Origin of the sequence: Pseudomonas paraglycinae, assembly GCF_021601625.1 — a bacterium.
In the GTDB taxonomy this organism is placed as follows: domain Bacteria; phylum Pseudomonadota; class Gammaproteobacteria; order Pseudomonadales; family Pseudomonadaceae; genus Aquipseudomonas; species Aquipseudomonas paraglycinae.
The window spans coordinates 115,344-173,014 of the sequence record NZ_BQHR01000004.1 but is presented as its reverse complement, the minus strand read 5'-3'; the positions used below and the strand labels follow the sequence as shown (position 1 = coordinate 173,014).

Annotated in this window: 41 protein-coding genes and 1 tRNA gene (2 of these 42 cut by a window edge); 30 read left to right on the top strand and 12 right to left on the bottom strand. The window is 61.6% G+C overall.

What is annotated here, in order from left to right; translation table 11 throughout:
- A protein-coding gene (locus L6D82_RS07550; RefSeq protein ID WP_085683700.1) for a pirin family protein crosses the window boundary here: on the bottom strand, nucleotides 1-468 show its 5' portion. 228 nt of this gene lie to the left of the window's left edge; only the first 468 of its 696 coding nucleotides appear in the window; the start codon lies at nucleotides 466-468; its stop codon lies beyond the left edge, outside the window.
- A gap of 278 nt (nucleotides 469-746) precedes the next feature.
- Here L6D82_RS07550 and L6D82_RS07545 point away from each other — a divergent pair, with 278 nt between their 5' ends.
- The gene (locus tag L6D82_RS07545) at nucleotides 747-3,221 is read left to right on the top strand and encodes a UvrD-helicase domain-containing protein (protein WP_102716853.1); all 2,475 of its coding nucleotides are present in this window, start codon (nucleotides 747-749) and stop codon (nucleotides 3,219-3,221) included.
- A gap of 56 nt (nucleotides 3,222-3,277) precedes the next feature.
- Here L6D82_RS07545 and L6D82_RS07540 read toward each other — a convergent pair whose 3' ends face one another.
- Nucleotides 3,278-3,550 (bottom strand): DUF1652 domain-containing protein, encoded by a 273-nt coding sequence (locus tag L6D82_RS07540; RefSeq protein WP_011334086.1) that lies wholly within the window; start codon nucleotides 3,548-3,550, stop codon nucleotides 3,278-3,280.
- A gap of 263 nt (nucleotides 3,551-3,813) precedes the next feature.
- Here L6D82_RS07540 and L6D82_RS07535 point away from each other — a divergent pair, with 263 nt between their 5' ends.
- The 14 genes from L6D82_RS07535 (at nucleotide 3,814) to L6D82_RS07470 (ending at nucleotide 25,402) form a co-directional block, all read left to right on the top strand.
- Nucleotides 3,814-4,629, top strand: a complete 816-nt coding sequence (locus L6D82_RS07535) for a helix-turn-helix domain-containing protein (protein WP_102686195.1) — start codon at nucleotides 3,814-3,816, stop codon at nucleotides 4,627-4,629.
- 51 nt (nucleotides 4,630-4,680) lie between these two features.
- A complete protein-coding gene (locus tag L6D82_RS07530) occupies nucleotides 4,681-6,087 on the top strand; it encodes an NAD(P)/FAD-dependent oxidoreductase (RefSeq protein WP_236188579.1) in 1,407 nt (468 codons plus the stop codon).
- A 29-nt stretch (nucleotides 6,088-6,116) separates the two neighbouring features.
- Nucleotides 6,117-6,461: a cupin domain-containing protein gene (locus tag L6D82_RS07525; protein ID WP_102686193.1), complete on the top strand. Its 345-nt coding sequence runs from the start codon at nucleotides 6,117-6,119 to the stop codon at nucleotides 6,459-6,461.
- Nucleotides 6,462-6,517: 56 nt separating this feature from the next.
- Nucleotides 6,518-7,603 (top strand): polyamine ABC transporter substrate-binding protein, encoded by a 1,086-nt coding sequence (locus L6D82_RS07520; protein ID WP_007954580.1) that lies wholly within the window; start codon nucleotides 6,518-6,520, stop codon nucleotides 7,601-7,603.
- 387 nt (nucleotides 7,604-7,990) lie between these two features.
- Nucleotides 7,991-9,457, top strand: a complete 1,467-nt coding sequence (locus L6D82_RS07515) for a serralysin family metalloprotease (protein ID WP_102716848.1) — start codon at nucleotides 7,991-7,993, stop codon at nucleotides 9,455-9,457.
- A gap of 92 nt (nucleotides 9,458-9,549) precedes the next feature.
- On the top strand, nucleotides 9,550-9,972 hold the full coding sequence (locus tag L6D82_RS07510; protein WP_236188750.1) for an AprI/Inh family metalloprotease inhibitor: 423 nt from the start codon (nucleotides 9,550-9,552) through the stop codon (nucleotides 9,970-9,972).
- 158 nt (nucleotides 9,973-10,130) lie between these two features.
- Complete coding sequence (locus L6D82_RS07505; protein ID WP_085745721.1) at nucleotides 10,131-11,930, top strand: type I secretion system permease/ATPase; 1,800 nt, start codon at nucleotides 10,131-10,133, stop codon at nucleotides 11,928-11,930.
- Nucleotides 11,927-13,276, top strand: coding sequence for an HlyD family type I secretion periplasmic adaptor subunit (locus tag L6D82_RS07500; RefSeq protein WP_085603749.1), 1,350 nt, complete (start codon nucleotides 11,927-11,929; stop codon nucleotides 13,274-13,276). Before L6D82_RS07505 ends, L6D82_RS07500 begins: the two co-directional genes overlap by 4 nt.
- 2 nt (nucleotides 13,277-13,278) lie before the next feature.
- Nucleotides 13,279-14,640 carry a TolC family outer membrane protein gene (locus L6D82_RS07495; protein ID WP_085745720.1) on the top strand — a complete coding sequence of 454 codons (1,362 nt, stop codon included), beginning with the start codon at nucleotides 13,279-13,281 and terminating at the stop codon, nucleotides 14,638-14,640.
- Nucleotides 14,641-14,885: 245 nt separating this feature from the next.
- A complete protein-coding gene (gene eprS / locus L6D82_RS07490; RefSeq protein ID WP_236188577.1) occupies nucleotides 14,886-17,837 on the top strand; it encodes an autotransporter serine peptidase EprS in 2,952 nt (983 codons plus the stop codon).
- A 164-nt stretch (nucleotides 17,838-18,001) separates the two neighbouring features.
- Entirely contained in the window at nucleotides 18,002-21,088 is a 3,087-nt protein-coding gene (locus L6D82_RS07485; protein WP_236188571.1) for an autotransporter serine protease, read from the top strand.
- 57 nt (nucleotides 21,089-21,145) lie between these two features.
- Nucleotides 21,146-22,834, top strand: a complete 1,689-nt coding sequence (locus tag L6D82_RS07480) for a polyurethane esterase (RefSeq protein ID WP_129973758.1) — start codon at nucleotides 21,146-21,148, stop codon at nucleotides 22,832-22,834.
- A 100-nt stretch (nucleotides 22,835-22,934) separates the two neighbouring features.
- Entirely contained in the window at nucleotides 22,935-24,788 is a 1,854-nt protein-coding gene (locus L6D82_RS07475; protein WP_236188564.1) for a polyurethane esterase, read from the top strand.
- A gap of 239 nt (nucleotides 24,789-25,027) precedes the next feature.
- Nucleotides 25,028-25,402 (top strand): hypothetical protein, encoded by a 375-nt coding sequence (locus tag L6D82_RS07470; RefSeq protein WP_085745715.1) that lies wholly within the window; start codon nucleotides 25,028-25,030, stop codon nucleotides 25,400-25,402.
- A 59-nt stretch (nucleotides 25,403-25,461) separates the two neighbouring features.
- Here L6D82_RS07470 and L6D82_RS07465 read toward each other — a convergent pair whose 3' ends face one another.
- Entirely contained in the window at nucleotides 25,462-25,686 is a 225-nt protein-coding gene (locus L6D82_RS07465) for a YgdI/YgdR family lipoprotein (protein ID WP_007951417.1), read from the bottom strand.
- Nucleotides 25,687-25,882: 196 nt separating this feature from the next.
- Between L6D82_RS07465 and L6D82_RS07460 the strand changes: the two genes are divergently transcribed.
- From L6D82_RS07460 to L6D82_RS07440, 5 genes are all read left to right on the top strand, one after another.
- Nucleotides 25,883-27,535: a VRR-NUC domain-containing protein gene (locus L6D82_RS07460; protein ID WP_236188562.1), complete on the top strand. Its 1,653-nt coding sequence runs from the start codon at nucleotides 25,883-25,885 to the stop codon at nucleotides 27,533-27,535.
- On the top strand, nucleotides 27,532-29,817 hold the full coding sequence (locus L6D82_RS07455; RefSeq protein ID WP_236188560.1) for an ATP-dependent DNA helicase: 2,286 nt from the start codon (nucleotides 27,532-27,534) through the stop codon (nucleotides 29,815-29,817). The genes L6D82_RS07460 and L6D82_RS07455 overlap by 4 nt, the downstream gene beginning before the upstream one ends.
- Before the next feature lie 176 nt (nucleotides 29,818-29,993).
- Nucleotides 29,994-30,746, top strand: a complete 753-nt coding sequence (locus tag L6D82_RS07450) for a zeta toxin family protein (RefSeq protein WP_309295555.1) — start codon at nucleotides 29,994-29,996, stop codon at nucleotides 30,744-30,746.
- A 260-nt stretch (nucleotides 30,747-31,006) separates the two neighbouring features.
- Nucleotides 31,007-32,926 (top strand): hybrid sensor histidine kinase/response regulator, encoded by a 1,920-nt coding sequence (locus L6D82_RS07445; protein ID WP_236188558.1) that lies wholly within the window; start codon nucleotides 31,007-31,009, stop codon nucleotides 32,924-32,926.
- 73 nt (nucleotides 32,927-32,999) lie between these two features.
- Nucleotides 33,000-33,536: a hypothetical protein gene (locus tag L6D82_RS07440; RefSeq protein WP_102686181.1), complete on the top strand. Its 537-nt coding sequence runs from the start codon at nucleotides 33,000-33,002 to the stop codon at nucleotides 33,534-33,536.
- Between the two features lie 13 nt (nucleotides 33,537-33,549).
- Here L6D82_RS07440 and L6D82_RS07435 read toward each other — a convergent pair whose 3' ends face one another.
- The 4 genes from L6D82_RS07435 to L6D82_RS07420 all read right to left on the bottom strand — a co-directional run bounded on the left by L6D82_RS07435 (nucleotide 33,550) and on the right by L6D82_RS07420 (nucleotide 37,760).
- The gene (locus L6D82_RS07435; protein WP_102686180.1) at nucleotides 33,550-34,911 is read right to left on the bottom strand and encodes a cation:proton antiporter; all 1,362 of its coding nucleotides are present in this window, start codon (nucleotides 34,909-34,911) and stop codon (nucleotides 33,550-33,552) included.
- Between the two features lie 45 nt (nucleotides 34,912-34,956).
- Complete coding sequence (locus L6D82_RS07430; RefSeq protein WP_085610274.1) at nucleotides 34,957-35,568, bottom strand: Yip1 family protein; 612 nt, start codon at nucleotides 35,566-35,568, stop codon at nucleotides 34,957-34,959.
- A 90-nt stretch (nucleotides 35,569-35,658) separates the two neighbouring features.
- On the bottom strand, nucleotides 35,659-36,516 hold the full coding sequence (locus L6D82_RS07425) for a glucose 1-dehydrogenase (protein WP_102686179.1): 858 nt from the start codon (nucleotides 36,514-36,516) through the stop codon (nucleotides 35,659-35,661).
- A 95-nt stretch (nucleotides 36,517-36,611) separates the two neighbouring features.
- On the bottom strand, nucleotides 36,612-37,760 hold the full coding sequence (locus tag L6D82_RS07420; protein WP_236188556.1) for a MalY/PatB family protein: 1,149 nt from the start codon (nucleotides 37,758-37,760) through the stop codon (nucleotides 36,612-36,614).
- A gap of 218 nt (nucleotides 37,761-37,978) precedes the next feature.
- On the opposite strand from L6D82_RS07420, the gene fdnG reads away from it, so the two are divergent.
- Genes fdnG through fdhE form a run of 4 tightly spaced genes read left to right on the top strand, consistent with a single transcriptional unit; the run spans nucleotide 37,979 to nucleotide 43,574 of the window.
- Entirely contained in the window at nucleotides 37,979-41,044 is a 3,066-nt protein-coding gene (gene fdnG / locus L6D82_RS07415; RefSeq protein WP_236188552.1) for a formate dehydrogenase-N subunit alpha, read from the top strand.
- 14 nt (nucleotides 41,045-41,058) lie between these two features.
- Nucleotides 41,059-41,994 carry a formate dehydrogenase subunit beta gene (gene fdxH, locus L6D82_RS07410; RefSeq protein ID WP_236188551.1) on the top strand — a complete coding sequence of 312 codons (936 nt, stop codon included), beginning with the start codon at nucleotides 41,059-41,061 and terminating at the stop codon, nucleotides 41,992-41,994.
- Nucleotides 41,991-42,644, top strand: coding sequence for a formate dehydrogenase subunit gamma (locus L6D82_RS07405; RefSeq protein ID WP_236188550.1), 654 nt, complete (start codon nucleotides 41,991-41,993; stop codon nucleotides 42,642-42,644). Before fdxH ends, L6D82_RS07405 begins: the two co-directional genes overlap by 4 nt.
- Before the next feature lie 3 nt (nucleotides 42,645-42,647).
- Entirely contained in the window at nucleotides 42,648-43,574 is a 927-nt protein-coding gene (gene fdhE, locus L6D82_RS07400; protein ID WP_236188549.1) for a formate dehydrogenase accessory protein FdhE, read from the top strand.
- 3 nt (nucleotides 43,575-43,577) lie between these two features.
- On the opposite strand, the gene L6D82_RS07395 is transcribed toward fdhE, so the two are convergent.
- Both L6D82_RS07395 and L6D82_RS07390 read right to left on the bottom strand, forming a co-directional pair.
- The gene (locus L6D82_RS07395) at nucleotides 43,578-44,909 is read right to left on the bottom strand and encodes an ATP-binding protein (protein ID WP_085745702.1); all 1,332 of its coding nucleotides are present in this window, start codon (nucleotides 44,907-44,909) and stop codon (nucleotides 43,578-43,580) included.
- Complete coding sequence (locus L6D82_RS07390; RefSeq protein WP_085745701.1) at nucleotides 44,906-45,631, bottom strand: response regulator; 726 nt, start codon at nucleotides 45,629-45,631, stop codon at nucleotides 44,906-44,908. The genes L6D82_RS07395 and L6D82_RS07390 overlap by 4 nt, the downstream gene beginning before the upstream one ends.
- A gap of 149 nt (nucleotides 45,632-45,780) precedes the next feature.
- Here L6D82_RS07390 and L6D82_RS07385 point away from each other — a divergent pair, with 149 nt between their 5' ends.
- From L6D82_RS07385 to L6D82_RS07365, 5 genes are all read left to right on the top strand, one after another.
- Entirely contained in the window at nucleotides 45,781-46,092 is a 312-nt protein-coding gene (locus tag L6D82_RS07385) for a hypothetical protein (protein ID WP_129973772.1), read from the top strand.
- Between the two features lie 17 nt (nucleotides 46,093-46,109).
- Nucleotides 46,110-46,790, top strand: a complete 681-nt coding sequence (locus tag L6D82_RS07380; protein WP_236188543.1) for a DUF3313 domain-containing protein — start codon at nucleotides 46,110-46,112, stop codon at nucleotides 46,788-46,790.
- Between the two features lie 51 nt (nucleotides 46,791-46,841).
- Nucleotides 46,842-48,248, top strand: coding sequence for an L-seryl-tRNA(Sec) selenium transferase (gene selA / locus L6D82_RS07375; RefSeq protein ID WP_236188542.1), 1,407 nt, complete (start codon nucleotides 46,842-46,844; stop codon nucleotides 48,246-48,248).
- Nucleotides 48,245-50,155 carry a selenocysteine-specific translation elongation factor gene (gene selB / locus L6D82_RS07370; RefSeq protein WP_236188748.1) on the top strand — a complete coding sequence of 637 codons (1,911 nt, stop codon included), beginning with the start codon at nucleotides 48,245-48,247 and terminating at the stop codon, nucleotides 50,153-50,155. The genes selA and selB overlap by 4 nt, the downstream gene beginning before the upstream one ends.
- A 6-nt stretch (nucleotides 50,156-50,161) precedes the next feature.
- Nucleotides 50,162-50,257 (top strand) — tRNA-Sec (locus tag L6D82_RS07365).
- A 7-nt stretch (nucleotides 50,258-50,264) separates the two neighbouring features.
- Here L6D82_RS07365 and L6D82_RS07360 read toward each other — a convergent pair.
- On the bottom strand, nucleotides 50,265-51,548 hold the full coding sequence (locus L6D82_RS07360) for an OprD family porin (protein ID WP_236188541.1): 1,284 nt from the start codon (nucleotides 51,546-51,548) through the stop codon (nucleotides 50,265-50,267).
- Nucleotides 51,549-51,647: 99 nt separating this feature from the next.
- Nucleotides 51,648-54,269: a bifunctional diguanylate cyclase/phosphodiesterase gene (locus L6D82_RS07355; RefSeq protein WP_236188540.1), complete on the bottom strand. Its 2,622-nt coding sequence runs from the start codon at nucleotides 54,267-54,269 to the stop codon at nucleotides 51,648-51,650.
- Nucleotides 54,270-54,446: 177 nt separating this feature from the next.
- Between L6D82_RS07355 and L6D82_RS07350 the strand changes: the two genes are divergently transcribed.
- Nucleotides 54,447-56,642: an OsmC domain/YcaO domain-containing protein gene (locus L6D82_RS07350; protein WP_236188539.1), complete on the top strand. Its 2,196-nt coding sequence runs from the start codon at nucleotides 54,447-54,449 to the stop codon at nucleotides 56,640-56,642.
- Nucleotides 56,643-56,709: 67 nt separating this feature from the next.
- Here the strand turns inward: L6D82_RS07350 and L6D82_RS07345 are convergent, their stop codons facing one another.
- On the bottom strand, nucleotides 56,710-57,671 hold the 3' portion of the coding sequence (locus L6D82_RS07345) for a carbohydrate porin (protein ID WP_236188538.1). It continues 337 nt past the right edge of the window; 962 of the gene's 1,299 nt are visible here — the last part of the coding sequence; the start codon falls outside the window, past its right edge; it ends in the stop codon at nucleotides 56,710-56,712.

Sequence of the window (57,671 nt, the reverse complement as noted above, 5' to 3'; positions counted from 1 at the left end):
CAGGCTCTGATCGTCACCGTCCTTGCCGCTGGCGAGGGTCACGAAACCTTCGCGGTCGCCTTTCGGGAACGGTTTGGCGCCCCAGGACGGTGGCGCGCCGGTTTCGGTCGGCAGAATCCAGATCTGGAAAATCTTGGTGTCCGTTGCTTCCAGGTTGTATTCACTGTGGGCGATCCCGGTGCCGGCGCTCATCACTTGCACATCGCCCGCTTCGGTGCGGCCCTTGTTGCCCAGGTTGTCCTGGTGGCTGATCGCACCTTCACGCACGTACGTGATGATTTCCATGTCGCGGTGCGGGTGAGTAGGGAAGCCCGTGCCGGCGGCAATGATGTCGTCGTTCCACACGCGCAGGTTGCCCCAGCTCATGCGTTGCGGATCGTAGTACTCGGCGAACGAAAAATGGTGATGGGCATCCAACCAGCCGTGATGGGCGCCGCCCAGCGAGCTGAAGGGTCTGAGTTCAAGCATGATCGTCTCCTCAAAAGGTTCGTCATGGGGCGCGATGCCTGAGCCACGAAGCGAGACCGGTGATTGATGGCAGCCATCATCTATCAGTCAACCATCGAGAAAAAGCGTAAAAACTGCGGCATTCCAATCGAATCGGTTGATATGAAAAAGGCTCGAAACCGTCTCATCCCACCTTCAATTCATCGCCTAAACCAATGACCTGTAAGCATTTCGCTAGAACAAAAAAGCAAATGCAGACACCATAGCCCTCAACAGCCTCACATCCGGAGTCCGTCAGCGTGGCGCAACACACCCCCGATCTTCCTCCCGAACTTCGTCCCTTGGCCGAGATGCCCTGGTTCAAACGCCTGGCGGCGCGTTTTCTTGGCCACGGTCTGACGCAACTGCGCGCCCAGCACCGGGCTTCGTGGTTGCACGGCCAGGCCGACGGCTTTCGCAGCGGGCATACCGCCGGCGTGGATTACGGGTACAAGGAAGGCAAGGCTGATGGGCTGGAAGAGGGCCGCCAGGTCTTGTTGATCCGCGACAGTCGCAATACCGAGCATCGCCCGCCGGGGATCGACAATCACTTGTTCGACGACTGGCGTCTGCCGCTCAGCGCAGAACTGAAGAAGCGCATGAAAGCCGATGTCGCGCGCCTGCTGCCAGCCCACGCCCAGCCAAGCGTGGCGCAATGGAAGATGATTTTCAGCGATACGCCGTCAACATCAGTGATTGCCGGGGCCGGAGCCGGAAAGTCGACCACACTGGTATTGCGGATCCTGCTGCTGAGTCATTACTTGGGCTTCGAGCTCGATTCGATGACCGTGGTGACCTTCACCCGCGAGTCGCGCAAGGACTTCATCAACAAACTGATCGAACTGTTCGCATTGTGGGGCCGGGCACTCAGTCAGAAAGACGCGCGGGATCTGGTGCGTACGTTTCACTCGCGCATTTTGCCGATGGTTCGCAGTCTGCCGGGGTTCGAGCGCTTGCAGGCATTCGAAAACCTCAGCCAGCGCGCGCCGGGTGCGGATGAAGACGTCGACAGCAATCCGTTCGATCTGCGCATCAACGACGCACAGCGCCAGCAGCTCAACGCCTGCTACCACCGGCTCTACAAGGAAGACCCGCGCTTTGCGCAACTGATCCAGCCATTGTCCCGGCACGCCTTGCAGCTCAAGGAGCTGGAACGCGATCACCCGGACGTGCAAAAGCGCGTGGCAGTGACAGAGCTGGCGGCCCGGCGCGATGAAGAGCTGTGCGACATGATCGAGGACATGTGGCTCCGCGCCGGCGCCTGGCCGATCAAGGGTATCGAACCAAGCCGCGAGACTTTCGAAATCAACGGTGCTTCGTTCCATTGCCACGGCTACATTCCAAGCCTGGACGCCTGGGTCGTTCTGGGTTTCGACCCTCGGGAAAACCCGCAGGTCTGTCGTCCGAACGCCAAGCTGACGGTACGCGCGGAGTGGGCAGTCAAACGCACCCTGTTTCAAGCTTTCTGTCGTAAACCATTGATCTGGCTTGATAGTTACGAGTCATCAAAGCGTTTATTGGCCACGCTGGCAGGCGATGTCAGCGCCGGTCCCGGCTTCGATTACAAGGTCAAGGGCGAGCTCGCTTCCGCGCCGTTGCTCGACTGTTTTGTCGCCGCCGCAGGCTTCATCGAGAACCTGGGCCTGGATGTGCCGGACGCCGTTGGCCGTATGAGTTTCGCCAAGGACGATCCGGACCGGTTTTTCTTCGAAGCCTTGAGCCTGTTCTGGCGAGCGCTGGAAGATCACCTTCTGGATCAGAAACCGCCGGTCATGACCTACAACCGCATGTTCGCGCTGTTCAGCGAGCATTCGCCGGAGAACTTCAAACTGCTCAGCGATGAGTTACTGCGGCCGATGTCGCACCTGATGATCGATGAGTTTCAGGACGTTTCACCGCAAATCGTCTCGTGGATTCGCGCCAGCCTCTCGGAAATCCGCAGTCGCGGGCCGGCCATGCACGTCGGGCGAGGTGCACAGCGATCCTCGCTGCTTTGCGTAGGCGATGACTGGCAATCGATCTACGGCTGGCGCGGCAGTTCGCCGAGTTACTTCATGGAATTCAACAAGGAATTCCCGTCGCCGAGTACGACGAGGGTGATGCTTAGCGAAAACTATCGCAGCCATCAGCACATTATCGACGCGGCGGAGCACATCGTTCGTGCGGCACCGGCGATTCCCGGCAAGAAGGCCAAGGCCAGCGGCGAAGAGAAGCTGTTGCATCCGGTCAACGTGCTGGAGCGCGACGATCAGGCACTCGGCCAGCGCCTTGCAGAACACTATCGAAAGGGCGATTCAATCCTGATGCTCTATCGAAAAAGCAGCGATAAGTTGTTGATAGAGCAGCATATTCAGTCTGTAGTTAATGTGGATTCGAGCTTGCCATACGAGTCCCGACGCCTGAAACAACTGACCTATCACAGCGCCAAAGGTCTCCAGGCCGACGCGGTCTTCCTGCTGGGCGATTGCCAGCACCTGACCAGTTCGCCGTACAAGAATCAGGTGTATCGCATGGCCGGACTGGGCAAGGCTGGTGACAGCGAGCCTTATGACAGTGCGCAAAAGGACGAAATCCTGCGCCTTGCTTATGTCGGCATCACCCGCGCAGTCAGCCATTGCTACTGGTACGTAGAGCCGCAAGACACGCAGGCAGTCAACATGCCTCGGGCTTCGGACCGGGTCGCCAAAGGCAAACCGTTCTTCGTCGATCATCGTCCGGAAAAGAAAACGGCCTGAATCAACGCCCATAAAAAAGCCCGCACAAAGCGGGCTTTTTATTTTAAATCAGCTAGTTACGCGTAACTCTTGAGAGATTCCGGAGGAATGAAAGCCTCCAGTTCGTCCTCGACGGCTTCGATTATTCGCTCCACATCCGCCGCGTTCATGACCGTGGCACAGGGAATGCCGGCGATCGCGATCAGGGTCTCGCCGCTGGCCCGATCGAACAGGCGCGCGACCAGACTGCCCGGCGCATCCATGGTCGCCTCGAAACCCATGGGATGAAAATGCCAGCGCATGAGCTGGCAGGCATTGGGAAACGTGACTTTGCTTGACCCTTTATTCATGTGTTGCCCGCCTTCTTCATCGAGCGCTTCCGTTTGCTCATGTTAGGTGGGAAGAGCCTTCATTGGCTCAACCGGTGACTGCCTTTAAAAGTAGCATCTGAATGTGAAATTCCTGTGAGAATTTTCAGTTCATTTAGCGATTGCGAGGATTCTTTTGATGTAAGTCACGATCCAACCAATCGTCGCCAAAGTGCCATTACGGTCGGGTTGTTGATGCAACGCCAGAAGTTGGGCAAGCTCGGTTCTTTTTCCAAGAGTCCCTTATGTACGCCGATGATGACGGCCCGGAACAGACGCGGGCCACGGCCGAAACGGTCATGCGCTATCACCTGTGCTGGAAACACCGGGACCTGGATGGCGTGATGGCGCTGTACCACCCGGACATCCAGTACAACGATTTTTTCCAGAATCGCGTGCTCGGCCTCGAAGAACTGCGCGAGTACGTGCGGGTCAGCATGCCGCGCGAATCCGACGAAGCGCTGGAGCATTGCGACCGCATCCGCATCGACGGCAACACCGCCTTCATTCAATACGAAGTGACGCTGCGCGGCGGCAACGGGCTGGTGTCGTTTCGCTCCAGCGAAGCGATCACGGTCAAGGACGGGCAGATCTGGCGGGTCAACGAATATGCTTCGCTGGTGCGCGAACAGGCCGATAGCCCGACGACAAGCAGCCAGCGTCCGGCGGTGAGTCGACTGGGCCTGTCGCCGCGTCAGTTGAGCTTCATGGCCGATGACCTGCAGCAGTATTTCCAGCGTCAGCAACCGTATCTCGACCCCGAGCTCGACCTGCAGCGGGTGGCGAAGGAGTGCGGGTACAGCCGCAATCAGATTTCCTATTTGCTCAATCAGGTGCTGGGGCAAAGCTTCTACCGGTACGTCAATCAGGCGCGTCTGCAACATCTATTGCAGTCGCTGGACAACGCCACGCCGCCGCTGCGCATCGATGAACTGGCCTTCGCCGCCGGTTTCAATTCGCTGTCGGCTTTCTATAGCTGCTTTCGCCAGCACACCGGCCAGTCGCCCAAGGCCTACGCGAAGCAAATTTCTTTGCGGACACGCGCGCAAGACAATCCCTGAGTTCTGCCTCTAGGATCGACGCCATCGAAACCTGGATTGGCGGAGTCTTGCATGCCGGCGTGGCGCACTATCAGTTTGTGGATGGACCAACTCGACGAGCCGCTGATCGCGCGCCCGTCGCTTGCGCAGGATCTGGACGTCGACGTGGCGATCATCGGTGCCGGTTACACCGGGCTGTGGACGGCGTACTACCTGAAACAACAGGCGCCAAACCTGAACATCGTCATCATCGAAGCGCAAACCGCCGGGTTTGGCGCGTCCGGTCGCAATGGCGGCTGGTTGATGGGCAATCTGCTGGGTGAGGATCGCCTGCTGGCGGGCCTCTCGCCACAACAACGCCGCGCTTCGTTCGATCTGTTGCACAGCATCCCTGATGAAGTCGAAGTCGTCCTCGAACGCGAAGGCATCGACTGCGATTACCGCAAAGGCGGGGTGTTGTACTGCGCCGCGCGCTATCCCGAGCAGGAAGCCAGTCTTCGCGACTACCTGAAAAAGCTCCACGCCCAGGGCCTGACCGACGACGATTACCGCTGGCTAAGCCCGGAGCAACTGGCGCAGCAGCTGCGCATCGCCAAACCCTACGGCGCGATCTTCGCGCCGCACGTGGCGACCATTCACCCAGCGAAACTGGTGCGCGGCCTGGCGCGAGCCGTCGAAGGCATGGGGGTAAAGATCTACGAAAACAGCCCGGTGACCCATTGGCAGGCCGGCAGCCTGCGCACCGACAAGGCCAGCGTGCGCAGCCGCTGGATCGTCCCGGCCATCGAAGGCTACTCCGTCACGCTGCCACCGTTGGGCCGTTATCAATTACCGGTGCAAAGCCTGATCGTCGCCACCGAGCCGTTGCCCGCTGCGACCTGGGATGAAATCGGCCTCAGTCGTGGCCAGGCTTTCAGCGAGTTCAGCCGTCAGGTCACTTACGGCCAGCGCAGCGCCGACAACCGACTGATCTTCGGCGCCCGTGGCGGTTATCAGTTCGCCGGCCAACTGCGGCATAACTTCGACCTGACCCGCGATGAAGTCGAACTGCGCCGCTACCTGTTCGGCGAGCTGTTCCCGCAACTGAAAAACGTCCAGATCACCCACGCCTGGGGCGGCAACCTCGGCATGTCCCGGCATTTCAAGCCGCACATGCTCTGTGATCGGGCCAACGGCATCGCGCTGTCCGGCGGCTATGGCGGGGAGGGTGTCGGCGCTTCCAATCTGGGTGGGCGCACGCTTGCGGATCTGATTCTCGAGCGCGACACCGAGCTGACGCATCAGCCGTGGGTGCTGCCCGACGGCGGGATCCACGCGCTGCGGGCATGGGAGCCGGAACCGTGCCGCTGGCTCGGCTACAACGCGATCATCAAAAGCTTCGTCCACGAAGACCAGACCCTGGCCAACCCGGCGACTGCGCCCTGGCGGCGCAAGCTTGCCAGCCAGGTGGCCGGGTTAATGGAAGGTTTCATGCACTAATCGTTGTTTACTAGCAGACAGGTAACGCCATGAGCATCACCCAATTCAAGAACACCGCCACGTTGCAGCTGGAAGAATCCAACCCGGTGGCCGTGCCGCTCGGCACGCCGGTGGCGATTGCCTCGACCACCAGCGTCGAGCGCGACGACGGCGTCGAGACCGGCGTCTGGGAATGCACCCCCGGTCGCTGGCGCCGTCAGATCACCGCTCAGGAGTTCTGCCATTTCATTTCCGGTCGCTGCACGTTCACCCCGGACGACGGCGGCGAAACCCTGCACATACAAGGTGGCGACGCACTGATGTTGCCGGCCAACACGCTCGGGATCTGGGACATCGAAGAAACCGTGCGCAAGACCTATGTCCTGATTTTCTGACGTTTTGATCCTTTTGATTGCCTGCCAACAACAATAGCCAATACAGGAATCGATCCATGATCCGAAAGACCCTCGCACTCGCACCCTTGATGCTCGCCGTCTCCCTCGCTCAGGCGGCGGATACGGTCAAGGTTTACAACTGGTCCGACTACATAGCACCGGACACCGCCAAGAACTTCGAAAAGGCCAGCGGCATTGGCGTCACCTATGACGTCTACGACAGCAACGAAACTCTCGACGGCAAGTTGATGACCGGTAAATCCGGTTACGACGTGGTGTTTCCGTCCAACCACTTCATGGCGCGGCAAATCGAAGGCGGGGCGCTGAAGAAGCTCGACAAGAGCCAGTTGCCGAACTGGAAGAACCTCAACCCGGTATTGCTCAAGGCCTTGCAGACCAACGATCCGGGTAACGAACACGGCTTTCCGTACCTGTGGGGCAGCACCGGCATCGGCTATAACATCGCCAAGGTCAAAGCCGTGCTGGGTGACAACGCGCCGGTCGACTCCTGGGATCTGATCTTCAAACCCGAATACATGGAAAAACTGCAGAAATGCGGCGTGGCGATCCTCGACAACGGCCCGGAACTGCTGCCGGCGGCGCTCAACTACCTGGGTTTGCCGCATCACAGCAAGAATCCCGAGGACTACAAGAAAGCTGAAGCGCTGCTGATGAAAGTGCGGCCTTATGTCAGCTATTTCCATTCCTCGAAGTACACCAGCGATCTGGCCAATGGCGATATTTGCGTGGCGGTCGGTTTCTCCGGCGACATCCTGCAGGCGGAAAACCGCGCCAAGGAAGCGAAGAACGGCATCGAAATCGGCTACGAGATTCCCAAGGAAGGCGCCGCCATCTGGTTCGACATGGTCGCCATGCCCGCCGACGCACCGGACGAGAAGGCCGGCTACGCGTTCATGAACTACCTGCTGCAGCCCGACGTAATGGCCGGCATCAGCAACTACGTGCACTACGCCAATGGCAACGAACAGGCCGACAGCCTGATCGACCCGGCGATCAAGAACGACACCAAGGTTTATCCGAGCCCGGAAATGATGGGCAAGCTGTTCGCACTGGAAGCGATGCCGCTGAATATCGACCGGATTCGCACGCGGGTGTGGAACAAGATTCGTACTGGCAGCTGAAGAAAACAGGCGAGGGCGGTACAGCCCTCGCCTGAATATGTTCTGTTGGATCAACTTGATATCAAACCACTGGCATTGCACCGATAAAGTGCAGCAAAGTGAGACGTTGCTAACAAAAAACAACTTACCGATATTTAATATTTAAATAAGAAATCGTCAGACAATTAGGCAAATTCTCCACACTTACAAACTTCTTTCGGCAGCACGCGCTTTGTTTACGGGAGTTTTCCGGAACAGTTCAATTTGATCTCAAAAAAACGCTAGACGTTAGATTTCAAATTGTGTCAGGTTTCTTACGCCTTCATTGGGCGAGTGATAGGACAATCTCGCCAGAGGTTGTCGCTATCGGACAAAAACTGTTCCATTGCTAAACAAGGAAGTGTGTTTATGTCGAAAGTAAAAGCTAACGCTATTGATACCGCCGAGCAGGCTTTCCAGCTGGGCGCGGCGCCGGAACCACTGGCGGCAACCAGCACGGCGTATAACCAGATCAATAGCTTCAGCCATCAGTACGATCGTGGCGGCAACCTCACGGTCAATGGCAAACCCTCTTTTTCCGTCGACCAGGCCGCAACCCAGTTGCTGCGCGACGGCGCTGCCTACCAGGACAAGGATGGCAGCGGCAAGATCGAACTCACCTACACGTTCCTGACTTCGGCATCGTCCAGCACGATGAACAAGCACGGGATCACCGGGTTCAGTCAGTTCAGTGCTCAACAGAAAGCCCAGGCCGTGCTCGCCATGCAATCCTGGGCCGATGTGGCCAACGTCACCTTCACCGAGAAAGCCTCGGGCGGTGATGGCCACATGACCTTCGGTAACTACAGCGGTGGCCAGGATGGCGCTGCAGCGTTCGCTTATCTGCCAGGCACTGGCGCCGGTTACGACGGCACGTCGTGGTACCTGATCAACAGTGGCTACACGCAAAACAAAAATCCGGATCTGAACAACTACGGTCGTCAGACCCTGACCCACGAAATCGGCCACACCCTTGGCCTGGCGCACCCGGGCGACTACAACGCCGGCAACGGCAACCCGACCTACAATGACGCGACCTACGGGCAAGACACCCGCGGCTACAGCGTCATGAGCTACTGGAGCGAAAGCAACACCAGCCAGAACTTCAGCAAGGGCGGCGTGGAAGCTTATTCCTCCGGCCCGCTGATGGATGACATCGCAGCGATCCAGAAGCTCTACGGCGCCAACCTGACCACCCGTACCGGTGACACCACCTACGGCTTCAACTCCAACGCCGGTCGCGATTTCCTCAGCGCCTCGTCGTCGGCCGACAAGCTGGTGTTCTCGGTGTGGGATGCGGGCGGCAAGGACACCTTCGACTTCTCGGGTTTCACCCAGAACCAGAAGATCAACCTCAATGAAGCCTCGTTCTCCGACGTTGGCGGCCTGGTGGGCAACGTGTCCATCGCCAAGGGCGTCACCATCGAGAACGCGATCGGCGGTTCGGGCAACGACCTGCTGATCGGCAACAGCGCGGCCAACGAGCTCAAGGGTGGTGCCGGCAACGACATCATCTGGGGCGCCGGCGGTGCGGACAAACTGTGGGGCGGCGCGGGTTCGGACACCTTTGTGTTCGCGGCCAGCTCTGACTCCAAGCCGGGTGCGATCGATCAGATCCTCGATTTCGTCAGCGGTCTCGACAAAATCGACCTGACCGGTATCACCAAGGGCGCAGGCCTGCACTTCGTCAGCGCTTTCACCGGCGCGGCGGGTGATGCGGTTCTGACGTCCTCGGGCGGCAACAGCCTGTTGTCGGTGGACTTCTCCGGGCACGGCGTGGCTGATTTCCAGGTCAGCACCGTTGGCCAGGCAGCCACCAGCGACATCGTGGCGTGATGTAAACGGGAAAGCGGCGCTTGATGCGCCGCTTTCTTCGCTTGCTTCGTCTCGCGACGTGCGCAAGGCTACACGCCGGAGTGAAATTTCCTATGATTCGAAACCCTTTTTCCCGCATGGCAGTCACCTGTTTCATGCCGATGCTGATGATGATTTCTGGAGAAACAACCATGGCAAGCAGCCTCAGACTCGAAGATCCATCGGTATTCGCCGGGCACTGGCAGGCGACGCTGACCGCCGCCCATGACGCCCCCGAAGCGCAGGCACTGCAAGACAAACCTTCCAACACCTGCGTAATCGACCTTGAGCCGAACCAGACACTGGGCCACGGCGCCGACTGTCTGAGCGCTTGGCTGCAAGAGAACGCCATCGGCTGGTTCCCCGATCCGGATGGCCTTTCCATCACCGGCAAGGAAGGCTCCAGAATTCTGTTTTTCGGCCGACAACATGACGGACTTTATTCCAGTACTTTGAAGTCGGGTCTGATCGTGACACTCAAGCGTGTCGTGCAATAACGCAGCGAATATAAAGAAGTACCCGACAGTTATAAGACTTCGAAAAAGTTGTTGTGAAAATGTAAGCGGGTACTTGCAAGTCATCTCTCGCAGGTAAGCGAAATAACAATTGAGCGCTCGTCACTATTGGGCGGGATCAATCATTTCAGGAAGAATCAATGAAGATGGCGAAGGCCCCAGCCACTGCTCCCTTATTCAAGGCCTTGGGTGACTATAAAAGCATTCTGATCAGCGTCGGATGTTTTACCGCATTGATAAACGTGCTGATGCTGGTGCCCTCCATATATATGCTCCAGGTCTATGACCGGGTGCTGTCTTCGCAGAACGAAACCACCCTGGCGATGCTGTCGCTGATGGTCGTCGGTTTCTTCGCCTTCATCGGTCTGCTGGAAGTGGTGCGCAGCTTTATCGTGATCCGCATCGGCAGCCAGCTCGAGCGCCGTTTCAATCTGCGGGTCTATCAGGCGGCGTTCGAACGCAATCTGTTCAAGGGCGAGGGCAATGCCGGGCAGTCTCTCGGCGACCTGACCCACATTCGCCAGTTCGTCACCGGGCCTGCGCTGTTCGCGTTCTTTGATGCGCCGTGGTTCCCGGTCTACCTGTTCGTGATTTACCTGTTCAACGTCTGGCTCGGCGTGCTGGCCACGGCGGGTGCACTGCTACTGATCGCGCTGGCGTGCCTGAACGAATACATGACCAAAAAGCCGCTGGGCGAAGCTGCCGGCTACTCGCAGAAATCCAGCCAGTTGGCCACCAGCCACCTGCACAACGCCGAAACCATTCAAGCCATGGGCATGCTCGGTGCCTTGCGCAAGCGTTGGTTCCAGGTGCATTCGCGCTTTCTTGGCCTGCAGAATCAGGCCAGCGACACTGGCGCAGTCATCAGCTCGCTGAGCAAAACCTTGCGTCTGTGCCTGCAATCGCTGGTGCTGGGCCTTGGCGCACTGTTGGTGATCAAGGGTGATATGACCGCCGGGATGATGATCGCCGGCTCGATCCTGATGGGTCGGGTACTGAGCCCGATCGACCAGTTGATCGCCGTGTGGAAGCAGTGGAGCGGGGCGAAGCTGGCTTACCGTCGCCTCGATGCGTTGCTGCAGGCCTTCCCGCCGAGCGATGACGCCATGGCGCTGCCGGCGCCGAAAGGCCAGATCACCTTCGAACAAGTCAGCGCCGGTCCTCCCGGCCAGCGCGCCGCAACTCTGCATATGGTCAATTTCAACCTGGGGGCCGGTGAAGTGTTGGGCGTGCTCGGTGCCTCCGGCTCCGGCAAGTCGACCCTGGCGCGTGTGCTGGTCGGCGTATGGCCGGCGCTTGGCGGCACGGTGCGTCTGGACGGCGCCGACATCCACCGCTGGAACCGCGATCAGCTCGGCCCGTACATCGGCTACCTGCCACAGGACATCGAGCTGTTCAGCGGCAGCATCGCCGAGAACATCGCCCGCTTCAGTGAAGCCGATCCGCAAAAGGTTGTGGCCGCCGCGCAACAGGCCGGCGTGCACGAACTGATCCTGCGCATGCCGCAAGGCTACGACACCCAACTGGGCGAGGATGGCAGCGGTCTGTCCGGCGGCCAGAAACAGCGCGTGGCCCTGGCCCGTGCACTGTACGGCAACCCGAGCCTGGTGGTGCTGGACGAGCCGAATTCCAACCTCGATACCGTCGGCGAAGCCGCGTTGTCCAGCGCGATCGTGCAGCTCAAGGCCCAGGGCACCACCGTAGTGCTGGTGACGCACCGTTCTTCGGTGCTGGCCCAGGCCGACAAGCTGCTGGTGCTCAACGACGGTCGCCTGCAAGCCTTCGGCCCGAGCCACGATGTGCTCAAGGCGCTGTCCGCAAACCAGCCCGGCAATCAGCCCGGCAACCCATCACAACACAATGAAAAACCTGCGCAAGCACCGGCCGGGCTCAGCATGAGCCGACAGTATCAGCCGACGACAAGGAATTCGGGTGTATGAGCAGCGCGAGCATGAACACGCAAAACGAAGCGACGATGGAACACGCGTACATCACCGAACGCCCGGAGCGCGATGCAAAATTCTTCGCCCGCATGGGCTGGATTCTGGCGCTGGTCGGTGCCGGCAGTTTCTTCACCTGGGCGGCATTGGCGCCGCTGGATCAAGGCATTCCGGTGCAAGGCACCGTGGTGGTGTCGGGCAAGCGCAAGGCCGTACAGTCGATGAGCAGCGGTGTGGTCAGCCGGATTCTGGTGCGCGAGGGCGAAATTGTTAAGCAGGGCCAGCCGCTGTTCCGCCTCGACCAGACCCAGGTCGCCGCCGACGTGCAATCGCTGCAGGCGCAGTACCGCATGGCCTGGGCCAGCCTGGCGCGCTGGCAGGCCGAGCGTGACAACCTCAAGCAAGTGACGTTTCCGGCCGAGCTGAGCGACAACGCCGATCCGCGCCTGGCACTGGTGCTGGAAGGCCAGCGGCAATTGTTCAGCAGCCGCCGCGAAGCGTTCTCCCGCGAGCAAGCCGCCCTGCGCGCCAGCATCGAAGGCGCCACCGCGCAACTGGCCGGCATGCGCCGCGCCCGTACTGACCTCAACGCGCAGGCTGACTCGCTGCAACAACAGTTGAGCAACCTGCAACCGCTGGCTGACAACGGCTACATCCCGCGCAACCGCTTGATGGAATACCAGCGCCAGTTGTCGCAGGTCCAGCAACAACTGGCCGAAAACACCGGCGAAAGTGGCCGGGTCGAGCAGGGCATTCTTGAGTCCCGCCTGAAGCTGCAACAGCACGGTGAGGAATACCAGAAGGAAGTCCGCACCCAACTGGCCGACGCGCAACTGAAAAGCGTCACGCTGTCGGAGCAACTGACTTCCGCCGGTTTCGACCTGCAACACAGCGAAATCCTTGCTACCGCCGACGGCGTGGCGGTCAACCTCGGCGTGCACACCGAAGGCGCCGTGGTGCGTCAGGGCGAAACCCTGCTGGAAATCGTCCCGCAAGGCACGCGCCTGGAAGTCGAAGGACACCTGCCGATCAACCTGATCGACAAGGTCGGCACGCACCTGCCGGTCGACATCCTGTTCACCGCGTTCAACCAGAGCAAGACGCCACGAGTGCCCGGCGAAGTCAGCCTGATTTCCGCCGACCAGATGGTCGACGAGAAAACCGGCGTGCCGTACTACGTGTTGCGCAGCAGCGTCAGCGATCAGGCCATGGAGAAACTCAACGGTCTGGTGATCAAGCCCGGCATGCCGGCGGAAATGTTCGTGCGCACTGGCGAACGTTCACTCCTCAACTACCTGTTCAAGCCGCTGCTCGACCGCGCCGGTTCCGCGTTGACCGAAGAATAAGGATGTTCGGCTGTATGAATAAGCTTTCCATGCTGGCGGCAGCGTTCGCGCTGCTCGCGGGCAACAGTGCAATGGCGGCCATGGGGCCGTTCGAGATCTACGAACAGGCGTTGCGCAATGACCCGGTGTTCCTCGGCGCGATCAAGGAACGCGACGCCGGCCTTGAAAACCGCGCCATCGGCCGCGCCGGCCTGTTGCCGAAACTGGGTTACAACTACAACAAGGGCCGCAACTCGTCGAAAGCCACGTCCCTCGACGAACGCGCACGCAATCGCACCGATGACCGCAACTACAGCAGCTACGGCTCGAGCCTGACCCTGCAACAACCGCTGCTCGACTACGAAGCCTACGCGGCGTATCGCAAAGGCGTGGCCCAGTCGCTGTTTGCCGACGAAAACTTTCGCGGCAAGAGCCAGGAACTGCTGGTTCGCGTACTGGACAACTACACCAAGGCTTTGTTTGCCCAGGATCAGATCGACATCGCGCAGGCCAAGAAGAAGGCGTACGAGCAACAGTTCCAGCAGAACGAGCACATGTTCAAGCAGGGCGAGGGCACTCGCACCGACATCCTCGAAGCCGAGTCGCGTTACGAACTGGCGACCGCCGAGGAAATCGAGGCCCGCGACGAGCAGGACGCCGCGCTACGGGAGTTGGGCGCATTGGTAGGCGTGCCGGCGATGGACATCAGTGATCTGGCACCGCTGGATCAGAATTTCCAGACATTCGCCTTGATGCCGGCCAACTACGACACCTGGCACGAACTGGCAGTCAGCAACAACCCGAACCTCGCGTCCCAGCGTCAGGCGGTGGAAGTGGCGCGGTACGAAGTCGAGCGCAACCGCGCCGGGCACCTGCCGAAAGTCAGCGCTTACGCCACGATGCGCCAAAACGAATCGGAAAGCGGCAACACCTACAACCAGCGTTACGAAACCAACACCATCGGTTTCGAAGTCAGCGTGCCGTTGTATGCCGGCGGCGGCGTGTCGGCCTCGACCCGCCAGGCCAGCCGCACCATGGAACAGGCCGAATACGAACTGGACGGCAAGACCCGTGAGACGCTGATCGAATTGCGTCGCCAGTTCAGTGCGTGCCTGTCCGGGGTCAACAAGCTGCGCGCCTATCAAAAGGCCCTGGCCTCGGCCGAAGCGCTGGTCGTGTCGACCAAGCAAAGCATTCTCGGTGGCGAGCGAACCAACCTCGACGCACTGAACGCCGAACAACAACTATTTACCACCCGCCGTGATTTGGCCCAGGCACGCTATGACTACCTCATGGCCTGGACGAAGTTGCATTACTACGCGGGCACCTTGAGCGAACAGGATCTGGCGCGGGTGGATGAGGCGTTTGGGGTGGCTCGACGTTGATGTGCATGGCTTCAGACCGGCCCTCACCCTCTCCCGGAGGGAGAGGGGACTGATCGGGGGATATTTTGGAGGTACACCGACCTGATCGGGCGTCACCGAATCCAGCATCGACCCGGTTTTTCAGGTCGATGTATGACGCAAGACACCTCGATCAGCTCCCTCTCCTTGGGGAGAGGGCTGGGGTGAGGGGAATGGGCAACACCGCAGAATCAACCTGCATAAAACAATAAAAGTGAGTGGTGAACATGGACGTACGCATCAAGCCGGTTTCGGTCGGCACCCTGCTGCTTGTGATTTCTTCGACCCAGGCTCAGGCGCAGTACCTGGAATCCGGACAACCCGGCGATCCGGCCAGTTGGCGCAGCGCCGAGTTCCTGCGTGACTGGGGCCTGGACCGGATGCAGGCCGATCAGGCCTACGCCACCGGCATCACTGGCAAGGGCGTGAAAATCGGCGCGCTGGACTCCGGTTTCGACGCCGCCCATCCCGAGTTCGCCCGTGACCGCTATCACCCGGTACTGGCCAGCGGCAGCTATATCGACGGCTCGCTGTTCAACGTCAACGGCACCCTCAACCCGAACAACGACTCCCACGGCACCCACGTGGTCGGCACCATGGGCGCATCCCGTGACGGCAGCGGCATGCATGGCGTGGCGTACAACGCGCAAATCTACGTCGGCAACACCAACAAGAACGACAGTTTCCTGTTCGGCCCCAACCCGGACCCGCGCTACTTCAAAGCGGTGTACGACGCCCTGGCCGATGCCGGTGTGCGTGCGATCAACAACAGCTGGGGCAGCCAGCCGCCGGATGTCAGCTATCGAACCCTCGCGGATCTGCACGCCGCTTACGCCCAGCACTGGAACAAAGGCACTTGGCTAGACGCAGCGGCGGACGTTTCCCGTCGTGGCGTGATCAACGTGTTCAGCGCCGGCAACAGCGGTTACCCGAATGCCAGCGTGCGCTCGGCGCTGCCGTACTTTCAGCCCGATCTGGAAGGCCACTGGCTGGCAGTCTCCGGACTCGATCAAAGCAATCAGCAAAAGTACAACCAGTGCGGAATCGCCAAGTACTGGTGCATCACCACGCCGGGGGCGAAGATCGACAGCACCATTCCCGACGGCGGTTATGCGATCAAGTCCGGCACCTCGATGGCCGCGCCACACGCCACCGGCGCACTGGCGCTGGTGATGGAGCGGTATCCGTACATGAACAACCAGCAGGCTCTCGAAGTGCTGCTGACCACGGCTACGCAACTCGATGGCTCGGTGACCGACGCGCCCACCGAGCGAGTCGGCTGGGGCGTAGCCAACCTGTACCGGGCGATGCGCGGTCCGGGGCAATTGCTCGGAGCGTTCGACGCCCATCTGGCAGCCGGGCAGAGCGATGTCTGGAGCAATGACATCAGCGACAAGGCGCTGATCCAGCGCCAGAGCGAAGACCTCGCCGAACACAGCGCCTGGCAGCAAACCCTGCAAAACAAAGGCTGGCAGAACGGCGTGCCGGCCGGCGCCAGTCAACAGGATCAGACCGATTACGCCGTGGGCATGGCTCGCGATGCAGCGGCGGCCAGTCGGGTGTATCAGGGCAGTCTGATCAAGTCCGGCGACGGGCGACTGGTTCTGACCGGTAACAACAGCTATCGCGGGCCGACCACGGTCAATGGCGGCCTGCTGACGGTGAACGGTTCGCTGACTTCGGCCGTGACCGTCAACGACGGCGGCACCCTCGGCGGATCCGGGCGGATCGGCGCGTTGACCGCCAACAGCGGCGGCCGGGTAGCACCGGGCAATTCGATCGGTACGTTGAACGTCGCCGGTGACGTGACCTTCGCGCCTGGTTCGACCTACGCCGTGGAGTTATCTCCCACCAGCAGCGACCGCATCGTTGCCGGCGGCACTGCGTCCATCAACGGCGCCACCGTGAGCCTGTCGCTGGAAAACAGTACGACGCTGCTCAGCACCACCGAGGCCAGAAGCCTGCTCGGCCGGCAGTACGACATTCTGCAAGCGGCGGGTGGCATTCAGGGTCGGTTCGGTGCGGTGCTGCCGGATTACCTGTTCATCGGTGGCAGCCTGGCCTACAGCGACAACGGCATCGGCTTGAATGTCGAGCGCAACGCAACATCGTTCGCCAGCGTCGGCCAGACACCGAATCAACGCTCCGTGGCCACTGCCGTCGAAGGACTGGGCGCGGGCAATTCCGTTTACGAAAGTCTGCTGTTGTCGGCCACCACCAGTGATGCGCAACAAGCGTTCCAGCAGTTGAGCGGTGAAATCTATCCGGCCCTCGGCTCCGTGCTGATCAACGACAGCCGCCAACTGCGCGACGCCATCGGTTTACGCCTGCACGACGCCCAAGCCACGCAAAGCAATGGCTGGATCAAGGCCCTCGGCGCCTGGAGCAGCACCGATTCGCGCCACGACACCGCCGGTTACAGCACCTCAATCGGTGGATTGCTGGCCGGTGTCGACGGAGCGCTGGACGAGCAGACCCGCATCGGTCTGGTCACCGGTTACAGCGACAGCTCGCTGAGCATGGGCTCGGGCACGCATTCCTCAGCCAAAGTCGACAGCTATCACCTCGGCGCCTACGCCGGTCACGACATCGGCGCCTGGCGCCTGAGCACCGGCGCGGCCTACAGCTGGCATCGCGCCGATGTGAAACGCGACTTGCAGTACGGCAACGTCAGCGCCAGGCAAAAAGCCAAGGTCGATGCCGCCACCACTCAGGTATTCGGCGAAGCGGCTTATCGACTGAACCTGCAACCGCTGGCCCTGGAGCCGTTCGCCAATCTGGCCTACGTGCACCTCGACACCGACGGCTTCACCGAGAAGGGCGACGCCGCCGCGCTGAAAAGCGGCGGCGACCAGCGCGACGCGGTGTTGAGCACCCTCGGCGTGCGGGCGATCAAGACCTTCGACCTGCCGTCCGCGCAGAAGCTGCAAGTGAGCGGACACCTGGGCTGGCAGCACAGCCTGACCGACATCGACTCCGAACAGCATTTGCGTTTTGCCAGCGGCAGCGCGCCGTACACGGTCGAAAGCTCGCCACTGGTGCGCGACGCCGCACTGGTCGGCGTGCAGGCCAGCCTGGCACTGACCCGCGACGTGCGGGTGAACCTCGATTACACCGGACAACTGGCCAGCCGCGAGAAGCAGCATGGCGTGGGCCTGAGCCTGAACTGGCATTTCTAGACACACGGATGATCGTTCCCACGCTCTGCGTGGGAATGCCTCTAGGGACGCTCCGCGTCCGGTGACGCGGAGCGTCACGGGCTGCGTTCCCACGCGGGAGCGTGGGAACGATCACGGGGCTGAACACACGGATTTTTCGCAACATCACTAAGGAAGGTCGCTGGATGAAAAACAACAACACCCCCGCGCAATCGGGTGGATGCTTTCGCCTGAAAACTCTCAACGTCGCCTTGCTCTGCGCGCTGGCAACCTGGGGTAGCGCACACGCGGCGCCCTACGTGGAAAGCGGCCGGGCAGGGGATCCGGGCAGTTGGCGCAGTGCCGAGTTCAAGGCCGACTGGGGCCTGGGCGCCATCGGCGCGGATTACGCCTACGCCGCCGGTTACACCGGTAAAGGCGTGAAACTGGGAATTTTCGACCAACCGGTCTACGCCGCGCACCCGGAGTTTTCCGGCAGCAACAAGGTCATCACCCTGGTGACCTCGGGGATCCGCGAATACACCGACCCGTACATCCCGGTCAAAGCGGGGGACGCGTTCCGCTATGACGGTTCGCCCTCGGTCGGTTCCGACGGCAAACTCGGCGCCCACGGCACCCACGTTGGCGGTATCGCTGCCGGCAGCCGTGACGGCGGGCCGATGCACGGCGTGGCGTTCGGCGCGCAGATCATCAGCGCCGACAACGGCGACCCGGGCCCGGAAGACGGCATCGTGCGCGGCAACGACGGCGCGGTGTACAAGGCCGGCTGGGATGCGCTGATCGCCAGCGGCGCGCGGATCATCAACAACAGCTGGGGCATCGGCATCACCGACCGTTTCGACCTCGGCGGCCGTGACCCGGCGTACCCGCACTTCACCGTCAACGACGCGCAACTGCAGTTCAACGAGATCCGCACACTGCTGGGCACCAAACCCGGCGGCGCCTACGACGGTGCAATCGCCGCCGCACGCAGCGGGATCGTGACGATCTTCGCGGCGGGCAACGACTACAACCTGAACAACCCGGACGCCATCGCCGGCCTCGGTTACTTCGTGCCGGACATCGCGCCGAACTGGATCACCGTCGCCGCATTGCAAAGGAACCCGGATCAGGCCAGCGCCAATCCGTACATCATGAGTACGTTCTCTTCGCGCTGCGGCTACACCGCCAGTTTCTGCGTCTCGGCACCGGGCACGCAGATCTACAGCTCGATCATCGAAGGCACCAACGCCGACAACCTGACCACCGGCTACAAGAACTACAACGGCACCTCGATGGCCGCGCCCCACGTGGCCGGCTCCATGGCGGTGCTGATGGAGCGCTTCCCGTACATGTCCGGCGATCAGGTCGCCAGCGTGTTGCGCACCACGGCCACCGACCTCGGCGCACCGGGCATCGACGCCCTGTATGGCTGGGGCATGATCAACCTGCGCAAGGGCATCGACGGCCCGGCGATGTTCGTCACCGAGCAGGACATCCCCGAAGAATTCCGCATCCAGGGCGCCTACGGTTCCGGCCAGTTCGTGGCCGATCTGCCAGGCATCGGCGCGATTATCGATGCGGGCAAACCCACCGAACGCGTATGCAACGACATCACCTGCGGGCTCGACACCTGGCGCAACAACATCTCCGGCCATGGTGGTCTGACCAAACAAGGCATCGGCACTCTGGTGCTGACCGGCAACAACACCTACAGCGGCCCGACCCTGGTCAATCAGGGCCGACTGGCAATCAATGGCTCGCTGCAATCGGCGGTGACGGTCAATGACGGCGGCATCCTCGGTGGTAACGGCCGGATCGCCGCGCTGACCGCCAACAGCGGCGGTACCGTGGCGCCGGGCAATTCCATCGGCACCTTGAACGTGGCGGGTGACGTGACCTTCGCACCGGGTTCGACCTATGCGGTGGAAGTGTCGCCGACCAGCAGCGACCGGATCGTCGCCGGTGGCACCGCCATAATTGAGGGCGCCACCGTCAGTCTGTCCCTGGAAAACAGCCCGACGCTGTTGACCACCGAAGACGTGAAATCGCTGCTCGGCAGTCAGTTCAACATCCTGCAGGCAGCAGGCGGGATTCAGGGGCGCTTTGGTCAGGTGCTGCCTAACTATGCGTTCCTCGGCGGCACCCTCGATTACTCATCAGGTGGCGTGCAACTGGAGGTTGGACGTAACGGCGCCTCGTTCGCCAGTGTCGGCCTGACCCCGAACCAGCGCGCAGTCGGTGCTGCCACCGAACGGCTCGGCGCCGGCAATGCGTTGTTCGAAACCCTGTTGCTGTCGCCGTCGGCGGCCGCTGCGCAGGATGCCTTCCAGCAGTTGTCCGGCGAGATTCACCCGGCCATCGGCACGCTGCTGATCAACGACAGTCGCTACCTGCGCGATGCCGTGGGCGAGCGTCTGCGTGAGCGCGATCTGTTCGATGCCGGTGCGCCGACCGATGACCGCAGCAACGCCTGGCTCAAAGTGCTGGGCGCCTGGGGCAAGAGCGATGGCGGGTCGAAATACGCCGATTCCACCAGTTCCATCGGCGGCCTGCTGGCCGGTGTCGACGGTTTGATCGCTGAAGATACTCGTCTCGGTTTCGTTACTGGTTATAGCGACAGCTCGTTGAGCATGGGCGAGGGTACGCATTCGTCCGCCTCGGTCGATAGCTATCACCTGGGCGCGTACCTGGGGCATCAGATTGATGCGTTGCGTCTGACCGCCGGTGCGGCTTACAGCTGGCATCGCATCGACGTCAAACGCGACCTGCAATTCGCTGGCGTCAGCGGCAAACAGAAAACCAAGCGCGATGCGACCACCGCGCAATTGTTCACCGAAGCGGCCTACGACCTGGGTCTGCAACCGATGAATCTGGAGCCGTTCGCCAATCTGGCCTACGTGCACCTCAACAGCGACAGCTTCACCGAGAAGGGTGATGCCGCCGCACTGAAGGGTGGTGAAGACAACCGCGATGTGGTGTTGTCGACCCTCGGTGTGCGGGCCAAGCGCACGTTTGCCCTGTCGGAGAAACACCAGCTGGAACTGGGCGCAAGCCTGGGCTGGCAGCACAATCTGAGCAGCGTGGATTCCGACAGTCACTTGGCCTTCGTCAATGGCAACAGTGCGTTCACCGTGCAAAGTGTGTCGATGGATCGAGATGCAGCGGTAGTCGGCGTGCGCGCCGGGCTGGCGCTCAATCACGATGTCCGGGTCAACCTGGACTATAACGGGCTGATCGGCTCCAACGAAAAGGACCACGGTGTGGGCCTGACGCTGGACTGGCAGTTCTAAGGGGTAGCGGCAGTTCTTTCGAGAACTGCCGTTTTTGAAAGGAAGAGAGAGCACAACATGGGATTGTTCGATTACAAAAACGCCGACGGCAAAGCGCTGTACAGCGACGCCATCGCCCTGACGCTGTATGCCTACACGCCGACCGGGCAGGCCTTGCCCGGCACTGGCTGGAAGCCGATCGGCGCCACGGCGCTGGGCTATCAGGGCAAAGTCGGGGCGCAGGGTACGTTCTTCGGTGAGAAGGATGGTTTCACCAGCGCCGAAGCCGAAGTGCTCGGCAAGTACGACGCCGCGGGCAAGCTGATCGGCATCGGCGTGGCCTTCCGGGGCACCGGCGGGCTGGGTTACAGCGACACCTTCGGCGACATGAAAAACAACCTGCTGGCTGCCATTGGCCCGTCGGACTACGCCACTCAGTACGCGAAAAACGCCTTCGACAACCTGCTCAAATCGGTGGCCGCGTTCGCTGTCGCCCACGGCATTGCGGCCAAGGACGTACTTGTCAGCGGCCACAGCCTCGGCGGTCTCGGGGTCAACAGCGTGGCGGAGTTGAGCGCGAGCAATTGGGGCGGATTCTTCAAGGACGCCAACTACATTTCGTTCGCCTCGCCGACCCAGAGCAGCACCGGCACCAACGTGCTGAACATCGGTTACGAGAACGACCCGGTGTTCCGCGTGCTCGACGGCACCACGTTCAGTACCGCGTCGATGGGCAAGCACGACAAGCCGCACGATTCGACCACCGACAACATCGTCAACTTCAACGACAACTACGCGTCCACCGCGCAGAACCTGGTGCCGTTCAGCATCGCCAATCCGCTGAACTGGTCGGCCCACAGCTCGCTGGGGTATGCCGACGGCCTGAATCGGGTGATCGCGTCGAAGTTCTACGGCCTGACTCACAAGGACTCGACGATCATCGTCTCCAACCTTGAGCAAGCGTCGCGGGGCAAGACCTGGGTCGAGGATCTGGGCCGCAGCGGCGAGCCGCACACCGGCAGCACCTTCATCATCGGCACCGACAGCGGTGACTGGCTCAAGGGCGGGGCGGGCAACGACTTCCTCGAAGGTCTGGGCGGCGATGACCGTTTCCGTGACGACGGCGGCTTCAACATCCTGCTTGGTGGCCAGGGCCACAACACTTTCGAACTGCAAAAACCGTTGCAGAACTTCAGCTTCGCCAACGACGGCGACGGCACCCTGTACGTGCGTGACGCCTACGGCGGCATCAGCATGACCCGTGACATCGGCGCGCTGGTAAGCAAAGAGTCGGGTTCGTGGTGGGGCAGCAAGGAAATCACCTGGACCGTCACCGCCAAAGGCCTGGCCAACGGTGCCGAACTGACCCAGTACAACCATTCGCTCAGCGGCGGCGCCATGGGCGACACCCTCAAAGCCACCGCTGACGGCGACTGGCTATTCGGCCTGGGCGGCAACGATCACCTGCAAAGCGACAAGGCCCACGTGACCTTCGTCGGCGGCGCCGGCAACGACGTGATGAGCGCGGTGGGTGGCAACAACACCTTCCTGTTCAGCGGCGCCTTCGGCTTCGACGCGATCAATGGCTACCAGGGCAGCGACAAACTGGTGTTCATGGGCGTCGAAGGCGCGGGGCAGGGCTACGACTACAAGCAACACGCGTCGCAGTCCGGAAGCGATACCGTGCTGAAGATTGGCGACTTTGCCGTGACGCTGGTCGGGGTCGGTGTGGCTAACCTGTCGGATTCGAGTTTCGTCTTCGCCTGACAAACGAACGTTGTACTGAAATGCTCCGGGGCGCCTCGGGAGGGGCGTTCTGGTTGTGAGCTATCTCTGAACAATTCCAACAAAAAGAGAGGCAACAGCAATGGGTGTGTATGACTACAAGAACTTCGGTACGGCGGAATCCAAGGCGCTGTTCAGCGACGCCATGGCCATTACGCTGTATTCCTACCACAACCTCGATAACGGCTTTGCCGTCGGTTATCAGCACAACGGCTTCGGCCTCGGCTTGCCGGCCACGCTGGTGACCGCTCTGATCGGCGGCACGGATTCCCAAGGCGTGATCCCCGGCATTCCGTGGAACCCCGATTCGGAAAAAGCCGCGCTCGATGCGGTGAAAAAAGCCGGCTGGACCCCGATCACTGCCTCGCAGCTGGGTTACGAGGGCAAGACCGATGCCCGCGGCACCTTCTTCGGCGAAAAAGCCGGCTACACCAGCGCTCAGGTGGAAATCCTCGGCAAATACGACGCTCAGGGCCATCTGACGGAAATCGGCATCGCCTTTCGCGGCACCAGCGGCCCACGGGAAATCCTCATCGGCGATTCCATCGGTGACGTGATCAACGACTTGCTCGCTGCATTCGGGCCCAAGGATTACGCCAAGAACTATGTCGGCGAAGCCTTCGGCAACCTGATGAACGATGTGGTGGCGTTCGCCAAGGCCAACGGCCTGACCGGCAAGGACGTGCTGGTCAGCGGCCACAGCCTCGGCGGGCTGGCGGTCAACAGCATGGCGGACCTGAGCACCAGCAAATGGGGCGGGTTCTTCCAGGACTCCAACTACATCGCCTACGCCTCGCCGACCCAGAGCAGCACCGACAAGGTGCTCAACGTCGGCTACGAAAACGATCCGGTGTTCCGCGCGCTCGACGGCTCGACCTTCACCGGCGCCTCGCTCGCCGTGCACGACGCGCCCAAGGAGTCGGCGACCGACAACATCGTCAGCTTCAACGACCACTACGCTTCGGCGGCGTGGAACGTGCTGCCGTTCTCGATCGTCAACATTCCGACCTGGATCTCGCACCTGCCGACCGCTTATGGCGATGGCATGAACCGGGTGATCGAATCGAAGTTCTACGACCTGACCAGCAAGGACTCGACGATCATCGTCGCCAACCTGTCGGATCCGGCGCGGGCCAACACCTGGGTGCAGGACCTGAACCGCAACGCCGAAACCCACAAGGGCAGCACCTTCATCATCGGCAGCGACGCCAACGACCTGATCCAGGGCGGCAGCGGCAACGATTATCTGGAAGGCCGCGCCGGCAACGACACGTTCCGCGACGGCGGGGGCTACAACATCCTGCTGGGTGGCTCGGGCAACAACACCCTGGAGTTGCAGAAGTCGGTCAATACCTTCGACTTCGCCAACGACGGCGCCGGCAACCTGTACATCCGCGATGCCAACGGCGGGATCAGCATCACCCGCGACATCGGCAGCATCGTCACCAAGGAGCCAGGTTTCCTCTGGGGCCTGTTCAAGGACGACGTCACCCACACCGTCACGGCGACCGGACTGAAGGTCGGCAACAACGTCACCCAGTACGAGTCGAGCGTGAAGGGCACCGGCGCCGCCGACACCCTCAAGGCCAAGGCCAGCGGTGACTGGCTGCTCGGCCTGGACGGCAACGACCATCTGATCGGCGGGACGGGCAACGACGTATTCGTCGGCGGCGCCGGCAATGATCTGATGGAGTCGGGTGGCGGGGCGGATACCTTCCTGTTCAGCGGCGCGTTCGGCCAGGACCGCGTGGTGGGTTACACCGCCAACGACAAACTGCTGTTCCTCGGCGTGCAGGGCGTGTTGCCGGGCGACGACTTCCGCGCCCATGCCACGGCGGTGGGGCAGGATACGGTGCTGAAGTTCGGCGCGGATTCGGTCACGCTGGTCGGGGTTGCGTTGAACAGTCTGAGTGGCGACGGGATCGTGATTGCCTGACGTTAGTGGCGCCCGCAAGGGCGCCTTCGCGAGCACGTCGAACATCGCTCCCACTCTTGACCGAGTACCGGCCTTTTGTGGGAGCGAGCCTGCTCGCGATTGAACGATAACGCGGTATTGAAAGTGACTCACCAGCCACTCCCTGACTCCAATCCCTGCACCAACAGGAAATGCGGCCTAAAGCCATGACGGCAACGTTCGTCATGTAAGGGTCGCCAACGAGTACAGGAGATTCACACGTGAAAGGTTTCAAGAGGTTTATCGGTATCGCGGGACTGGCGCTGCTGTCGGCCAATGCCTGGGCCGATCTGCCTCACAGCTCGATTCTGAGCCGCTATGGCGTCACCACCGATCAACTGCCTAAACCGGCCGACAGTGATGACGTCAAACCCGTCGAAGAGAAAAGCCGCTTTCATATCCAGCCCGAACAACCGTTCGTGACCGTTCGCATCGGCGAAGACCATGAGCCGGAAATGACCGGCAACCTGAGCATCGACCGCATGGCGCAGCAGGAACGTCAGCGCTGCCAGCGCTTGCAGGAAGAAATGGTCCGGCGCGGCGAGCGCGCGTTGAACTGCGACGGTTCCCTCCCGGGCATGGCATTACCCCGCTGATCAATGCAAAAAAGGCTGCGCTCCACCAGGAACGCAGCCTTTTTTTGATGGGGGAACCGTCAGTCTTCCTTGCGCACCGTGGCCACTTCGTCGGCACGCACGCGGATCTTGGCGCCGGAAATATCCTTGAACTCGTAGAAACCGTCCTCGTTTTTGGTATCGGGCATGTCCTCGGTCAGGTACTGGGTGCCGTTCTGCAGGGTGACCACCGTCGGGGTCGAGCAACCGGCCAGCGTCAGCAGGGCCGCAACAGCCAACGGGATCCCGAGAGTCTTGATTTTCATAAGCAGCATTCCTGTTCATTTCGACCATTGTCGGCCTCTAACGCGGTTGGTGCCATTACGCCGGAGAAAGTTCGATGGCCACCTGAAAAAATTCCGCAATGAAGGTGCCACTGATCTTTTTCCGTTTGCGCCCGCCGGGGCAGGCTGGTATCTGTACGCATAACCAGTACTCGCTTGCCATGGCCCCGAAATCACCGTGACTGCCAATTCCCTCGAAGATCCGTTCTATTACCTCAACAACTTCCGCCAGGTGCTTGATTGGCTTGAGCTTCGTTACGCCGATGTCATGAGCGAAGCGGAGCACGGCTTCATCCGCGACTTCAAGGCACTGCCGCGCGGATCCCAGGGGTTGCTGGTGCGGATGGTGATGCGCAAGGGCGTGCATTTTCGCGCCGGCAAGCTGAATTATCCGGAAATCGGCGACATCGCCGAGGCGGCGCAACCACTGCTGGAGCAGGGCTGGCTCGATGAACAGGCGCCGCTGTCGATGGCGGATCTGTTCGAGGTGCTGCTCAAGGCCGAGATCCTGCAAGCCTTTGGCCCGGCCATCGATCAGCCCCGGGGCAAGAAAGTCGACTGGCTGCCGCTGCTGCACGAACAATTCCCCGAGCCCCGCATTTTCCGGCAATGGTGCCCAACGCTGGCGGATCGGCTGTTCAGCCTGACGCTGATGGACCTGTGCGACCGTTTTCGCCTGATGTTCTTCGGCAACCTCTATCAGGACTGGTCGGAGTTCGTGCTCGCCGACCTCGGCATCTTCACCTACGAAAAAGTTGAGTTCAGCGCCGATTCCCGGGGTTTGCGCAGCCGTGCCGACGTCGATGCCTGCCTGTTTCTGCACGACTGCCAGCTGTATTTCGAAGCCGGCGAGCCGTTGGAGCCGATCGTCGAACAGGTCGCGGCGCTGCATTTCGACAACCCGTGGCTGCAACGCCGGCGCGGCAAGCTGTTGTTCCAGATCGGCCAATACTGCGAGCGCCTCGGCGAATTCGCCCTGGCCCTTAAGATCTATCGCGACTGCGCCTATCCCGGCGCACGATTGCGGATGATCCGCGTGCTGGAGCGCAGCGCCGAGTATGCGTTGGCTCTGGAACTGGCGGTCATTGCCGAGCAGGCGCCGGAAACCGCCACCGAACAGCAGGGCTTGCAACGGATATTGCCGCGCCTGCGGCGCAAGCTCGGCGGGCCACCGATCAAACGCACGGCGCCCGGCCTAGTGGAGCGGCTCGATCTGCACCTGCCGCGTATCGATCCGGCATTGTCGGTGGAATATCACGTTCAGGCGCACCTGCACGAAGAAACGGGCCCGGTGCATTACGTGGAAAACAGCCTGATCAATTCATTGTTCGGCCTGCTGTGCTGGCCGGCGATCTTCGCGCCGCTGCCGGGCGCGTTCTTTCACCCGTTCCAGCGCGGGCCGGTGGATCTCCTCAATGAAGACTTCCAGCCCCGACGCGCCGAGCTGTTTCAGGCCTGTCTGGCCCAACTCGACGATGGCCGCTATGCCGACACCATCCGCGCGCGGTTCGCCGCCAAATGGGGCGTGCAGTCGCCGTTCGTGTTCTGGGGCGCGCTCAATGAAGATTTGCTGGAGCAGGCGCTGGCCTGTCTGCCGGCCGAACACCTCAAGCACTGGTTCAGCCGTCTGCTGCTGGACATCAAGGCCAATCGCGCCGGCATGCCCGATCTGATCCAGTTCTGGCCACAGCACAAGACCTACCGGATGATCGAAGTCAAAGGCCCGGGCGATCGCTTGCAGGACAACCAATTGCGCTGGCTGGAGTTCTGCAACACGCACCGGATGCCGGTCGCCGTGTGTTACGTGCAATGGGCGGAGCAGGGCGCTTGAGCTACAGCATCGCGGTGCGGGCGTTATGCGAATTCACCGCGAAAACCGGTGACCTCGACCTGCGCTTCACCCCGTCACCGACCGCGCTGGAGGGGATTGCCGGGCATCGCACCGTGGCGTCCCGGCGCAATGACGCCTACCAGAGCGAAGTGGCGCTGGAGGGCGCATTCGGGCCATTGAAGGTCAATGGCCGGGCGGACGGCTACGACCCGACGCAGAACTGCCTGGAAGAAGTCAAAACCTACCGCGGCGATTTGAGCAAGCAACCGGCCAATCACCGTTCGCTGCATTGGGCCCAGGCGAAAATCTACGGCTGGTTGATGTGCTGTCGATTGCAACTTGAGCAGATCAATCTGGCGCTGGTGTACTTCGACATCGTCACGGAAAAGGAAACCTGTCTGGTCGAAGCGTTCAGCGCCGATGCGCTGCGGCAGTTCTTCGAACAACAATGCGGTCTTTTCCTGGCGTGGGCCGAACAGGAAATGGCCCACCGCGACGCGCGCAACCGGGCGGCGCAGCAGCTGGGTTTCCCCCATGCCGCGTTTCGCCCCGGCCAGCGTCACCTCGCCGAATCGGTGTTCAAGGCCGTCAGCACCGGCCGCTGCCTGATGGCCCAGGCCCCGACCGGGATCGGCAAGACCCTCGGCACCCTGTTTCCGATGCTCAAGGCGTTGGCGCCGCAGCAACTGGACAAGGTCTACTTCCTCACCGCCAAGACGCCCGGACGCAAACTGGCGCTGGATGCGGCGCAAGTGCTGTTCGATCACAGCGAAACCTTGCCGCTGCGGGTGTTGGAAATGGTCGCCCGGGACAAGGCCTGCGAACACCCGGACAAGGCTTGCCACGGCGAATCCTGCCCGTTGGCACAGGGCTTTTACGACCGCTTGCCCGCTGCCCGCGAAGCCGCCAGCCAACTACGTCTGCTGGATCAGGCCGCGCTGCGAGACGTCGCGGCGCAGCACGCAGTGTGTCCGTACTACCTGAGCCAGGAAATGGCCCGCTGGGCCGACGTGGTGGTGGCGGACTACAACTATTACTTCGATTTCAGCGCACTGCTGTTCGGTCTGGCTCAGTTCAATCAATGGAACGTTGCAGTGCTGGTGGACGAGTCGCATAACCTGGTCGAGCGCGGACGGCAGATGTACAGCGCCACTCTCGATCAGGCGACGCTGGGCAGCGTGCGCAAAATCGCCCCTGAGGCCTTGAAAAAATCGTTGCAGCGGGTCAACCGCGAATGGAACGCCCTGCACAATGACCAGTTGGCACCGTATCAGGCCTACGACAGGGCGCCGGAAAAACTCTTGCAGGCGCTCTCATCCTGCACGGCGAGCATCGGCGACTACCTCAACGATCACCCGCAAGGGCTCGACAGCGCCTTGCAGAATTTCTATTTCGAAATGCTGCAATTCGGCCGGGTAGCAGAATTGTTCGACGCGCATTACCTGTTCGACATCAGCAAGCGCGACCTCGAGCGCAAACGCCCGCTATCGCAACTGTGTCTGCGCAACGTGGTGCCGGCGGCGTTCATCGGCCCGCGCCTGACGGCGGCGCGCAGCAGCGTGCTGTTTTCCGCAACCCTCAGCCCGCGCCACTATTACGCGGATTTGCTTGGCACCCCTGTCGACACGGTCTGGATCGATGTCGAGTCACCGTTCAGCGCCGAACAATTGCAGGTGCAGATCGTCAGCCGGATTTCCACGCGTTTCACGCACCGGCAAGCGTCGCTGGAACCGATTGTCGAGCTGATCGCCCGCCAGTTCAGCGAACGCCCGGGCAACTATCTGGCGTTCTTCAGCAGTTTCGATTACCTGCAACAGGTCGCGCAGCTGCTGGCCGAGCGGCACCCGCACATCACCCGCTGGCAGCAATCCCGGGGCATGACCGAAGGCGCGCGGCAGGACTTTCTCGATCAATTCACCGCCCACAGCCAGGGCGTCGGTTTTGCCGTGCTCGGCGGCGCGTTCGGTGAAGGTATCGATCTGCCCGGCGCACGGCTGATCGGTGCATTCATCGCCACCCTCGGGCTGGCCCAGCTCAACCCGGTCAATGAACAGATGAAGCGGCGCATGGCCGCGATCTTCGGCGCCGGTTACGACTACACCTACCTGTTCCCCGGCGTGCAGAAAGTGGTGCAGGCCGCCGGACGGGTGATCCGCACCCAGCAGGATCGCGGCGTGGTGATGCTGATCGATGACCGCTTTGCCGAAAGCCGGATCCGCCAATTGCTGCCGCGCTGGTGGTCGCTGGAGGGGAGTGAATGCGCAGGAAACCTGTCGGGTTGACGTACGTTTCGGGGAATTTGAACAGGGTGATTTCCATCGTTAACTGTAGGATTAATTCCCATACAAAACAGTGACATACGTTGTAAATATCTTGTCTTTGATGAAGTCCGAAAACCGGTCTTTAGTCAAAGGACCGGCCACCGGTATCCCTCAAGACGAGATAAGGAAATCACTGCATGTCTGTCGCCGCTGCCTACCACTACACCTACACGCCAGAGCAGGTCACTGCCGCTTTCGACACCCTCAGCCCAACGCTGTTTTCCGCAGTAACGGCCGAGACCACACCCCGGATGCTGGTCACTGCCGGCGTGCAAAGTTCGGGCAAAACCTACCTGCTGGAAAAAAGCCTGCTGCCTTCCGGTCGCTATCAAAACCATGTTCGCCTCTACCTTCCCCAGTATCGGGAGAGGCATCCGCAATATGAGGAAATGATCAAAATCGGCGTATTGCATGCCTACGAACACACAGAGACTTTCGTCCGCGATCTGTGCCAGAAGATTTTCGCAAGAGCCTTCAGGGAAAAACTCAACATCATTCTGGAGTGCGCATTCGACACCATCGAATTTGCCGCCTTGCCTGAATACGCCGCCAGCGCCGGCTATCAGCTGGAGGTGCACGTGGTCGCCTGCAACTATCCCTTTGCCTTTATTTCCGGTGTCCAACGTGTTTTCAAAAGCCTCGAAAAGGGCGAGCTTGAGCGTTTCGTCAAACCGTCGGCGCTGAAATCCAGCCTGGGTAATGCTTGCGGTGCTGTACACACTGGAGGCGGCGGCCAGAAAAATCAGCGGCTCGCAGATTTTCCTGTACGAGCGCGGGCTGGGTGCCTTGCAGGATCGGATCCTGCGCGCGCACAGCACATACACCCTGGACACCCAGCACAAGCTTTCCATTACCTCGACATCCACGCCTTACAGTTACGAGGCCTATGAGCGCATTTTCAGCAAATCGGTCAATGGCGAAAACGAGCGTAATGAAATGGTCAGGGAGTGCCACCTGGCCTTGTCCAAGGCAACGCAATACGCGACGCAGGTACCGGATTTCCTCTTCAATGCGCTTTACGCAAGGATCATCAGATATGTCCAGCGATGAGCTGCTGCCCCTTGCCTGGCCCGGTATGCTTTTGCGGCTTTCCAAACCGCCGGTTTGACGCATACTCCAGTCATTGAAAACCTGCTTTGAGCCAAGCCTGATGAGCGAGAACAAGAAGTCCGCTGCAATCGAAGACATGCGCTTTCGTTTGCTGATCGATGCGGTCGTCGATTATGCGATCTACATGATCGACCCCGAGGGGATCATTACCAGCTGGAACTCCGGCGCCAAGCGCTTCAAGGGATATGAAGAGGCGGAGATCCTCGGCGAACACTTTTCCCGGTTCTACACCGATGAAGACCGTGCCAACGGTTTGCCGCAGCGGGCACTCGACACGGCGATCCGCGAAGGCCGGTTCGAGGGTGAAGGCTGGCGGGTACGCAAGGACGGCACGCATTTCTGGTGCCACGTGGTGATCGATCCGATTTTCAGCCCGGGCGGGCAACTGCTCGGGTTTGCCAAGATCACCCGCGACCTGACCGACCGCAAAATGGCCGAAGAAACCCTCAAGCAGAGCGAACAGCAGTTTCGCCTGCTGGTGCAGGGCGTCACCGACTATGCGATCTACATGCTCAGCCCCGAAGGCCGGGTGACCAACTGGAATCCCGGCGCGCAGCGGATCAAGGGTTACAAGCCGGATGAGGTCATCGGCAAGCATTTCTCGATGTTCTACACCCCGGAAGACCGTGACGCCGGTGAACCCCAGCGCGCCCTGGAAACTGCGGTGCGCGAGGGCCGTTTCGAGAACAAGAGCTGGCGCCTGCGCAAGGACGGCACGCGGTTTCTGGCCCATGTGGTGGTCGATGCGATTCGCGGCGACACCGGCACTTTGCTCGGTTTTGCCAAGATTACCCGCGACGTCACCGAGGCTACCCAGGCGCAACAGGCCCTGGAAAAAAACCGTGAAGCGCTGTTCCAGGCGCAGAAAGTGCAGGCTATCGGCCAACTCAGCGGCGGTATCGCCCACGACTTCAACAATCTGCTGACGGTGATCCTCGGCAACCTGGAAATCGTGCGCAAACGCCTGGGCGATGACCCGAAAGTCAGCCGTCTGCTGGAGAACGCCACCCAGGGCGCCTTGCGCGGCGTGTCGCTGACCCAGCGCATGCTGGCTTTTGCCCGGCGTCAGGAGCTCAAGACCGAACCGATCGAAATCCCGAAACTGGTGCAGGGCATCACCGGGCTGTTGCGCAGTTCACTGGGGCCGGGGATCCGCATCGAAACGCAGTTTCCCGAAGACCTGCAAGCGGTGCTGGCCGACAGCAACCAACTCGAACTGGCGGTGCTCAATCTGGCGACCAATGCCCGTGATGCCATGCCCGAAGGAGGCAACGTCACGATCAGTGCCGAGCCCGAAGTGGTGCTCGAACAGAACGACACAAGCCTGGCAGCTGGGCGCTACGTGTGCCTGAGGGTCACCGATACCGGTGAAGGCATGGACGCCGCCACCCTGGCGTCGGCGAGCGATCCGTTTTTCACCACCAAGGGCTTGGGCAAGGGCACCGGTCTGGGATTGTCGATGGTCCAGGGTTTCATCGAACAACTGGGTGGCCGCTTCATTCTGAAAAGTACAAAGGGGCAGGGCACCACCGCTGAACTGTGGTTGCCGGTGGCCGTCGACGGTGTTGTCGCCAAACCGCTTGGTCCGATGGTGTCCACCGATACGGTGCCGCGCCTCAGCGTGCTGGTGGTGGACGACGACAGTCTGGTGCGCACCAGCACGGTCCTGCTGCTGGAAGACCTCGGCCACCGGGTGGTCAGCGCCGCCTCCGGTGCACAGGCGCTGGAGCTGTTCGATCAGGGCGAGGTCATCGACCTGATGATCACCGACATGGCCATGCCGCAGATGAGCGGCGCGCAACTGGCTCACGCCGTGCGCCTGCTCAAGCCGGATCTGCCGATCATCCTCGCGACCGGTTATGCCGAGCGCCTCGAAGGTTTTGCAGCAGGGCTGCCGCGGCTGTCGAAACCGTTCAATCAACTGAATCTGGTGGAGATCATTGCCCAGTCGATAAAGTGAACCGGAGGCACAATCGGGCTGAACTTGTCCGAGACGTGGCGCCTCAAAACGCTTTGTTTCGGAGCGTTCCATCGTGCCACGCATATTGACCCAACCGACCGCCGAAGAGACCCTCAACGAACATAACGCCAAAATGTTCGGTTCACCCAAGGAACGGCTGGATTTCTACCGGCGGGAAATCCAGTACGAAACCAGCATCCTGGCCAACCGCACCGATGCGTACCTGGCCGCGCAATCGTTTCTGGTGATTGCCTTCGCGTCCTGCATGGCCAACCTCAACCCCGAGTGGGGCAAGTTGTTCACCCTGGTGGTGCCACCGTTCCTGGCCTTGCTCGGCCTGCTCAGTTCGCTCAATGCCTGGCCGGGGATTCGTGCCGCCTACGACATCATCGATCATTGGCATTTCAAGCAGAGTGAATTGCTGCGCAGCGAACCCCTGATGGGTCTGGCTTATGACGAATCGCCGCTGTTCAGCGAAATGGAGTCGAGCCACAAGGGGTATCGCAAGTCACTGCTGTTTTCCATTCGTACGCCGTGGATCTTTGCAACATTCTGGATGTTGCTCGGCACTTATGCCTTCTACATTCAGGTGACCAACCCGGGAGGCTGAAACACCACCGCGTTCAACGGCCATCTCGTTTAGGATTGACCGGTTTTTTACGCCGCTCGTAGCGGGCAAGAATCGGCTGGGTGCTGATGCCGTGCAGCAGAATGCTCAGCGCCACCACCGACAGGGTCAGGTCGGTACACAGCGTGCCCACGCTGTCGCCCAGCCCATGGTTCAGCGCATAGAAGAGGTAGAACAGACTGCCGATGCCACGAATGCCGAACCAGCCGATCAATAACCGTTGGCGCCCAGCCAATAACGATCCCCACGGCATCAAAGCCACGCAGGCAGGGCGAATGAAACAGAACAGCACGCCGCCGACCAGCAGCGCCCGCCAGTCCCAGTGACTGACCAGCACCACGCCCAGCAGGGTAACCAGAAACACTTCCATCGCCCGCTCGACCAGACCGCCGAAGGCGAGCATGTCGCCCATCATGATGCCGGCGGCCACCTGGCTGTCTTCCAGCCGCTCGGTATCGCCGTGCACCGCCTGCTGCGGCTCGACATTCTGATGACCGACAACCGGTTGCACCATGTGTTCGGCGGGTGGTTGATGGGCGCCGGTGGATTTGACTTCCTCCTGTCGCAAGCCGAGGCCGGCGGCGAATACCGACAGAAAACCGTAGCCACCGATGGATTCAGCCACCACGTAGGCCAGCGCAATCAACGCCAGGGCCAGATAGTCATTCGGGCTCAGAGTGCTGTCATCGTTGCGGATGCGCAGCGAGAGGGTCAGACGACCGATGCCACGGCCCATCCAGTAGCCACAAAGCAACCCGGCCGGAACCGCCCACACAAGGCTGCGCAGTACCCAGTCGGGCCACTCGGCGGCAAACCCTTCACCGTTCAGCAGCAACAGCCCGAGGATCACGAAGGGGAATGCAACGCCGTCGTTGAGCCCGGCCTCGCCGGACAGGCCGAAGCGCACGCTGTCGACGTCCCGCGCATCGTTGACCTGTACCAGCGCTGCGAGCACCGGGTCGGTCGGAGCCAGAATCGCGCCGATCAACAGCGAAGGGCCCCAATTCAGATCCAGGCCAAAATGCAGCAACAGACAGACGCCGATGATCGTCAGCACCATCACCGGACCCGCCAGACCGAATGCAATCCGCCAACGTCTGTCGCGCAATGGCAAACGCAACTTCAAACCGCAGACGAACAGGGAAAACAGCACCGCGACTTCAGTCAGGTGCTCCATCCACAAAGAGGCTTCGTCCAGCGGCAGTTTCAGCAGATCGAGCCCTGCCGGCCCGATGCCCACACCCAGCAGCAGGCAAACAGCCGAGGTCGTTACCGGCATCCAGCGCAGGTACGACGATGTCAGCGCCAGGGTCAGCAGCACGGCACCGAGCACCGCCACCCAGATGATGAAGCTCATGACGCGCGGCCCGTAAGGTCAGTTCGATGCCGCCCCATAACCGGCCTAACCCGCAGTCGTGCGCAGGTATTCCGGCGTCAGCACGTTAAACCAGAGCAGAATCATCGACACCAACAACGTCACCAGCACCAGCAGCGCGACACCCCAGACGCTGGCCGAATACAGCAAACCCTGTTCCTTGCGCTCGTGCATGAAAGTCGGCAGGCCAACGAACAGCAGAAACGTCGAATAGATCGACGCCGCGCCAAGTACCAGCACCGCCAGCCAGCGGCTGGGATACAGGCCGGCGAGCCCGGCGATGAAAAACGGGGTGACGGTGTATGCCGCGAAACCGATGCACTGGTTGAGCGTCGGCCGCGCATCGAAGGTGCGCGACATCCAGCGAATGAATCCGCCAATGATCGCCACGCCGACCACGATGGTGATATAGAGCAGGACACTCAGCTGCAACGCGCTGGCACTGCTGAGCCTGACGGTTTCACCCACCGCCAGGCTCCAGCCGACATAGGTGGTGCCGATGAACAGACACACCGCCGGGACGAGGGCGAGCAACAGCAGGTGAGCAAGGTAATGACGCGGGTGGGCCTCTTCTTCGCGGCGGATGTCAGTCCAGGCAAAGTTCGGCTGGGTGAAGAGTTTGATAATAGGCGCAGACATGACGACCTCCTGATCTCTTGCAACCCGAACGGGCCATGAAGGTATGGAGAGGTCGCCTTGTCCAGCGGTTCACTTTTTCTGGCAAGTGGTTCAGAGCATCGGTTTGCCGCCGGTCACGCCATAGCGCTGGCCCGTGATGTAGCTGGCTTCATCAGACGCCAGCAGCACATAGATCGGCGCGACCTCCACCGGCTGGCCGGGGCGGCCGAGTGGCGTTTGCCCGCCAAAGTTCTGCACTTCCTCATCCGGCATGGTCGAGACGATCAGCGGCGTCCAGATCGGCCCCGGTGCCACGCAATTCACGCGGATTTCCCTCGGGCCGAGCATTTGCGCCAGACCACCGGTGAAATTGGCGATGGCGCCTTTGGTGGTGGCGTAGGCGAGCAGGGTGGGCTTGGGCATGTCCGAGTTGATCGAACTGGTGTTGATGATGGAGGAGCCAGGTCCCATGTGTTTGATGGCAGCCTGGCACAGACGGAAGATCGCGGTGATGTTGACGTCGAAGGTCATCACCCATTCGTCGTCGGGAATCTCCTCGAAGGTTTCGTGGGTCATCTGGAAAGCCGCGTTGTTGACCAGCACGTCGATGCGGCCGAAGCGCTCGACGGTTTGATCCACCAACGCCTGGCACTGGGCTTTCTGCGCAATGTCACCGGGCAGCAACAGGCACTGGCGACCGGCCTGTTCGACCCAGCGCGCGGTTTCCTTGGCATCTTCATGTTCATTCAAATAGGCGACCGCCACATCGGCACCTTCGCGGGCGAAGGCAATGGCCACCGCACGGCCGATGCCACTGTCGGCACCGGTGATCAGGGCGATCTTGCCGGCCAACCGGCCGGAGCCGGTGTAGCTTTGCTCGCCGCAATCGGGGTAGGGCTCCATCTTGCGCTGGGAGCCGGGAACCGGCTGCGCCTGTTTCGGGAACGGGGGTTTTGGATAGTCGGTCATCGTCAATCTCCGGGTCTCAGGACAGGTAGGCCGGTTGACCCGGCCCGTCTGCGGTGAGTTCGATCGGATTGACGCTCGGGTTTGCCCTGACTTGATTACCGGGACTCGAGGGCTCGCTCCATCCGCGCAATGCCTTCTTCGAGCATCGAACGCGGGCAACCGAAGTTCAGGCGCACGAACTGCTGGCTGTGGTCGCCAAAATCCAGGCCCGGGCTGAGGCCGACCCGGGCGTGTTCCAGGAAGAACTTCTGCGGATCGTCCAGATCCAGCGCCGAGCAATCGAGCCAGGCCAGATACGTGCCTTGCGGCACATTGATGGTCACGCCGGGCAAACGGCTGCGCACGGCGTCCACCAGCCAGTCACGGTTGGCTTGCAGATACTGCTTCAGCGCCTCTAGCCACGGACCGGCTTCGCTGTAGGCCACGCGGGTGGCTTCCATGCCCAGCGGGTTGACGCTGTCGACCATGCCGCAACGGGCGTGGTTGACGCGTTCGCGCAGGGCGGCGTCCTGGATGATCATGAACGAGGTCTTGAGGCCGGCGATGTTGTAGGCCTTGCTCGCCGACATCAGGGTGATGGTGCGGCGGGCGATTTCCGGGCTCAGGGACGCGGTCGGAATGTGGACGCGACCGTCGTAGCACAGCTCGGCGTGGATCTCGTCGGAGATGATCCAGGCGTCCTGCGCCACGCAGATGTCCGCTACCGCTTGCAGTTCTTCACGGCCGAAGACTTTGCCGATCGGGTTGTGAGGGTTGCTCAGCAGCAGGGCGCCGCCACCTTTGAGGGATTCACGCAGTGCGTCCAGCGGGGTGGCGTAGGTGCCGTCGGCCTGGGCGTTGAATTCCAGCTCGACCTTGTTCAGGCCCCAATGGCCAGGTGCATGGCGCAGCGGCGGGTAATTCGGAGTTTGCACCACAACGTTCTGCTGCGGTTGCACCAGCGCCTTGAGCGCCATGTTGAAACCCGACTCCACGCCCGGCAGGAAGATCAGCTCCTGCGGTTTTACCCGCCAGGCGAACTTGTTCCAGAGGTCGGCAACGATGGCCTCGCGCAGATTGTCCTGGGCCACGCTGTAGCCGACCAGCGGGTGCAGGAGGCGTTGTTGCAGCGCCTCGATGACCACCGGCGGCGCGGCGAAATCCATGTCAGCGACCCACATCGGCAACACGTCGGCCGGATAGCGGCTCCACTTGGTGCTGCCGGTGTCGTGGCGGTCGAATACCTGATCAAAATCGAAAGTCATGCGCGGTCTCTGAGGCGGAGATGGGTCGTGCCGGCGATGATAAACCCCCATCCCCTGTGGGCGCGAACTTGTGACCGATGAATGGCCGACGGTCGGTTTTCACACAAGCGGCGGGAGCTTTGTCTACAGTGAAAAAGTCGGCACTCGTCTGCCGCAACCGTGATTGTCCAGAACAAACCCGGCACCAGTACCGGGTTCCACCTGATCAGGAGTGCACGATGGATCTCAGCCGTCGTCAGTTCTTCAAGGTCGCCGGTATCGGCCTTGCAGGCTCTAGCCTGGGCGCGTTGGGCATGGCCCCGACGCAGGCCTTCGCCGAGCAGGTGCGCCACTTCAAGCTTGCCCACACCCATGAAACCCGCAACACCTGCCCGTATTGCTCGGTCGGTTGCGGCTTGATCATGTACAGCCAGGGCGATGCCGCGAAGAACGTTGCGCAAAACATCATCCATATCGAGGGCGACGCCGACCACCCGGTCAACCGCGGCACTTTGTGCCCGAAAGGCGCCGGTCTGCTGGACTTCATTCACAGCCCCGGCCGCTTGCAGTACCCGCAGGTGCGCAAGCCCGGCAGCAGCGAATGGACCCGGATCACCTGGGACGAAGCCCTCGACCGCGTCGCCGACCTGATGAAGGCCGACCGCGACGCCAATTTCGTCGAGCAGAACGCCCAGGGCCAGACGGTCAATCGCTGGCTGACCACCGGCTTCCTCGCGGCGTCGGCAGCGTCCAACGAAGCGGGCTACATCACCCACAAGGTGGTTCGCAGTCTTGGCATGCTGGGGTTCGATAACCAGGCGCGTGTCTGACACGGCCCGACGGTGGCAAGTCTTGCCCCGACGTACGGCCGTGGAGCCATGACCAACACCTGGACCGATATCGCCAACGCGAATCTGATCCTGGTGATGGGTGGCAACGCAGCAGAAGCCCACCCTTGCGGCTTCAAATGGGTGACCGAAGCCAAGGCGCACAACGCCGCGCGGCTGATTGTGGTCGATCCGAGGTTTACCCGGACCGCGTCCGTAGCCGATTACTACGCGCCAATCCGCACCGGCAGCGACATCGCGTTCATGGGCGGGCTGATCAATTACCTGTTGACCGAGGACAAGATCCAGCACGAATACGTGCGCAACTACACCGACGTGTCGTTTATCGTCAAAGCCGGTTTCGGCTTCGAGGACGGACTGTTCACCGGTTACGACGCGGCCAAACGCAGTTACACCGACAAATCCACCTGGGGTTACGAACTGGGCGAGGACGGCTTCGTCAAAGTCGACCCGAGCCTGCAGGACCCGCGCTGCGTCTATCAACTGATGAAGCAGCATTACAGCCGCTACAACATCGACCTGGCGAGCCAGATCTGCGGCATGCCGGTCGATGCGATGAAAAAGATCTGGGAGGAAATCGCTACTTGCTCGGCACCGGGCAAGACCATGACCATTCTCTACGCGCTGGGCTGGACCCAGCACTCGATCGGCTCGCAGATAATACGCAGCGCAGCGATGGTGCAACTGTTGCTGGGCAACGTCGGCATGCCGGGCGGCGGGGTCAACGCCTTGCGCGGGCACTCGAACATTCAGGGCCTGACAGACCTTGGCCTGCTGTCCAACGCGCTGCCGGGTTACCTGACCCTGCCGACCGACGCCGAGCAGGATTACGCGGCCTACATCCATAAACGCACACAAGTACCGTTGCGGCCGGGGCAATTGTCCTACTGGCAGAACTACAGCAAGTTCCACGTCAGCCTGATGAAAGCCTGGTACGGCGCCAATGCCACTGCCGAAAACCAGTGGGCCTACCACTACTTGCCGAAACTCGACATCCCCAACTACGACATCCTCAAGGTGTTCGACCTGATGGGGCAGGGCAAGGTCAACGGCTACATGTGCCAGGGCTTCAACCCGATTGCCGCGTTGCCGGACAAGAACCGGGTGATGGCGGCACTGGCCAAGCTCAAATGGCTGGTGGTGATGGACCCACTGGCCACCGAAACCTCGCAGTTCTGGGAACATGTCGGGCCATTCAACGATGTGAAGAGCGCCGATATCCAGACCGAAGTGATCCGCCTGCCGACCACCTGCTTTGCCGAAGAGGACGGCTCGCTGGTCAACAGCAGCCGCTGGCTGCAATGGCACTGGAAAGGCGCCGATGGCCCCGGCGAGGCGCGCACCGACGTGCAGATCATGAGTGCGCTGTTCCTGCGCCTGCGTGAGCGTTATCAGGCCGAGGGCGGCAAATTCGCCGATCCGCTGTTGAAGCTGTCGTGGCCGTACAAGATTGCCGAAGAGCCCTCACCGGAAGAGATCGCCAAAGAGATCAACGGCTACGCCACCACCGATTTCACCGACGCCACCGGCGCGGCGATCAAGGGCAATGCGCAACTGGCCGGGTTCGCCCAGCTCAGGGATGACGGCAGCACCGCGTCCGGCTGCTGGATCTTCTGCGGCAGCTGGACCGAAGCTGGCAACCAGATGGCCCGTCGCGACAACAACGACCCTTACGGCATGCATCAGCATCAAGGCTGGGCATGGGCCTGGCCGGCCAACCGGCGGATTCTGTACAACCGCGCTTCGGCGGACGTCGCCGGCAAACCCTGGGATCCGAAAAAACGCCTGGTCTGGTGGAACGGCAAGGCCTGGAGCGGCACCGACGTGCCGGACTACAAGGCCGACGTGCCGCCGGAAGCCGGGATGAACCCGTTCATCATGAACCCCGAAGGCGTGGCGCGGTTCTTCGCCGTCGACAAGATGAACGAAGGGCCATTCCCCGAGCACTACGAGCCGTTCGAAACGCCGATCGGCATCAACCCGCTGCACCCGGACAACAAGAAAGCCACCAGCAACCCGGCGGCGCGGATCTTCGATTCGGTGTGGGACAGCCTCGGCGTCGCCAAGGATTACCCGTACGCCGCCACCAGCTACCGGCTGACCGAGCATTTCCACTTCTGGAGCAAGCACTGCAAGTTGAACGCGATCGCCCAGCCCGAGCAGTTCGTGGAAATCGGCGAAGTGCTGGCCAAGGAGAAGGGCATCGCTGCCGGCGACCGGGTGCGGGTCAGCTGCAAGCGCGGGTTCATTGAAGCGGTGGCGGTGGTGACCAAAAGGATCCGGCCGTTGCAGGTCAACAACCAGGTGGTGCACCAGATCGGCATTCCGCTGCACTGGGGTTTCACCGGCCTGACGCGCCACGGTTACCTGACCAACACCCTGGTGCCGTTCCTCGGCGATGGCAATACACAGACCCCGGAATCCAAGTCATTCCTGGTCAACGTGGAGAAGCTCTGATGGAGAATCTTTAGATGGCCAGCCAAGACATCATTGCCCGCTCGGCCACCACCACGCCGGCGCCTTCGATACGCGGCCAGGAACAGGTGGCCAAGCTGATCGACACCACCAAATGCATCGGTTGCAAGGCTTGCCAGGTCGCATGCTCGGAATGGAACGAGCTGCGCGACGAGGTCGGCCACAACCACGGCACCTACGACAATCCGCAGGATCTGAGCGCCGATTCATGGACGCTGATGCGCTTCACCGAGCACGAAACCGACGCCGGCAACCTCGAATGGCTGATCCGCAAGGACGGCTGCATGCACTGCGCCGAGCCCGGATGCCTGGCGGCGTGCCCCAGCCCTGGCGCGATCATCAAGCACGCCAACGGCATCGTCGATTTCGACCAGGACCACTGCATCGGCTGCGGTTATTGCATCACCGGTTGCCCGTTCAACATCCCGCGCATTTCGCAGAAGGACCACAAGGCCTACAAATGCACGCTCTGTTCGGACCGGGTGGCGGTGGGGCTGGAACCGGCCTGCGTGAAAACCTGCCCGACCGGGGCCATCGTGTTCGGCACCAAGGACGACATGAAGACCCACGCCGCCGAGCGCATCGTCGACCTGAAAAGCCGTGGCTTCGACAACGCAGGCCTGTACGACCCGGCAGGCGTCGGCGGCACCCACGTCATGTACGTGCTGCACCATGCGGACACCCCAAAAATCTACGCCGGTCTGCCGGACAACCCCGAGATAAGTCCGCTGGTCGGCTTGTGGAAAGGCATCAGCAAACCGCTGGCGTTGCTGGCCATGGGCGCGGCGGTGCTGGCCGGGTTCTTCCATTACGTGCGGATCGGCCCGAACCGGGTCGAGGAAGATGAACATCCCGAACCGCCCGACACCTCGGTGCACGTCGTCGACCCGGCGGTGCACACCTTCGACCCACGCGGGGAGGGCCGGCCATGAGCAACAAGACGATCCTGCGCTACACCGCCAACCAACGCACCAATCACTGGCTGGTGGCGATCCTGTTCTTCATGGCCGGGCTGTCGGGGCTGGCGCTGTTTCATCCGTCGATGTTCTGGCTGACCAATCTGTTCGGCGGCGGGCCGTGGACGCGGATCCTGCACCCGTTCATGGGCGTGCTGATGTTCGTGTTCTTCCTCGGCCTGGTATTTCGCTTCTGGCGCTCGAACTTCTTTATCGACAACGACTGGAAATGGCTGCGACGCATCGACCGGGTGCTGGTCAACGACGAGGAGACCGTGCCGGCGGTGGGCAAATACAACGCCGGGCAAAAGCTGCTGTTCTGGACTTTACTGCTGTGCATGCTCGGATTGTTGTTCACGGGATTGGTGATCTGGCGCGCGTATTTCAGTCATTACTTCGGCATCACCACGATTCGCTGGGCGATGTTGCTACACGCTCTGGCGGGATTTGTGCTGATCCTGAGCATCATCGTTCACATCTACGCCGGGATCTGGATCAAGGGCTCGGTGGACGCAATGATGCACGGCTGGGTCAGCCGCGCCTGGGCCAGGAAACACCATGCACTCTGGTATCGCGAGGTGGACAGCAAAGATCCGCCAGAGCGACCGATCACGAAAAAGGGCTGACAGTTGCCAACCATCCTCGAACCCGGAGAAATCGAAGCGGCGGCCAGTTCGCCGCCGTTTCTGCACCTGCCGCCGCACAACCTGTTCACGTTGCGGGCCCAGCGCCTTGAGCGCTTGGCCGAAGGTCATCCGCTGGCCGATTACCTGCATTTGATCGCCGGTTTGTGCCGTGTCCAGCAGCAAATCCTCGATGATCCGCCCTCTACCGCGCCGCTTGATCAACAGCGGCTGGAGGTCTGCCGGCAACACGGCATGCCGCCGTTCGCCGCCGACACCCTGATTCGCGAGGACACCTGGCAGCTTTATCTCGAAGCCTTGCTCAAGCGCTATGTCGCCCCCGAGCAACCGGCGGTGGTCGAGGCCGTTACCAAACTGCGCATCGCCAGCCCCGGTCAGTTGCGCGCCTGGGCCGTGGCGCTGGTCAGCGGCCAGTATTCGCTGGTGCCGGCGGCGCTGGTGCCGTTTCTCGGGGCGGCGTTGCAAGCGGCGTGGAGTCATTGGCTGCTCAGCGCACAGAACCTGCAACTGACGCCCGGCGACAGCCTCAGTCAGTGCCCGGCCTGCGGCTCGCCGGCCATGGCCGGGGTGATCCGCCATCGCGGCAAGCACAACGGCCTGCGTTATCTGGTGTGTTCGCTGTGCGCCTGCGAATGGCATGTGGTGCGGGTCAAGTGCGTGTATTGCGAGCAGAGCAAAGGGCTTGAATACCTGAGCCTCGAAGATGACCGCCACGCTGCCAATCAGGCGCCGTTGCGCGCCGAGGTCTGTCCGGGCTGCAACAGCTATTTGAAGTTGCTGTATCTGGAAAACGACGGGGAGGGCGAGGCGCTGTCGGCGGACCTGGCCAGTCTGCTGCTCGACATGCGCCTGGCTCAGGACGGTTATCAGCGGCTGGCGCCGAATCTGTTGCTGGCGCCCGGCGACGAATAAGCCTCAGCGATGCGGCAATTCAACCCGTGCGCGCAAGCCGCCACTGCGGCGATTGCGCAGGCTCAACTCGCCACCCTGTTCACGAATGATTCCCCGGGCCGCCGAAAGACCGAGCCCGACCCCGCCAGTGTCGCGGTTGCGCGAGGTTTCGAGACGGAAAAACGGATCGAACACCCGCTCCAGCGCGTCCTCGGGAATCCCCGGCCCTTCGTCAATGACCTCGATGCGGATCGACGTGTCATCGCTGCTCAACGCCACGCTTGGGCGTTGTCCGTATTTCACGGCGTTATCCAGCAGATTGACGATGACCCGTTTGATGCCCAGCGGCCGGCCGTCGTACACCACATGCGCCGGGCCGCTGAAGTCGATGTCGATGTGCTGATCGCGGTAGTCATCGACGATGGTTTGCAGCAACTCCGACAGATCGAACGCGGTGGATTGCTCCAGATGGGTGTCTTCCCGGAAGAACGCCAGGGCGGCGTTGATCATCGATTGCATTTCCTCGATGTCGCGGATCAGTTTGCCCTGATGGTCGAGGTCTTCCATGAACTCGCTGCGCAGGCGCATCCGGGTCAGCGGCGCGCGCAAATCGTGGGAGATCGCGGCGAGCATGTGCGTGCGTTCGCCGATGAAATGCTGGATCTGCGCCTGCATCGTGTTGAAGGCGACGATGGCCTGACGGATTTCGTGCGGGCCTTCGAGGTGGATCGGCGGCGCTTTCAGATCCCCGCCAAAACGCCGCGCCGCATGGGCAAAACGCTGCAACGGCTGGGCCAGTTGCCGCGTGGCCAGCCAGGCGACCAGCAGCGTGGCGACCAGCCCCAGGGCAACGATCACGGCAATCCGCACGTTCAGGCTCAAGCCCCAACTGCGCTCCGGCGGCGTGAACGACAGCCAGCTGTCATCCGCCAGCCGCACCAGCGCCATGTAATGCGCGCGAGGGCTGCCGGCGGGCCAGTCATCGGGGTTGAACACATCGATCTGTCGGTTATCGCCAAGCAATTGCCGCAGCGCCGGCACTTTTCCGGCTTCGACCTGTTCGCCGTCCCCCGGCAGACCGAAGTCGGCTCGACGGGGTTTCCACAACACCTCAAGTATCGGGCTGCTGGCGGCACTGGCCAGTTGCGGGCGCAAGTTTGCCGGCGCGGCCTCGACCACTCGGGTGGTGGCGGCGATCTGCTCCAGCAGCCCGGTGCGCTCGATCGGCGGCCGGGCCCAGATCCCCGCGACCTGAACGAACAGCGCATTGAGCAGCAGCGAAGCGAGCATGGCCGCGACGATCGTCAGGGCAATCCGCCGGCTGAGGGTGTCGCGCCGCAGCATCCGGCCGATCATGAGCGGCTGACCTTGGCAGTGAACATGTAGCCGCCGTTGCGCACCGTGCGGATCAGGTCCGGGCGCTTGCTGTCCGGTTCGATCTTGCGCCGCAGCCGGCTGATCTGCACGTCGATGCTGCGGTCATAGGCGTCGTGGCCCTGGCCGTGGGTCAGGTCGATCAGTTGTTCGCGGGTCAGGATGCGTTGCGGGTGTTCAAGCAACACCAGCAGCAGGTCGAATTCGCCGGCGGACATCGGAATCATCACGCCTTCGGGCGAGCGCAGTTCGCGGCAGGTGATGTCCAGATGCCAACCGGCGAAGGCCATGACCGGGCGTGAAGGCTCGGCGCCGGACGGCGTGTGCTCACCGACCCGGCGTTGCAGCGCGCGTACCCGGGCCAGCAACTCCTGCGGGGCGAAGGGCTTGGTCAGGTAGTCGTCGGCGCCCAATTCCAGGCCGACGATCCGGTCGCTCAGCTCGGCCATGGCCGTGAGCATGATGATCGGGATGCCCATCTGCGCCCGGACTTTCTGGCACAGGCTCAGGCCACCCTCACCGGGGAGCATCAGGTCGAGGATGATCGTGTCCGGCCGTGCCTGCGCAATGGCCGCCCACATGGCCTCGCCATGGGCGGCGACATCGACCTGATAGCCGTGCTGAACGAAGAACTTCTTCAGCAAGGACAGAATTTCCCCGTCGTCATCGACGATCAGCAATCTGCTCACGTTTGCGCAATCCATGAACCCAAAAGAAGCGCATCTAAAACCATTTCGATGCGCCGGTCATATATTTCAATCCTGCAACATTCCTTCAGCGCGGACATCAGCCGGACATCGTCGGGCAAACATCCGCAGGCACTCTGCAGGCCTTCCAACCAAGGGGGCTCAACATGAAGGACATGAACAGCGGCTACATCACCCGGGACCATGGCGCCGTGCGCCCGTTGATCCTGACCCAGCGCACCACCGCACCGGGTCCCGACACGCCGATCCTGTTCCAGGAGACGTGCCTGGGGCTGACGAACGATCAGAGCCAGTTGATCCTGCGCCGCTATTTCGAACGATTCAGCCCGACCGAAGCCCATTGGGTCGAATACCTGCACACGATTCCTACCGCCGAATTCATCCAATGGATCATGACCCACGGCCAGTTGCGCATCGAGTGCTCCGACAACACCCCGCACAGCCACGTCCACGCTTGAACAAGGAAACACCATCGATGACTAGCCATCGCTCACTGGCCGTGCTGTTTGCCGCCACCCTCAGCCTGTCGGCGTGCAGCAGCAAGAAGCTTCCGGCGGAGCCGCAGGCCGGGTTTCTACGGGATTACAGCGTGCTCAAGGAAGGGCAGACCGCTTCGGGGCACAAGATTCTGAGCTGGGTCAGCCCGACTCTGGCGAGAGGCCGTTACACCCAGGTTTATTTGGCGCCGAGCCAGTTCTATCCCCGGCCCCAGCCGTCGCAGCGCATTCCCCAAAGTACCTTGTCGGGCGTGACCCACTACTACGACGCAGCCCTCAGGCTGGAACTGGGCAAGGTGCTGCCGCTGGCGTCGAAGCCCGGCCCGGACACGCTGATCGTCAAACCGGCCATCACCCAGGTCGCCGCCAGTACCCAGGGCCTGCGTTTTTATGAATGGCTGCCGGTGACACTGGTCGCGGCCGGGGTGAGCAGCGCCACCGGCATTCGTGACCGGGACAGTGAGATCGCCACGGAAGTGTCCTTCGAGGACGGTTCGACCGGGGAGGTTGTGGCCGAGGTGGTGCGCAAGGGCAAGGGCGTGCCGCTGGAAAACGACAAACAGGTCATGACGCCCGATAACGTGAAAGCCGTGCTCGATGGCTGGGCGACGGACCTGAGTCAAACCTATGTGCCGGTTCAGAGGGCCGCACTGCGCTAGAAGCAGGATGGTCTAACATCATCAGGCGTATTTCGATTTCGGGAGTGCCTGATGTCCGTAAGTGTTGCCCTGCGGTTACCGTCGATTGACAGCCTGTTGCGCCACCCCGCGTGCCAGCCATTGGCCGAGCGTTACGGGCGTGAGGCCCTGTTGACGGGGTTTCGCCAGTTACTGGATGACTTGCGCGAAGCCGTGGTGGCGGGGCAACTGACCGCCGTTGAAATCAGCCCTGAAGCCTTGGCCGGAAGGGTTTCTGAACGCCTGGCCCTGAAGCAGCGCAGCCAGGTGCGCCGGGTGTTCAACCTGACCGGCACCGTGCTGCACACCAACCTCGGCCGGGCTTTGCTGCCGGAAGAAGCCATCGACGCCGTGCAACTGGCGGCGCGCTATCCCTTGAACCTGGAATTCGACCTGGCCAGCGGCAAGCGTGGTGACCGCGACGACCTGATCGAAGGCCTGATCCGCGAACTGACCGGCGCCGAAGCCGTGACCGTGGTCAACAACAATGCCGCCGCCGTGCTGCTGACCCTCAACAGCCTCGGCGCGCGCAAGGAAGGCATCATTTCCCGGGGCGAGCTGATCGAGATCGGCGGCGCGTTTCGCGTCCCCGACATCATGAGCCGTGCTGGCGTGCGCCTGCACGAGGTCGGCACCACCAATCGTACCCATGCCCGCGACTACGAAGCGGCGATCGGCCCGCGCAGCGGCCTGATCATGCGCGTGCACGCGAGCAACTACAGCATCGAAGGTTTCACCGCTCGAGTGCCGACTTCCGAACTGGCGGCGTTGGCCCATCGGCATGACCTGCCGTTGCTGGAAGATCTTGGCAGCGGCAGCCTGCTGGACCTGACCCGCTGGGGCCTGCCGGCGGAACCGACGGTCCGTCAGGCGCTGCTCGATGGCGCCGACATCGTCACCTTCAGCGGCGACAAGTTGCTTGGCGGGCCGCAGGCGGGGGTGATCGTCGGGCGCAAGGACTTGATCGCGAAGATCAAGAAGAACCCGCTGAAGCGCGCGTTGCGTGTCGACAAACTGACGCTGGCCGCACTCGAAGCGGTGCTCGGGCTCTATCGCGACCCGGATCGGCTGGCCGAACGCTTGCCGAGCCTGCGCTTGCTGACCCGACCGCAAGCCGAGATTCTGACCCAGGCCGAACGCCTGCAACCGGCCTTGGCCGAACTGCTGGGCGAGGGCTGGACCGTCACGGCGGAACCCGCGCTGGGCATGATCGGCAGCGGCAGCCAACCGGTGGCGCGCCTGCCAAGCGCAGCGCTGTGCCTGCGCCCGCAAGTATCGAAACGCCTGCGCGGCCGTTGCCTGCTGAATCTGGAAGCCGCGCTGCGCGCCTTGCCGATCCCGGTGCTCGGGCGCATTGATGACGACGCGTTGTGGCTGGATCTGCGGCAACTCGACGATGAACCGGCGTGGCAGGCGCAACTCGGGCAGTTGCAAACGTGATCGTCGGCACGGCAGGGCACATCGACCACGGCAAGACGTCACTGCTTGAAGCGCTGACCGGGCAGACCGGCGACCGCCGCCCGCAGGAGCGCGAGCGCGGGATGACCATCGACCTCGGTTATCTGTACGCAGAACTGGCGCCCGGCGCCGGGCTGACCGGTTTCATCGACGTGCCGGGCCACGAGAAATTCACCCACAACATGCTCGCAGGCGCGCAGGGCATCGATCTGGTATTGCTGGTGTTGGCGGCGGATGACGGCGTGATGCCGCAGACCCGCGAGCATCTGGCGATTGTCGAGCTGCTGGGCATTCCACGGGCGCTGGTGGCGATCACCAAGTGTGATCGGGTCGAGGCGGGCAGGGTGGAAGAGGTTCGCCGACAGGTTGAAAGCCTGCTGGCACCCGGGCCCTATGCCGAAGCACCGTTGCTGACGGTTTCCAGCGTGACGGGCGAGGGCGTCGATGCGCTGCGCCAGACATTGCTGCAGATAGAAGGCGAGGAGCGCAGTCGCGAAGGCGGTTTTCGCCTGGCCATCGACCGGGCGTTCAGTGTCGCCGGCGCCGGGATCGTGGTGACGGGGACGGCGCTTTCGGGCTCGGTCGTCGTGGGTGACAAACTCAGCCTCGGCCCGGCGGGCAAAACCGTGCGGGTCAGGGGCCTGCACGCGCAGAATCAGGCTGCCGAACAAGCCTTCGCCGGCCAGCGCGTGGCCCTGAACATCAGCGCGGATCGTCTGGAACTCGGGCAGATCCATCGCGGCCAATGGTTGCTCGCCGAATGGCTGCACGCACCGACCCAGCGGCTGGATATCGAATTCCGGCTGCTGTCGGGCGAGCGGGTTTTCCAGCACTTCCAGCCAGTGCACCTGCATCTCGGCACGCAGGACGTGATCGCCCGGGTCGCCTTGCTGGAAGGCCCGAGCCTAGCACCCGGCGAGCGCATGTTCGCACAACTGCTGACGAACGTTCCGGTGCACGGTGTCCACGGTGATCCGCTGATCCTGCGTGACGCCAGCGCCCAGCGAACGCTCGGCGGCGGGCGCGTGCTCGATCCCTTCGCCCCGGCCCGCCAGCGCCGCAGCCCGGAACGGCTGGCGCAACTGCGTGTGCTGGCGATCAGCTCCGAGCTGGAACAGGCGTTGCCGACGCTACTGGAATACAGCGCAAGTGGCCTCGATCCGCAGCGTCTGGAACGTCAGTTCAATCGTCCGCGTGACGGCTGGACGCTGCCGGACAACGTCCGCCTGATCGAAACCCGACAAGGCCCGGTGCTGTTCAATGCGCAGCGCTGGGGCATGCTCAAGTTCACCTTGCTGGAACAACTGACGCGCTTTCATGAGCTGGAGCCCGATCAGATGGGCCCGGATCGTGACCGTCTGCGGCGTTTCAGCGGTTTGAGCCTCGAACGCGCGACCTTTATCAGCCTACTGGAAGAATTGCTCGGCGCCGGCTCGCTGGTCGCCAGCGGCTCATGGCTGCATTTGCCCGACCACCAAGTGCGCCTGAGCGCCGACGACGAAACCCTGTGGCAGGCGCTGCAGCCATTGTTCGAGCAGGCTGGTTTCGATCCGCCGTGGGTACGCGACGTGGCGAAATTCGTCGACCAGGAAGACGCGACCGTGCGTTTGCTGCTGCGCAAACTGGCGCGCCTTGGCGTGATGCATCAAGTGGTGCGCGACCTGTTTGTCACCGATATCACGCTGCGGCAAATGGCGGCGGTGCTGCTGCGCCTGGCCGAAGAAAATCCGCAGATCGAAGTCACGGCCTTCCGCGATGCGCTAGGCTTGGGACGCAAGCGCAGTATTCAGATCCTCGAATACTTCGATCGGCTGGGCCTGACCCGGCGCGTCGGCGAAGGCCGGCAAATCCGCTCCGACAGTGCGCTGGCCAACCCCGGCGCGGACTGAGTTCATGGAAGGCAATCGCGCCCGGTGGCGCGGCCGGGCTTCAAACCCGGTTGGGGACGGCATCCGTTCCCGGGCAGGTTCGACTCCGGCTGCCTTCCGCCAATTTCCCTCAAAAGCCCAACGGGTACTGGATCACCACGTAGATCCGGTCAATATCATCGCCCGCCTGGGCGCTGTTGGCCCGGTGCGAAACGTGGGACAGCTGCACCGACAGATCCTTGGCCGCACCTGACTGGACGATGTAGCGCAGATCGATGTCGCGTTCCCAATGTTTGCCGCCGTCCCCTTGCTGCGGCTGATATTGCCCGCTGTCCGCGTCGAACGGGTTGTAGGCGCCGCCCTTGGGTGCGTGGGTGCCGTCGATGTGGCTGCCGGAAACATAGCGGGTCATGAAGTTCAGCCCGGGAATGCCGAAGGCGCCGAGATCCAGGTCGTAACGTGCTTGCCAGGAACGTTCGTTGGCGCCGTTGAAGTCGGCGTATTTGATCGAGTTGGCCAGGTAGATCGAGTCGCCGCCGACGAAATCGAACGGCGTGTCACCATTGATGCGTTGCCAGCCGAGCATGACCGCGTGGGCGCCGAAGGTGTATTTGCCCGAGAGGCTGAACGCGGTGTTGTCGATTTCTCCCGCCAGTGCCTGTCCGGTGTCGCGGGTGTGGTAGACGTTGGCGTCGAGCAGCACACCGGACCGTTTGAAATGCAGGTTGGCGTAGTACTGGCGCCAGGTGTCGCTCAGGTCGGACGCATACAGCGCGCCGCCCACCGGGCTGTCGCTGAACAGGTCGGTGCCGACAAAACTGATGCTTTCGCCCCGGGTGCTGGCGCCATAGCCCTGAAAATCGCCTCTGCCGGAAGAGCTGTCCTGATTCTTGAACGCCGTGAAACGCCCGGCGACAAGACGCGCGTTATCGATCTCGCGGCTGTCGAGCAGAAACCCCGTGGCGTATTCCGGTTGCAGGCGTTTGTCCGAAGTGTCGAATACCGGCGTTTCCACGGTCATTTCACCGAAGGCGAGGGTGGTTTTCGAGGCCTTGAGCTTCAGCGCACCACCCGCGCTGGAGTATTCGCTTTCGCTACGGCCATCACTGTCCACCGGCAACAGTCCCGTGCCGGAATGCCCTTTGCCGCCATCGAGTTTCAAACCATAAAAGGCATGAGCATCGAGGCCAAAGCCGATGGTTCCATCCGTGAAACCGGATGCGAAAGTGCCGATAAACCCTTGAGCCCATTCCTGTTTGTAGTTTTTCCCGGACGGAGAGGGCGAGCGATAGTCGTTGCTCAGGTAGAAGTTGCGGCTGAGCACTTCGGTTTTGGCGTCGTCGAGAAATCCGCTGGCAAATGCCGAGTCGGTCATTGCGCAATACAACAGTGCCAGGGCGAAACGCGGTTGCATGAAACCTTTCATGTGTCAGTGACCGGCCGTGATGGAAGTCGCCGGATACTGAAGCAAACCGTCGTGCCGCGATTGAGCGGATGTGCTGAGTCAGCGTCCTCAGGTCACCCGGCCTTTTCGTTGCCTGGAAGGATCGACAGCGGCGGCTCTTGATGCCTGCAGAAGACTGGCGAAGGCCGACTTGTCGATCGGGCGACTCATGTAATAGCCCTGGACTTCGTTGCATTGATCCTTGCCCAGGATGTCCAGTTGTTCCTCGGTTTCGACGCCTTCGGCGGTCACGGTCAGCCCCATCGCTTTACCCAGCCCGATGATGGCCTGCACCACCGCCCGATCATTGGCGCCGGTGCTGATGGAAGCAATGAAGCGTTTGTCGATCTTGATGCCATCGAACGGGTAAGCCCGCAGATAGCCAAGGGAGGAATAACCGGTGCCGAAGTCATCCATGTTCAGGCGCACGCCCAGTTCCTTGAGCGCGGTCATGGTGGTCAGCGCGCCGTCCGTGTCGTTGAGCATTACGTTCTCGGTGATTTCCAGCTCCAGCCGGCTGGCCGGGAAGCGAGTGCCGACCAGCACTTCGCGTACATCTTCGACCACATCGCTGATCGCAAACTGCGCAGGTGACAGGTTGACCGACAGGAGAATGTCCGCCGGCCAGGTCAGTGCCGTTTCACAAGCCTCACGCAGGACCCAGCGACCGAGGGGAACAATCAGATCTGTCTGTTCGGCCAGCGGAATGAACAAATCCGGCCCGAGCAACCCTTTGGCAGGATGCTGCCAGCGCACCAGTGCCTCGACCGAAACGATTTCCTTGCCATCGACCTTGTATCGGGGTTGATAGTGCAGCACGAACTCATTGTTCGTCAGGGCCCTTCGAAGGTCGTCCTCCATCTGCCGACGGGTCTGGATCTGATCGCTCATGTGCGCTTCGAAATAGCACCAGGTGTTCTTGCCTTCGGATTTGGCCTGGTACAGCGCAATGTCTGCGCAGCGGATCAGCTCGCTGGCCACGTACCCATGACGCCGGCTCAGGGCGATGCCGACACTGGCGCCGATGTGCAACGGTTGCTGTTCGAAGAGGATGGGCTGATGCAGGCTGCCGATCAGGCGTGTGCAGAATCTGTCGATCTCCTGATGCGTGTCCATGCCGCAGAGCACAACGACGAACTCGTCACCGCCCAGACGGGCGACGATATCGTGGTCACGCGTGCATTCGCGCAGTCGGCCGGCAACCTCCTGCAAAACAGCATCGCCGGCGGGGTGGCCGAGCGAATCGTTGATCGGCTTGAAATTGTCCAGGTCAATCATCAACAGCGACACAGGCGGAGCGTGTTCCTTGAGCAGCAGAGCGTCGTCCAGATAGCGCGACAGTTTGTTGCGGTTGGGCAGTCCCGTCAGCGCGTCATGCAAGGACAGGTGCTGGATCTGCGCATGGGCGGCGACTTCATCGGTGATGTCGCTGGCCGTGCCGCGATAGCCGACGACTGCCGCTCTTTCCACGATGGGCCGGGCCGAGAGGCGGCAGTGGCGCTGTTGTTCCTTGCGGTCACGGTAGGTGCAGCGCAGGTCGCTGGCGTTGTTCTCCTCATCGAGTTTTTTCAGCCACAGATCCAGCGGCGTGGTGTCGCAGACAAGCAAGTGCCCGATGTGTTTCCCGATCCATTGGGCCTGCGGATAGCCGGTGACCGCACTGAACCGGGTCGACAGATAGGTGATGGACAACGCTTCATCCACTTCCCAGATCCAGTCGGACGCGGCTTCGGCCACCGCCCGGAAGCGCTCTTCGCTGGCTTCCAGTGCGCGGTTGGACGCCAGCAGTGCCTGATTCGAGGCCTGCATCGCTTCAAAACTGTTGTCGACATAGCGCGAGGAACGCAATGCATGGCGAAAGAACCAGGCCGTCAGCGCCATCAACACAATCAAGGCGGAGCCGAGGGTGGGCAACAATGACCACAGCAGATGCAGGCCCGGTCGCTCCAGATCCGCAACGAGGCTGTATCCGGTGCTGTCCAGCGGGACGCGGGGCTGGCCCTGGTCGATGCTGTCGTCCGGTGCCAGCGACAGATTGTTCAGCCCGTACCCGCTGCCGATCTTGCGCAACTTGGTGGGTGTCAGTTTGTCGACGAATACCAGTACCGAAGTCTTTTGGGGATCGCCCACTGGGCGCTCATCGTTGGGAAGGATCGCCGCCGCGGTGACCAGCGCCGGCCAGCCTTCGAACAATGAATAACTACTGACGGGCTTGGTCAGGTCGGGCTGACTTTGCACTTGCTCCACCAGACTGTTCGCCGAAAGCTGCAGGAACTGGGGCAGTTGCGCATCGAGCAATTGCCCGCGAACCACGGCGTATTTGGTGCGTTCTCGATCCAGCACGAACAGACCGTCATAGCCGTCGCTGGTAAACAGGGTCTTGCCCATGTTCTGCTCGGTATACGCCCAGTTCGTGTCGACCGTGCCGCTCAAACGTTCATACGCTGTCGTCCAGTAGGCGTAACTGGTGATGTAGTTCTTCGATGCCGTGATGCGGTTTTCCAGCGCTCGGCCGGAATAGAACCGCACGTCATTGACGTCATCCTCATCCAGTTGAGTGGCAATGCCGAGCAACGCAGCGGTCGCCGCCATCACTCCGGCAATGAACAGCGCACCCACCGCGACGGCCAGACGCCGGGTGACAGAGCCCTGCAGGGTGGGTAACGACGTCGCACGGCTGGAAATGTCCATTTGCTCGTCCTTGATCCGGTACTTCTTCAATCTAGAACATCTTCAGCTTCGAGATGTTCGGAAGTTCGTCAAAGGTGTCTGACCGCTCAGGCCCCGCTAAGCAAAAGCACAAGACTTCACGCTCAAAAGCCGGATAATGGCGGCCAATTTGTTTAGCCCGCTATTCTGGTAACCCGCATGGAAATCAAGGTCAATTTTCTCGACAACCTCCGACTTGAAGCCAAGTTCGATGACTTCACGGTGGTGGCCGACCAACCGATCCGTTACAAGGGCGATGGCTCTGCACCGGGTCCGTTCGACTATTTCCTGGCGTCGTCGGCCTTGTGCGCGGCTTACTTCGTAAAGTTGTACTGCAGCACCCGCAATATCCCGACCGAAAACATTCGTCTGTCGCAGAACAACATTGTCGATCCGGAAAACCGCTACAACCAGATCTTCAAGATCCAGGTCGAGCTGCCGGCGGACATTTCCGAGAAGGATCGCCAGGGCATCCTGCGCTCGATCGACCGTTGCACGGTGAAGAAGGTGGTGCAGGCCGGGCCGGAGTTCGTGATCGAGGAAGTCGAGAACCTCGACGCCGATGCCCAGGCCTTGCTGATGCCGGCGTCCACGTCCGGCGCGGGCACCTGCATTGCCGGCAAGGACCTGCCGCTGGAACAGACCATCGCCAATATGTCGGGGATTCTGGCCGACCTGGGCATGAAGATTGAAATCGCTTCGTGGCGCAACATCGTGCCCAACGTCTGGTCGCTGCACATCCGCGATGCGCAGTCGCCGATGTGCTTCACCAACGGCAAGGGCGCGACCAAAGAGAGCGCGCTGGCCTCGGCGCTGGGCGAGTTCATCGAGCGGCTGAACTGCAACTTCTTCTACAACGATCAGTTCTGGGGCGAAGAGATCGCCAATGCCGAGTTCGTGCATTACCCGGACGAGCGCTGGTTCAAGCCTGGCGCCAAAGATGAGTTGCCTGCAGAAATCCTCGACGAATACTGCCTGGGCATCTACAACCGTGACGGCGAACTGCGCGGCTCGCACCTGTACGACACCAATTCCGGCAACACCCAGCGCGGCATCTGCTCGCTGCCGTTCGTACGTCAGTCGGACAACAAGGTGGTGTACTTCCCGTCCAACCTGATCGAAAACCTGTTTCTCAGCAACGGCATGAGCGCCGGCAACACCCTGGCTGAAGCCCAGGTGCAGTGCCTGTCGGAAATCTTCGAGCGGGCGGTCAAACGCGAAATCCTCGAAGGCGAAATGGCCCTGCCGGATGTGCCGCAAGAGGTGCTGGCGAAGTACCCGGGCATTCTCGCCGGGATCAAGGCGCTGGAAGAGCAGGGTTTCCCGGTGCTGGTCAAAGACGCGTCGCTGGGCGGTGAGTTCCCGGTCATGTGCGTGACGCTGATGAACCCGCGCACCGGCGGCGTGTTCGCCTCGTTCGGCGCGCACCCGAGCTTCGAAGTGGCGCTGGAACGCAGCCTTACCGAGTTGCTGCAGGGCCGCAGCTTTGAAGGCCTCAACGATCTGCCGCAGCCGACCTTTTCGGGCCAGGCCGTGACCGAGCCAAACAACTTCGTCGAGCACTTCATCGATTCCAGTGGTGTGGTGTCGTGGCGTTTCTTCAGCGCCAAGGCCGACTTCGAATTCGTCGAGTGGGATTTCTCCGGCAACGGCGAAAACTCCAACGCCGAAGAGGCCGCGACGCTGTTCGGCATCCTTGAAGACATGGGCAAGGAAGTCTACATGGCGGTCTACGAGCACATCGGCGCCAAGGCGTGCCGCATTCTGGTACCGGACTATTCGGAGATCTATCCGGTAGAAGACCTGATCTGGGACAACACCAACAAAGCGCTGCAATTCCGTGCCGACATCCTCAACCTGCACAACCTGAGCAAGGTCGGCCTGCGCAACCTCGCCAAAGGCCTGGAACACAGTGAGCTGGACGATTACACCGACATCACCACGCTAATCGGTATCGAGTTCGACGACAACACGCCATGGGGCAAGTTGACCATTCTCGAACTGCGCCTGCTGATCTATCTCGCCTTGCAGAAGTACGAGCAGGCCAAGGATCTGGTCGAAGCCTTCCTGCAATACAACGACAACACCGTCGAGCGCGGCTTGTTCTATCAAGCGGTCAACGTGGTGCTGGAGATGGAGCTGGACGAAGATCTGGAGCTGGAAGACTACGAAGCCAACTTCCGCCGCATGTTCGGCGACGAGCGCATGGATGCGGCGATCGGCTCGGTCAACGGCAGCGTGCGCTTCTACGGCCTGACGCCGACCAGCATGAAGCTGGAAGGGCTGGATCGCCATCTGCGCCTGATCGAGAGCTACAAGAAACTGCACGCAGCGCGGGCCAGCTTCACGGGTTGATTCGGTTGGCGGCACGCACAAAAAAAGCACCTTCGGGTGCTTTTTTTGTGGTCGACAAACTTTGGCGTCAGAGCGCAGCTTTCACCTGCAATCCAAACACCAATGCATTGTCGATGTCCTTCCCGGAAAACGCGCCCGGCTCGATGATGTACTGCATATTCGGGCGCAGCGTCAGCCATGGAGTGGCTTGGTAGCCGTAGCCGAGTTCGATCAATTGCTCGGCGCTGTCCAGGTTTGGAAACGCTGCGCCATTGTCCAGCGCCGCGTCTTGCTGCACATCACGGCTGCGCGGGTTCGGCACTGCGCGGCCGTAGCCAAGCGCTACGGTGTCACGCGGACGGCCCTCAAAAGGCTTGTACAGAACGAGGCCGGTGCCGTACCACTTGCTGAACGGCGAAGCTGCTTCGCTGGCCGCCGAATATTGGCCGAAGGCGTGCAGGCTGCGACCTTCAGAGACGTCCGAAGCCCAGACGGCCTGGTCGATCAGAACGTAATGACCGCCGCGACCGGACACTTCCTTGTCACTGCCGATGCGTTTGACGTCGGAGCTGTCGTAGTAATACCCGACCTTGTACTCGCCGGGCAGTTTGCCGGCCTGCTTGTAGACCAGTTCGATCGGCACCACGGTGCCGGTGGTGTGTTTCGGGCCCAGGTGCCAGGCGCGGCTGGAATTGCCGTTGCTTTCCGGGTCGACGTTGAACGCGGCCACACGCAGTTGCCAGACAGGGGAGAGGTCGTATTTCACCCGCACACCGAGGTGGGCGTTGGGGTAGTTGGTCCAGCCACTGCCACCGGACATGTTCAGCGGATGGCCGCAGAAGCCGGCGTTCATGAAGTTGCAGAGAATCCCGCTGTCGAGGCCGCCGAGGTCATTGCCCATGGCCATGTAGCCAAGTTTGACGTTCAGCGCCGGGGTAAACAGGCTGCGCTCGTAGCTCAGCTCGGTCAGGCGCGTGTAGAGGCCGCCGTAGTTTTCCTGGATGGGCAGACGGTTGCCGACCAGATCTTCGGAGGCACTGTTGCCGCGAC

What these genes read in the sequence shown, in the direction of transcription:
- L6D82_RS07540 (WP_011334086.1), bottom strand. Translation starts at nt 3,550, where the DNA reads ATGAATAAAGGGTCAAGCAAAGTCACGTTTCCCAATGCCTGCCAGCTC.
- L6D82_RS07535 (WP_102686195.1), top strand. Translation starts at nt 3,814, where the DNA reads ATGTACGCCGATGATGACGGCCCGGAACAGACGCGGGCCACGGCCGAA.
- L6D82_RS07530 (WP_236188579.1), top strand. Translation starts at nt 4,681, where the DNA reads ATGCCGGCGTGGCGCACTATCAGTTTGTGGATGGACCAACTCGACGAG.
- L6D82_RS07525 (WP_102686193.1), top strand. Translation starts at nt 6,117, where the DNA reads ATGAGCATCACCCAATTCAAGAACACCGCCACGTTGCAGCTGGAAGAA.
- L6D82_RS07520 (WP_007954580.1), top strand. Translation starts at nt 6,518, where the DNA reads ATGATCCGAAAGACCCTCGCACTCGCACCCTTGATGCTCGCCGTCTCC.
- L6D82_RS07515 (WP_102716848.1), top strand. Translation starts at nt 7,991, where the DNA reads ATGTCGAAAGTAAAAGCTAACGCTATTGATACCGCCGAGCAGGCTTTC.
- L6D82_RS07510 (WP_236188750.1), top strand. Translation starts at nt 9,550, where the DNA reads ATGATTCGAAACCCTTTTTCCCGCATGGCAGTCACCTGTTTCATGCCG.
- L6D82_RS07505 (WP_085745721.1), top strand. Translation starts at nt 10,131, where the DNA reads ATGAAGATGGCGAAGGCCCCAGCCACTGCTCCCTTATTCAAGGCCTTG.
- L6D82_RS07500 (WP_085603749.1), top strand. Translation starts at nt 11,927, where the DNA reads ATGAGCAGCGCGAGCATGAACACGCAAAACGAAGCGACGATGGAACAC.
- L6D82_RS07495 (WP_085745720.1), top strand. Translation starts at nt 13,279, where the DNA reads ATGTTCGGCTGTATGAATAAGCTTTCCATGCTGGCGGCAGCGTTCGCG.
- eprS (WP_236188577.1), top strand. Translation starts at nt 14,886, where the DNA reads ATGGACGTACGCATCAAGCCGGTTTCGGTCGGCACCCTGCTGCTTGTG.
- L6D82_RS07485 (WP_236188571.1), top strand. Translation starts at nt 18,002, where the DNA reads ATGAAAAACAACAACACCCCCGCGCAATCGGGTGGATGCTTTCGCCTG.
- L6D82_RS07480 (WP_129973758.1), top strand. Translation starts at nt 21,146, where the DNA reads ATGGGATTGTTCGATTACAAAAACGCCGACGGCAAAGCGCTGTACAGC.
- L6D82_RS07475 (WP_236188564.1), top strand. Translation starts at nt 22,935, where the DNA reads ATGGGTGTGTATGACTACAAGAACTTCGGTACGGCGGAATCCAAGGCG.
- L6D82_RS07465 (WP_007951417.1), bottom strand. Translation starts at nt 25,686, where the DNA reads ATGAAAATCAAGACTCTCGGGATCCCGTTGGCTGTTGCGGCCCTGCTG.
- L6D82_RS07450 (WP_309295555.1), top strand. Translation starts at nt 29,994, where the DNA reads ATGTCTGTCGCCGCTGCCTACCACTACACCTACACGCCAGAGCAGGTC.
- L6D82_RS07445 (WP_236188558.1), top strand. Translation starts at nt 31,007, where the DNA reads ATGAGCGAGAACAAGAAGTCCGCTGCAATCGAAGACATGCGCTTTCGT.
- L6D82_RS07435 (WP_102686180.1), bottom strand. Translation starts at nt 34,911, where the DNA reads ATGAGCTTCATCATCTGGGTGGCGGTGCTCGGTGCCGTGCTGCTGACC.
- L6D82_RS07430 (WP_085610274.1), bottom strand. Translation starts at nt 35,568, where the DNA reads ATGTCTGCGCCTATTATCAAACTCTTCACCCAGCCGAACTTTGCCTGG.
- L6D82_RS07425 (WP_102686179.1), bottom strand. Translation starts at nt 36,516, where the DNA reads ATGACCGACTATCCAAAACCCCCGTTCCCGAAACAGGCGCAGCCGGTT.
- L6D82_RS07420 (WP_236188556.1), bottom strand. Translation starts at nt 37,760, where the DNA reads ATGACTTTCGATTTTGATCAGGTATTCGACCGCCACGACACCGGCAGC.
- fdxH (WP_236188551.1), top strand. Translation starts at nt 41,059, where the DNA reads ATGGCCAGCCAAGACATCATTGCCCGCTCGGCCACCACCACGCCGGCG.
- L6D82_RS07405 (WP_236188550.1), top strand. Translation starts at nt 41,991, where the DNA reads ATGAGCAACAAGACGATCCTGCGCTACACCGCCAACCAACGCACCAAT.
- L6D82_RS07395 (WP_085745702.1), bottom strand. Translation starts at nt 44,909, where the DNA reads ATGATCGGCCGGATGCTGCGGCGCGACACCCTCAGCCGGCGGATTGCC.
- L6D82_RS07390 (WP_085745701.1), bottom strand. Translation starts at nt 45,631, where the DNA reads ATGGATTGCGCAAACGTGAGCAGATTGCTGATCGTCGATGACGACGGG.
- L6D82_RS07385 (WP_129973772.1), top strand. Translation starts at nt 45,781, where the DNA reads ATGAAGGACATGAACAGCGGCTACATCACCCGGGACCATGGCGCCGTG.
- L6D82_RS07380 (WP_236188543.1), top strand. Translation starts at nt 46,110, where the DNA reads ATGACTAGCCATCGCTCACTGGCCGTGCTGTTTGCCGCCACCCTCAGC.
- selA (WP_236188542.1), top strand. Translation starts at nt 46,842, where the DNA reads ATGTCCGTAAGTGTTGCCCTGCGGTTACCGTCGATTGACAGCCTGTTG.
- L6D82_RS07360 (WP_236188541.1), bottom strand. Translation starts at nt 51,548, where the DNA reads ATGCAACCGCGTTTCGCCCTGGCACTGTTGTATTGCGCAATGACCGAC.
- L6D82_RS07355 (WP_236188540.1), bottom strand. Translation starts at nt 54,269, where the DNA reads ATGGACATTTCCAGCCGTGCGACGTCGTTACCCACCCTGCAGGGCTCT.
- L6D82_RS07350 (WP_236188539.1), top strand. Translation starts at nt 54,447, where the DNA reads ATGGAAATCAAGGTCAATTTTCTCGACAACCTCCGACTTGAAGCCAAG.